Source organism: Rheinheimera sp. B2H12 (assembly GCF_059620065.1).
Window position 1 is genome coordinate 1036442 of sequence record NZ_CM184363.1, and the last position, 57671, is coordinate 1094112.

General features: G+C 49.9%; 53 protein-coding genes (1 of these 53 cut by a window edge). 33 read left to right on the forward strand and 20 right to left on the reverse strand.

What is annotated here, in order from left to right; all coding sequences use genetic code 11:
• Positions 1 to 152: 152 nt before the first annotated feature.
• The 9 genes from ndk (at position 153) to der (ending at position 10197) form a co-directional block, all read left to right on the forward strand.
• The gene (gene ndk / locus AC53GJ_RS04605) at positions 153 to 584 is read left to right on the forward strand and encodes a nucleoside-diphosphate kinase (protein ID WP_496732764.1); all 432 of its coding nucleotides are present in this window, start codon (positions 153 to 155) and stop codon (positions 582 to 584) included.
• Positions 585 to 793: 209 nt separating this feature from the next.
• Positions 794 to 1918, forward strand: coding sequence for a dual-specificity RNA methyltransferase RlmN (rlmN, locus tag AC53GJ_RS04610; RefSeq protein WP_496731363.1), 1125 nt, complete (start codon positions 794 to 796; stop codon positions 1916 to 1918).
• A 69-nt stretch (positions 1919 to 1987) separates the two neighbouring features.
• The gene (gene pilW, locus AC53GJ_RS04615) at positions 1988 to 3199 is read left to right on the forward strand and encodes a type IV pilus biogenesis/stability protein PilW (RefSeq protein WP_496731364.1); all 1212 of its coding nucleotides are present in this window, start codon (positions 1988 to 1990) and stop codon (positions 3197 to 3199) included.
• Positions 3196 to 4260: a RodZ domain-containing protein gene (locus tag AC53GJ_RS04620; protein WP_496731365.1), complete on the forward strand. Its 1065-nt coding sequence runs from the start codon at positions 3196 to 3198 to the stop codon at positions 4258 to 4260. Before pilW ends, AC53GJ_RS04620 begins: the two co-directional genes overlap by 4 nt.
• A gap of 1 nt (position 4261) precedes the next feature.
• Positions 4262 to 5374 (forward strand): flavodoxin-dependent (E)-4-hydroxy-3-methylbut-2-enyl-diphosphate synthase, encoded by a 1113-nt coding sequence (ispG, locus tag AC53GJ_RS04625; RefSeq protein WP_496731366.1) that lies wholly within the window; start codon positions 4262 to 4264, stop codon positions 5372 to 5374.
• An 83-nt stretch (positions 5375 to 5457) separates the two neighbouring features.
• Complete coding sequence (gene hisS / locus AC53GJ_RS04630; protein WP_496731367.1) at positions 5458 to 6729, forward strand: histidine--tRNA ligase; 1272 nt, start codon at positions 5458 to 5460, stop codon at positions 6727 to 6729.
• Positions 6730 to 6740: 11 nt separating this feature from the next.
• Positions 6741 to 7379: a YfgM family protein gene (locus tag AC53GJ_RS04635; RefSeq protein ID WP_496731368.1), complete on the forward strand. Its 639-nt coding sequence runs from the start codon at positions 6741 to 6743 to the stop codon at positions 7377 to 7379.
• 9 nt (positions 7380 to 7388) lie between these two features.
• A complete protein-coding gene (gene bamB / locus AC53GJ_RS04640) occupies positions 7389 to 8594 on the forward strand; it encodes an outer membrane protein assembly factor BamB (protein ID WP_496731369.1) in 1206 nt (401 codons plus the stop codon).
• A gap of 121 nt (positions 8595 to 8715) precedes the next feature.
• Complete coding sequence (gene der / locus AC53GJ_RS04645) at positions 8716 to 10197, forward strand: ribosome biogenesis GTPase Der (RefSeq protein WP_496731370.1); 1482 nt, start codon at positions 8716 to 8718, stop codon at positions 10195 to 10197.
• Between the two features lie 346 nt (positions 10198 to 10543).
• Here der and AC53GJ_RS04650 read toward each other — a convergent pair whose 3' ends face one another.
• The gene (locus AC53GJ_RS04650) at positions 10544 to 11446 is read right to left on the reverse strand and encodes a trypsin-like peptidase domain-containing protein (protein ID WP_496731371.1); all 903 of its coding nucleotides are present in this window, start codon (positions 11444 to 11446) and stop codon (positions 10544 to 10546) included.
• Between the two features lie 158 nt (positions 11447 to 11604).
• Here AC53GJ_RS04650 and AC53GJ_RS04655 point away from each other — a divergent pair, with 158 nt between their 5' ends.
• Positions 11605 to 11727: a hypothetical protein gene (locus AC53GJ_RS04655; RefSeq protein WP_496731372.1), complete on the forward strand. Its 123-nt coding sequence runs from the start codon at positions 11605 to 11607 to the stop codon at positions 11725 to 11727.
• Between the two features lie 496 nt (positions 11728 to 12223).
• On the opposite strand, the gene AC53GJ_RS04660 is transcribed toward AC53GJ_RS04655, so the two are convergent.
• The 7 genes from AC53GJ_RS04660 to xseA form a co-directional block, all read right to left on the reverse strand.
• Entirely contained in the window at positions 12224 to 13513 is a 1290-nt protein-coding gene (locus AC53GJ_RS04660; RefSeq protein ID WP_496731373.1) for an ATP-binding protein, read from the reverse strand.
• Between the two features lie 64 nt (positions 13514 to 13577).
• Positions 13578 to 14291 (reverse strand): response regulator, encoded by a 714-nt coding sequence (locus AC53GJ_RS04665; RefSeq protein WP_496731374.1) that lies wholly within the window; start codon positions 14289 to 14291, stop codon positions 13578 to 13580.
• A gap of 8 nt (positions 14292 to 14299) precedes the next feature.
• Complete coding sequence (locus tag AC53GJ_RS04670; protein ID WP_496731375.1) at positions 14300 to 14692, reverse strand: DUF3019 domain-containing protein; 393 nt, start codon at positions 14690 to 14692, stop codon at positions 14300 to 14302.
• A complete protein-coding gene (locus AC53GJ_RS04675; RefSeq protein WP_496731376.1) occupies positions 14682 to 15554 on the reverse strand; it encodes a MipA/OmpV family protein in 873 nt (290 codons plus the stop codon). Before AC53GJ_RS04675 ends, AC53GJ_RS04670 begins: the two co-directional genes overlap by 11 nt.
• Before the next feature lie 127 nt (positions 15555 to 15681).
• Positions 15682 to 17793: a TonB-dependent receptor plug domain-containing protein gene (locus AC53GJ_RS04680; RefSeq protein WP_496731377.1), complete on the reverse strand. Its 2112-nt coding sequence runs from the start codon at positions 17791 to 17793 to the stop codon at positions 15682 to 15684.
• A gap of 301 nt (positions 17794 to 18094) precedes the next feature.
• Entirely contained in the window at positions 18095 to 20629 is a 2535-nt protein-coding gene (locus AC53GJ_RS04685; RefSeq protein ID WP_496731378.1) for a serine hydrolase, read from the reverse strand.
• Positions 20630 to 20764: 135 nt separating this feature from the next.
• The gene (gene xseA, locus AC53GJ_RS04690; RefSeq protein ID WP_496731379.1) at positions 20765 to 22129 is read right to left on the reverse strand and encodes an exodeoxyribonuclease VII large subunit; all 1365 of its coding nucleotides are present in this window, start codon (positions 22127 to 22129) and stop codon (positions 20765 to 20767) included.
• Positions 22130 to 22273: 144 nt separating this feature from the next.
• Here xseA and guaB point away from each other — a divergent pair, with 144 nt between their 5' ends.
• The 3 genes from guaB to guaA are packed head-to-tail and all read left to right on the forward strand — an operon-like array spanning position 22274 to position 25547.
• Positions 22274 to 23743, forward strand: a complete 1470-nt coding sequence (gene guaB / locus AC53GJ_RS04695; RefSeq protein ID WP_496731380.1) for an IMP dehydrogenase — start codon at positions 22274 to 22276, stop codon at positions 23741 to 23743.
• 54 nt (positions 23744 to 23797) lie between these two features.
• The gene (locus AC53GJ_RS04700; RefSeq protein WP_496731381.1) at positions 23798 to 23968 is read left to right on the forward strand and encodes a hypothetical protein; all 171 of its coding nucleotides are present in this window, start codon (positions 23798 to 23800) and stop codon (positions 23966 to 23968) included.
• A 1-nt stretch (position 23969) separates the two neighbouring features.
• Positions 23970 to 25547: a glutamine-hydrolyzing GMP synthase gene (guaA, locus tag AC53GJ_RS04705; protein ID WP_496731382.1), complete on the forward strand. Its 1578-nt coding sequence runs from the start codon at positions 23970 to 23972 to the stop codon at positions 25545 to 25547.
• A 131-nt stretch (positions 25548 to 25678) separates the two neighbouring features.
• Here guaA and AC53GJ_RS04710 read toward each other — a convergent pair whose 3' ends face one another.
• Positions 25679 to 26560: a LysR family transcriptional regulator gene (locus tag AC53GJ_RS04710; protein ID WP_496731383.1), complete on the reverse strand. Its 882-nt coding sequence runs from the start codon at positions 26558 to 26560 to the stop codon at positions 25679 to 25681.
• A 103-nt stretch (positions 26561 to 26663) separates the two neighbouring features.
• Between AC53GJ_RS04710 and AC53GJ_RS04715 the strand changes: the two genes are divergently transcribed.
• Both AC53GJ_RS04715 and AC53GJ_RS04720 read left to right on the forward strand, forming a co-directional pair.
• On the forward strand, positions 26664 to 27785 hold the full coding sequence (locus AC53GJ_RS04715) for an FAD-dependent monooxygenase (RefSeq protein WP_496731384.1): 1122 nt from the start codon (positions 26664 to 26666) through the stop codon (positions 27783 to 27785).
• 281 nt (positions 27786 to 28066) lie between these two features.
• Positions 28067 to 29035, forward strand: a complete 969-nt coding sequence (locus AC53GJ_RS04720; protein WP_496731385.1) for an acyltransferase family protein — start codon at positions 28067 to 28069, stop codon at positions 29033 to 29035.
• 91 nt (positions 29036 to 29126) lie between these two features.
• Here AC53GJ_RS04720 and AC53GJ_RS04725 read toward each other — a convergent pair whose 3' ends face one another.
• A complete protein-coding gene (locus AC53GJ_RS04725; RefSeq protein WP_496731386.1) occupies positions 29127 to 29348 on the reverse strand; it encodes a coiled-coil domain-containing protein in 222 nt (73 codons plus the stop codon).
• A gap of 262 nt (positions 29349 to 29610) precedes the next feature.
• On the opposite strand from AC53GJ_RS04725, the gene tadA reads away from it, so the two are divergent.
• The gene (gene tadA / locus AC53GJ_RS04730; RefSeq protein ID WP_496732765.1) at positions 29611 to 30147 is read left to right on the forward strand and encodes a tRNA adenosine(34) deaminase TadA; all 537 of its coding nucleotides are present in this window, start codon (positions 29611 to 29613) and stop codon (positions 30145 to 30147) included.
• Between the two features lie 54 nt (positions 30148 to 30201).
• Here tadA and AC53GJ_RS04735 read toward each other — a convergent pair whose 3' ends face one another.
• On the reverse strand, positions 30202 to 30360 hold the full coding sequence (locus AC53GJ_RS04735) for a hypothetical protein (protein ID WP_496731387.1): 159 nt from the start codon (positions 30358 to 30360) through the stop codon (positions 30202 to 30204).
• Between the two features lie 129 nt (positions 30361 to 30489).
• Positions 30490 to 31983, reverse strand: a complete 1494-nt coding sequence (mltF, locus tag AC53GJ_RS04740) for a membrane-bound lytic murein transglycosylase MltF (protein WP_496731388.1) — start codon at positions 31981 to 31983, stop codon at positions 30490 to 30492.
• Between the two features lie 177 nt (positions 31984 to 32160).
• Between mltF and purL the strand changes: the two genes are divergently transcribed.
• Positions 32161 to 36054, forward strand: coding sequence for a phosphoribosylformylglycinamidine synthase (gene purL / locus AC53GJ_RS04745; RefSeq protein WP_496731389.1), 3894 nt, complete (start codon positions 32161 to 32163; stop codon positions 36052 to 36054).
• 117 nt (positions 36055 to 36171) lie between these two features.
• Here the strand turns inward: purL and AC53GJ_RS04750 are convergent, their stop codons facing one another.
• Both AC53GJ_RS04750 and AC53GJ_RS04755 read right to left on the reverse strand, forming a co-directional pair.
• The gene (locus tag AC53GJ_RS04750; RefSeq protein ID WP_496731390.1) at positions 36172 to 36627 is read right to left on the reverse strand and encodes a hypothetical protein; all 456 of its coding nucleotides are present in this window, start codon (positions 36625 to 36627) and stop codon (positions 36172 to 36174) included.
• 177 nt (positions 36628 to 36804) lie between these two features.
• Entirely contained in the window at positions 36805 to 37266 is a 462-nt protein-coding gene (locus tag AC53GJ_RS04755; protein WP_496731391.1) for a hypothetical protein, read from the reverse strand.
• Positions 37267 to 37626: 360 nt separating this feature from the next.
• Here AC53GJ_RS04755 and AC53GJ_RS04760 point away from each other — a divergent pair, with 360 nt between their 5' ends.
• The 4 genes from AC53GJ_RS04760 (at position 37627) to AC53GJ_RS04775 (ending at position 38983) form a co-directional block, all read left to right on the forward strand.
• A complete protein-coding gene (locus tag AC53GJ_RS04760) occupies positions 37627 to 37884 on the forward strand; it encodes a hypothetical protein (protein WP_496731392.1) in 258 nt (85 codons plus the stop codon).
• Between the two features lie 174 nt (positions 37885 to 38058).
• Positions 38059 to 38184, forward strand: coding sequence for a hypothetical protein (locus tag AC53GJ_RS04765; protein WP_496731393.1), 126 nt, complete (start codon positions 38059 to 38061; stop codon positions 38182 to 38184).
• Positions 38185 to 38322 carry a hypothetical protein gene (locus AC53GJ_RS04770; RefSeq protein WP_496731394.1) on the forward strand — a complete coding sequence of 46 codons (138 nt, stop codon included), beginning with the start codon at positions 38185 to 38187 and terminating at the stop codon, positions 38320 to 38322.
• A gap of 268 nt (positions 38323 to 38590) precedes the next feature.
• Positions 38591 to 38983 (forward strand): hypothetical protein, encoded by a 393-nt coding sequence (locus AC53GJ_RS04775; protein ID WP_496731395.1) that lies wholly within the window; start codon positions 38591 to 38593, stop codon positions 38981 to 38983.
• Between the two features lie 162 nt (positions 38984 to 39145).
• On the opposite strand, the gene AC53GJ_RS04780 is transcribed toward AC53GJ_RS04775, so the two are convergent.
• The gene (locus tag AC53GJ_RS04780; protein WP_496731396.1) at positions 39146 to 39847 is read right to left on the reverse strand and encodes an OmpW/AlkL family protein; all 702 of its coding nucleotides are present in this window, start codon (positions 39845 to 39847) and stop codon (positions 39146 to 39148) included.
• Positions 39848 to 40201: 354 nt separating this feature from the next.
• Here AC53GJ_RS04780 and AC53GJ_RS04785 point away from each other — a divergent pair, with 354 nt between their 5' ends.
• Entirely contained in the window at positions 40202 to 41467 is a 1266-nt protein-coding gene (locus AC53GJ_RS04785) for a sugar MFS transporter (protein WP_496731397.1), read from the forward strand.
• A gap of 108 nt (positions 41468 to 41575) precedes the next feature.
• Here AC53GJ_RS04785 and olsF read toward each other — a convergent pair whose 3' ends face one another.
• Positions 41576 to 43291 carry a bifunctional ornithine lipid synthase OlsF gene (gene olsF, locus AC53GJ_RS04790; protein WP_496731398.1) on the reverse strand — a complete coding sequence of 572 codons (1716 nt, stop codon included), beginning with the start codon at positions 43289 to 43291 and terminating at the stop codon, positions 41576 to 41578.
• 207 nt (positions 43292 to 43498) lie between these two features.
• Here olsF and AC53GJ_RS04795 point away from each other — a divergent pair, with 207 nt between their 5' ends.
• From AC53GJ_RS04795 to AC53GJ_RS04805, 3 genes are read left to right on the forward strand one after another with little or no spacing between them, the layout of a single operon-like run.
• Positions 43499 to 44419: a 2-hydroxyacid dehydrogenase gene (locus AC53GJ_RS04795; RefSeq protein WP_496731399.1), complete on the forward strand. Its 921-nt coding sequence runs from the start codon at positions 43499 to 43501 to the stop codon at positions 44417 to 44419.
• Entirely contained in the window at positions 44419 to 45180 is a 762-nt protein-coding gene (locus tag AC53GJ_RS04800) for an enoyl-CoA hydratase-related protein (RefSeq protein ID WP_496731400.1), read from the forward strand. The genes AC53GJ_RS04795 and AC53GJ_RS04800 overlap by 1 nt, the downstream gene beginning before the upstream one ends.
• A gap of 1 nt (position 45181) precedes the next feature.
• On the forward strand, positions 45182 to 45808 hold the full coding sequence (locus tag AC53GJ_RS04805) for a GNAT family N-acetyltransferase (RefSeq protein WP_496731401.1): 627 nt from the start codon (positions 45182 to 45184) through the stop codon (positions 45806 to 45808).
• A gap of 439 nt (positions 45809 to 46247) precedes the next feature.
• Here AC53GJ_RS04805 and smrA read toward each other — a convergent pair whose 3' ends face one another.
• Complete coding sequence (gene smrA / locus AC53GJ_RS04810) at positions 46248 to 46826, reverse strand: DNA endonuclease SmrA (RefSeq protein ID WP_496731402.1); 579 nt, start codon at positions 46824 to 46826, stop codon at positions 46248 to 46250.
• A 158-nt stretch (positions 46827 to 46984) separates the two neighbouring features.
• Here smrA and AC53GJ_RS04815 point away from each other — a divergent pair, with 158 nt between their 5' ends.
• Positions 46985 to 47359 carry a hypothetical protein gene (locus AC53GJ_RS04815; RefSeq protein ID WP_496731403.1) on the forward strand — a complete coding sequence of 125 codons (375 nt, stop codon included), beginning with the start codon at positions 46985 to 46987 and terminating at the stop codon, positions 47357 to 47359.
• Here the strand turns inward: AC53GJ_RS04815 and AC53GJ_RS04820 are convergent.
• Positions 47356 to 47811: a hypothetical protein gene (locus AC53GJ_RS04820; RefSeq protein ID WP_496731404.1), complete on the reverse strand. Its 456-nt coding sequence runs from the start codon at positions 47809 to 47811 to the stop codon at positions 47356 to 47358. The genes AC53GJ_RS04815 and AC53GJ_RS04820 overlap by 4 nt on opposite strands.
• Positions 47811 to 49157, reverse strand: coding sequence for a M28 family peptidase (locus tag AC53GJ_RS04825; protein WP_496731405.1), 1347 nt, complete (start codon positions 49155 to 49157; stop codon positions 47811 to 47813). The genes AC53GJ_RS04820 and AC53GJ_RS04825 overlap by 1 nt, the downstream gene beginning before the upstream one ends.
• Positions 49158 to 49569: 412 nt before the next feature.
• On the opposite strand from AC53GJ_RS04825, the gene AC53GJ_RS04830 reads away from it, so the two are divergent.
• Complete coding sequence (locus tag AC53GJ_RS04830; RefSeq protein ID WP_496731406.1) at positions 49570 to 49869, forward strand: ArsR/SmtB family transcription factor; 300 nt, start codon at positions 49570 to 49572, stop codon at positions 49867 to 49869.
• A gap of 304 nt (positions 49870 to 50173) precedes the next feature.
• Here the strand turns inward: AC53GJ_RS04830 and rpsT are convergent, their stop codons facing one another.
• The gene (rpsT, locus tag AC53GJ_RS04835) at positions 50174 to 50446 is read right to left on the reverse strand and encodes a 30S ribosomal protein S20 (RefSeq protein WP_068067404.1); all 273 of its coding nucleotides are present in this window, start codon (positions 50444 to 50446) and stop codon (positions 50174 to 50176) included.
• Between the two features lie 200 nt (positions 50447 to 50646).
• On the opposite strand from rpsT, the gene murJ reads away from it, so the two are divergent.
• The 6 genes from murJ to ispH all read left to right on the forward strand — a co-directional run.
• Positions 50647 to 52197, forward strand: a complete 1551-nt coding sequence (gene murJ / locus AC53GJ_RS04840) for a murein biosynthesis integral membrane protein MurJ (RefSeq protein ID WP_496732766.1) — start codon at positions 50647 to 50649, stop codon at positions 52195 to 52197.
• Between the two features lie 50 nt (positions 52198 to 52247).
• Entirely contained in the window at positions 52248 to 53171 is a 924-nt protein-coding gene (gene ribF, locus AC53GJ_RS04845; RefSeq protein WP_496731407.1) for a bifunctional riboflavin kinase/FAD synthetase, read from the forward strand.
• Positions 53172 to 53302: 131 nt separating this feature from the next.
• A complete protein-coding gene (ileS, locus tag AC53GJ_RS04850; protein ID WP_496731408.1) occupies positions 53303 to 56131 on the forward strand; it encodes an isoleucine--tRNA ligase in 2829 nt (942 codons plus the stop codon).
• Complete coding sequence (gene lspA, locus AC53GJ_RS04855) at positions 56131 to 56628, forward strand: signal peptidase II (protein WP_496732767.1); 498 nt, start codon at positions 56131 to 56133, stop codon at positions 56626 to 56628. Before ileS ends, lspA begins: the two co-directional genes overlap by 1 nt.
• Before the next feature lie 7 nt (positions 56629 to 56635).
• Positions 56636 to 57067 carry an FKBP-type peptidyl-prolyl cis-trans isomerase gene (fkpB, locus tag AC53GJ_RS04860; RefSeq protein WP_496731409.1) on the forward strand — a complete coding sequence of 144 codons (432 nt, stop codon included), beginning with the start codon at positions 56636 to 56638 and terminating at the stop codon, positions 57065 to 57067.
• Between the two features lie 2 nt (positions 57068 to 57069).
• Positions 57070 to 57671, forward strand: the 5' portion of a protein-coding gene (gene ispH, locus AC53GJ_RS04865) for a 4-hydroxy-3-methylbut-2-enyl diphosphate reductase (protein ID WP_496731410.1). Its footprint extends 328 nt past the window's final position; only the first 602 of its 930 coding nucleotides appear in the window; the start codon lies at positions 57070 to 57072; the stop codon falls past the right edge of the window.

Below are 57671 nucleotides of genomic sequence, written 5' to 3' on the forward strand. Positions count from 1 at the left end.
TTCGGCAGGCGCGCAAACAGGGGCTGAGATGAGCAGTTTGGCTGTGAGGATGAGCCCTGGTACGGATGGCTGCAAAACCGTAGGCAATCTGATTGCAATAGCGTATAATTCGCGGCCGCTAAATTTTAACCAAGTTATTAAGGGAGTCCATGATGGCCTTAGAACGTACTTTTTCAATCGTAAAACCTGATGCAGTTGCCAAAAACCATATCGGTGCAATCTATAACCGTTTTGAATCTGCTGGTCTGCGTATTGTTGCTGCTAAAATGCTGCAACTGAGCCGTGAACAAGCTGAAGGTTTCTACGCTGAGCACAAAGAGCGTCCATTCTTCAACGCTTTAGTTTCTTTCATGACCTCTGGCCCAGTGATGGTTCAGGTACTGGAAGGTGAAGACGCAGTGCGCAAAAACCGCGAAATCATGGGTGCGACCAATCCAAAAGACGCTGCTGCCGGTACTTTACGTGCTGACTATGCTGCCAGCATCGATGAAAACGCTGTCCACGGTTCTGACGCTGCTGCTTCAGCTGCCCGTGAAATTGCTTACTTCTTCACTGAAGCCGAGCTGTGTGCCCGTATTCGTTAATTTGACTGCCGGGACGCCGCATTGTGCTGGCAACCCTGGTGAGCAAAACTAAGTAAAGGGGGCACAGCCCCCTTTCTGTCTATCTGTACTTAGATGAAGCTGTATTTAGCTGAACCCGGTGTGATTTGGTTTGTTTCTGGATGGTTCGATAGTGACAGATGCAAACCAAATCAAGCCGTAACTACCTGATGTTGCCCGAGGAGACCCTGATGACCCAGGCCGAAAATAAAATTAATCTGTTAGATCTGACCCGTGAACAGATGAAGGAATTATTGGTGTCGCTGGGTGAAAAAGCCTTTCGGGCAGACCAGCTGATGAAATGGATTTATCATTTCTGTGTTGATGATTTTGATAAAATGACCAACATCAACAAAGTATTACGCGATAAATTAAAACAGCGTTGTGTGATTGAAGCGCCCCATGTGGTGACGCGGCAAGATAGTGCGGATGGTACTATTAAGTTTGTCATGGGCCTGAAAGGCGGTCAGGAAGTCGAAACCGTCTGGATCCCGGAAAAAGACCGGCGTACTTTGTGTGTCTCGTCGCAAGTCGGTTGTGCGCTGGATTGTTCTTTTTGCTCCACGGCCCAGCAGGGCTTTAACCGTAATCTGACGGTGGCTGAAATTATTGGTCAGGTCTGGCGGGTCAGTCAGATTATTGGTTCTTATGGCGATACCGGTGAAAAACCAGTCACCAACGTGGTGATGATGGGGATGGGCGAACCGCTGCTGAACCTCAATAACGTGGTGCCGGCACTGGAACTGATGATGGAAGACTTTGGTTTTGGTTTATCCAAGCGCCGGGTTACGCTCAGTACTTCTGGCGTGGTACCTGCGCTGGATTTATTGAAAGAAAAAATTGATGTCGCGCTGGCAATTTCATTGCATGCACCAAATAATGAGTTGCGCGACCAGTTGGTACCGGTCAATAAAAAATATCCGATGGAAGAGTTTCTCGCGTCAGCGAAACGATATGTGCAGGATTCGCGGGCCAATGATAAAGTGACAGTTGAATATGTCATGCTTGAAGGTATTAATGACAGTATGGAGCAAGCGCATCAGTTGGCACATGCGCTGCGTGATACGCCATCGAAAATAAATTTGATCCCGTTTAATCCTTACCCGGGTTCACCTTATAAGAGATCCAGCAATTCCAGGATAGACCGCTTTAATAAAGTGCTGCAAGAACATGGATTTGTTGTCATAGTACGCAAGACTCGTGGTGACGATATTGATGCAGCCTGTGGTCAGTTGGTTGGTGATGTGATTGACAGAACCAAGCGACTGGTAAAAAAACAGCTGAAAGGCGAGGCGATTTCAGTAAAAATAGTGTGATCATTAAAGGATGCGTGGCAAAGAATGCAATTTAACCGGGTAGCTGTTTCGGCTTTGTTGGTAGCGCTGATGTCAGGGTGCGTTTCACAATCGACCTTGGTTGAGACCAATCGTATTGCGCAGCCACGCACTGATATGACAGAAGCTGCCCGCACCCGGATGTCACTCGGACTGAATTATCTGCAACGCGGTGATACTTCGCAGGCGAAATATAATCTGGAAAAAGCCAGTCAACTGGCGCCAGATTTGGCGGAAATTGACAATGCCATTGCCTATTATTACCAGCAGGTGGGTGAAGCAGAGCTGGCGGAAAAGTCCTATCGCCAGTCCTTACGCAAAGATGGTGATAATCCAGATACACTGAATAACTTTGGCGTGTTTTTATGTCAGTTGCAGAAGTATCAGGAGGCGACCAGCCTGCTGCAAAAAGCCATTAAAAATCCTGCTTATATCCGGGTGGCCGACAGTTATGAAAACCTGGCTTTTTGTGCCGTGGCGCAGCAACAATATCCGCAATACCAACAGTATCTGCGCCAATCGCTCGCGCACAATAGCAACAGAGTGTCTGCCGTCTATCTGATGGCTGAATTCAGTTATGCCAGCAGTGATTTAGCGGAAGCGAAAAAGTGGAGTTCGCGGTTGGAACAGTTGGGCGAGCGCTCGGCTCCTGCCACTTTGTTGCAATATTTACTCGCCAGACAGACCGGTGATGTGGTGGCACAGCAAAGCGCTGAAAAGTTTTTGACCACAGTCCATCCACAAAGCGAAGAAAGTCTGATGCTACACCAGCAGGATTTAGCGCAAAGCCGACCGGAAAAATTACGTCAGGCTTATCAAACCAGTTTGTTGCAAACCGGTGCTGGCACCAGCCCGGCAACGTCGTCTGCCAAGCCGAAATTAAAAGTGATTAAACGCAAAGTGCCTGCCACTGCCAGCGCTGGACAACTGCAACATCAGGTGCAGGACGGTGAAACTTTATTCAGTATTGCCAGTCAATATCGATTAACCGTATCAGAACTGCAACAACTGAATCAACTGGCAGACACTGCAGTAGTCACGGCCGGACAACAACTGCAGTTGCCCGTTGTCAAACAGCCGGACGGGCAGCTGGCAGCGCCTGCGAGTTATAGGGTGCAAGAAGGCGATACCTTGTTCAGTATCGCTTATAAATTTAATCTTGAGTTAGCCAGTTTATTACAATGGAATCAGATGACTGCTGCGACCCAGCTCACATCTGGTCAGACTATTATTCTCCGGGATCCCGCATTGTCTTCATTATGAATACTGTAGCCGAACAACATGCCGACAGCGTCGGCGCCATTTTACGCCAAAGCCGCGAGGCGAAAGGCCTGACGACAGCTCAGGTCGCCAAACAGCTGAACCTGAAAGTCAGCGTCATTGAGCAAATCGAAGCTGAGCAATGGGACCCCGCGATGTCGATGACCTTTATGCGGGGTTATTTGCGTGCTTATGCCCGTTTGATGAAATTATCAGAACGAGAAATTTTGCAGGCCTTTGAATTGCAAGCCGCTTATCTGCGCAGTCAGCCAAGACCCATGCACAGCTTCTCGAAAAAAACCAGTCTGGATGCGGCGGAAAACCGCTTTATGCTGGCGACTTATCTGCTGATTGTGCTGCTAATTGGTTTATTTTTGATTTGGTTCTGGCAAACCCATTTACTGGATGATACGCCGGTCTCTGTGGTGCCGGCTTATCAGGTGCCAGAGCAGACCGGCACCGACAGCAATTTAAGCACTCAGCCAACTGAGCAAACTGCCGCATCAACCCTTGAGGTTGCGCCGACGCCAATGGCGCAAACCAATAGCACAACGGAGCAGGCGACAGCGCCACTGAACGACACCCAGCCTGTCGCAGCGAGTCAAGGCAATACCACTGCAACGGCAGCGGTTGAGAGCACAACAGAGCAGCCGGCCACTACGGGCTCGCCGGCAGAACTGAACAGCAACTCCAGCACAGTTGCCACAGCAACCACAGTGCTGGATACGGCTGCATCGACTGAACCTGCGCAGTCAACAGCAATGCCTCTGCCAGAAAGCGCAAACCCAGCGGCTGGCACCGGCACCACAGCTGCTGGCGCGGCTAGCTTGCAACTGGAATTTAGCGCTGATTGCTGGTTAGAAGTTTATGATAACAACAATCAGCGGCTGGCTTATGGTAACCAGGCCGCCGGCAAACAGCTGGTATTACAAGGGCAGTTACCATTTCGCCTGAAGCTGGGCAATCCGCCTGCCGCCAGCATGAAACTCAATGACGTGGTTGTCGACCTGTCCGGTTATCCAGCTGGCCGGGTTGCTCGTATTACTTTAACTGGACAGCTTTAATATGTTTGCAGCAAGCCCTATTGTCAGACGTCAATCCAAACAAATCCGGGTTGGGAATGTGCTTATTGGTGGCGATGCACCGGTCGCGGTGCAGTCGATGACCAACACCAGAACCACCGATGTGGATGCGACAGTGGCGCAGATCCAGGCGATTGCCAAAGCTGGCGCTGATTTAGTCCGGGTGTCAGTCCCGACGATGGAAGCGGCAGAAGCCTTTAAACTGATTAAACAACAATCGCCCATTCCATTGGTGGCGGATATTCATTTTGATTACCGTATTGCCCTGAAAGTCGCGGAGTATGGCGTAGATTGTCTGCGCATTAACCCGGGCAATATAGGCCGGGAAGATCGGATCCGTGCTGTTGTCGATGCAGCACGTGATTACAATATTCCGATCCGGATCGGTGTCAATGGCGGTTCGTTAGAAGCAGATTTACAGGAAAAATACGGCGAGCCAACACCGGAAGCCTTGGTAGAATCGGCGATGCGACATGTCGACATTCTGGACCGGTTGAATTTTGATAACTTTAAAGTCAGTGTCAAAGCTTCTGATGTATTTCTGGCGGTCGGCGCTTATCGTTTGCTGGCAAAACAGATTATTCAGCCGTTGCATTTGGGCATTACCGAGGCCGGTGGTTTACGCGCGGGCTCGGTGAAGTCGGCCATCGGCCTTGGCATGCTGCTGGCGGAAGGTATTGGTGATACTATCCGCATTTCATTGGCGGCAGATCCGGTCGAGGAAGTGAAAGTCGCTTTTGATATCCTGAAATCATTGCGTATCCGTTCGCGTGGCATTAATTTTATTGCTTGTCCGAGTTGCTCGCGGCAAGAGTTTGATGTGATTAAAACCATGAACGAGCTGGAGCAGCGGCTGGAAGATGTGATCGATCCGCTGACTGTATCTGTGATAGGGTGCGTGGTGAATGGCCCGGGTGAAGCATTAATTTCTGACCTAGGTGTGGCCGGTGCCAATCGCAAAAGTGGTTTTTATCTGAAAGGCGAACGGCAAAAACTGCGCATTGATAACGAAAGTGTGGCAGAACAATTAGAACAGCAGGTTCGGCTTTATCTGGCGCAGCAAAAGCAACTTATTGATATTAAACAAGTTGAATGATTGCTTTTGCGAAGCGTAAGTCTATTCAGGGCCAGTGCGGTACAGCGCTGGCTGATTATTTAGTTTTTAGTTGAGTACAGCACGTGTCAAAAGAAATTCAAGCCATCCGCGGGATGAACGATTGCCTGCCGCAGGATACCCCCGTCTGGCAATATGTTGAGCAGATGATCCGCCAGACCGTCAGCAGTTACGGCTACGATGAAATCCGTTTCCCGATTGTGGAAATGACCGAACTGTTTAAACGTTCTATTGGTGAAGTCACTGATATCGTTGAAAAAGAGATGTATACCTTTGAAGACCGCAACGGTGACAGCCTGACCCTGCGTCCGGAAGGCACTGCCTGCTGTGTGCGGGCTGGTAATCAGCATGGCCTGTTATACAACCAGGAACAGCGGTTGTGGTATATGGGCCCGATGTTCCGGCATGAACGGCCACAAAAAGGCCGCTATCGTCAGTTCCACCAGTTTGGTCTGGAAGCTTTTGGCATGCAGGGTCCGGATATTGATGCCGAAGTGATTCTGCTGACCGCGCGTTTGTGGCAACAGCTGGGGTTATTGCCTTATGTCAAACTGGAACTGAACTCACTGGGGTCTAATGCGGCCCGCGCTGCTTATCGTGATAAATTAGTGGCTTATCTGGAGCAGCATCAAGATTTGCTCGATGAAGACAGTCAGCGTCGTTTACACAGCAATCCGCTGCGGGTGTTGGATAGTAAAAATCCGGCGATGGCAGAGATGCTGGCCAAGGCGCCGCAGTTGCTGGATCACCTGGATGAAGAATCTGCCACCCACTTGGCGGGATTAACGCAACGGCTGACCGCCGCTGGTATCCCTTTTGAAATCAATCCACGTTTAGTGCGTGGCTTGGATTATTACAACCGTACCGTATTTGAGTGGGTCACCACCAACCTCGGTTCACAAGGCACCGTCTGTGCCGGTGGTCGTTATGATGGCCTGGTGGAACAACTCGGCGGTAAGGCGACGCCTGCTGTTGGTTTTGCCATGGGCATGGAACGGCTGGTGTTATTGCTGCAAAGTCTGGACTTAGTGCCGGCAGTCAGTAACAATGCCGATTTTTACCTGATGCCTTTGGGCGAAGCTGCGGAACTTGCTGCAGTTTCTGTTGCCGAACAGCTGCGAAAACTTTTGCCGGGCAAAAGAGTCGTGATGCATTGCGGTGGTGGTAACCTGAAAAAACAATTAAAACGCGCTGATAAATCCGGTGCTGAACTTGGCTTATTACTGGGTGACACTGAACTGGCTGCCGGTCAGATCACCCTGAAATGGCTCAGAACAGAACAACCCCAACAAACAGTCGCAATTTCTGAACTGGCCGCCGTGCTGTTGCAGTCTTAATGGAGTGATGGATGGAAATTTATAGCAACGAAGAACAACAAGTCGAAGCGCTGAAAAGATTTTGGAAACAGAATGGTATGTCTATTCTGGCGGGTATTGCCATTGGTTTGGCTGGTTTATACGGTTTTCGTCATTACCAGGCCAATCAGCTCGCGCAAATTGAAGCGCAGTCTTCGCAATATGCCAACCTGATTGAGCAAAACAGTGCTGAAGGCGCTGATAAAAAAGCCTGGTTAGTGGCGGCGCAAACTTTTATTGAAGCAAATAGTGGCAGTAATTATGCCGTACTGACGGCGTTGCTGGCGGCCAAAGAAGCGGCTTTTGCCAAAGATTTCGCCGTGGCAGAAAAGCAACTGAGCTGGGTGCTGGCCAATACCAAAGCGCCGGAACTGCTGGCAGTAGCGACGTTACGGCTGGCGCGGGTGCAAACTGAACAAGCCAACTATCCGGCGGCGTTAAAAACGCTGGAAGCGAAATTACCGGAAAGCTTTGTTGCCCAGCAGCAAGAGCTGAAAGGCGATGTGCTGGTCAAGTCAGGGGATGAAGTGAAAGCTAAAGCGGCCTATTTAGCTGCACTGGCCGCCGCTGAAGCCGGTAAAAACCCACTGTTACAGGTGAAATTGAACGAACTGGCCCATGTTGCTGGTTAAGAGGTCGATGTGAAGTTATCTGTTCGCCCTTGGGGTGTACCGCTGTTACTGGCGCTGGTGTTAACCGCCTGTTCGTCAAAAGATGAAGAAGAACTGGTGTTGCCGGAAATCAGCAACAAAGTTGAGCCAAAAGAAGTCTGGAGCAGTTCTGTTGGTAGTGGTATTGATCACTATGACAGCCTGCTCAAGCCGGTCATTTTTGATAATAAAGTCTATGCAGCCAGTCGTGATGGCCTGGTCAAAGCGATTGAGCTGGAAAGCGGCAATACCGTTTGGACTATTGATTTACGCGATGGTGACGATGCGCCGCTGTTTGGTGGCCTCAGTCACTGGTGGAATAATAGAACGGCGAAAATTGGTGGTGCTGTCGGTGTTGGCTATGACAAGATCCTGGTCGGTACTGAAGATGGTGATGTACTGGCGTTAAACCCACAAACCGGTGAGAAAATCTGGTCGGCCAAAGTCAGTGGGGAAGTGTTAGCAGCGCCGGTCGCTGGTGATGGTTTTATTATTGTGACTACAGGTGGCGGTCGTATTTTTGCCTTGCATCCGGATACCGGTGAACAACGCTGGATGCATGAAACTGAAAACGCCTTATTGACCTTGCGTGGTATCAGTTCAGCGACTGTTGAAAGCGGTGGTGTTATTTACGGGACAGGTAACGGTAAAGTCGGGGTGCTCATCTCTGATAAAGGCGTGCCGGCCTGGGAAGAAGCGGTCACTGTGGCAAAAGGTGCTACTGATTTAGCCCGGATCATCGATGTTGATGCGACACCAATCGTGCAAAATGGTACAATTTTCGCCATTGCTTATAATGGTCAACTGGTGGCGCTGGAATTGCGCACCGGCCGGCCGTTATGGAAAAGGGAATATGCCACCTTCCGCGACATGGCTTATGAAAATAACGTGCTGTATCTGGTTGATTCTGTAGGCAAGCTGTATGCAGTAGATGCACGCAGTGGTACCGAGTTGTGGGCGCAGCTGACCTTGCATAAACATTTTGTCACCGCACCTACCGTGTACAAAGATTACATTGTAGTGGGGGATAACGAAGGTAATTTGCACTGGTTTGATAAACGCACTGGCGAATATCTGGCCCGGCATGAATTTGACAGCTCGGGCTTTTATGCCGAAGCTATCAGCAGTGCAGATTATTTATTGCTGCAAAGCCGTAATGGTGAACTGACTTTATTAAGCACACCAGCTGCGGAATAAGGCTGACTGTATTAAATGACAGAAACAGGCCTGTTTACAGGCCTGTTTTTTTATTCGGGATCCAGCCACAGAGCTTGGATCCGGCTGCCTGCGGGCAGTTATTGTGTATTGAGGAATTTACATGTTACCGGTAGTCGCCCTGGTTGGCCGTCCGAATGTCGGCAAATCTACATTATTTAACCGTCTGACCCGCACCCGCGATGCTTTAGTGGCGGATTTTCCAGGGTTGACCCGGGACCGTAAATACGGCTCTGTCGATTATGAAGGTCTGGAGTTTATTGTGGTCGATACCGGTGGTATCGATGGCAGTGAAGAAGGCATTGAGCTGGAAATGGCGGAGCAGTCGCTGCGGGCTATTGATGAAGCAGACGTCGTGCTGTTTATGGTGGATGCCCGGGCTGGCGCCACTGTGGCTGATACCGCTATTGCCGATCATATTCGCCGTATCAACAAAACCGTGTTCCTGGTGGCGAATAAAACTGATGGTTTGGATGCGGATACCGCCATTGCCGACTTTTACAGCCTGGGCATTGGTGAAGTGTACCCCATTGCAGCGGCCCATGGCCGTGGTGTGACCAACTTATTACAACAAGCTTTAGTGCCGTTGTTAACAGAACAACAAGCCGCCCGGCTGGCGGCGTTTGCTGCGGGTGAAGAGCCTGCACCTGTCGATGAAGACGCGGAAAAACTGGCGCGGGATCAACATATCAAGCTAGCAATTGTTGGCCGGCCTAATGTTGGTAAATCAACCTTAACCAACCGTATTTTGGGTGAAGAACGGGTCATTGTCTATGATATGCCTGGCACCACCCGTGATTCGATTTATATCCCAATGGAGCGCGGCGAGCGCAAATATACCCTGATTGATACCGCCGGTGTGCGCCGGCGCGGCAAAATTGATGATGTGGTCGAAAAATTCTCGGTGATCAAAACCTTACAGGCGATTGAAGATGCTAACGTCGTTATTCTGGTGTTAGATGCCCGGTTAGGTATTTCTGATCAGGACTTAAGCATTTTAGGTTTTGTCCTCAATGCTGGTCGTTCGCTGGTGATCGCCGTGAACAAATGGGATGGGCTGGATGATGGCATCAAAGATGAAGTCAAACGTGAACTCGACCGCCGGTTAGGCTTTATTGATTTTGCCCGCTTGCATTTTATTTCGGCGCTGCATGGTTCAGGCGTGGGTAACTTGTTTGAATCGGTCGAAGAAGCCTTTGATTCGGCCACTCGTCGGGTCAGCACGGCGCTTCTTACCAAAATCATGACCATGGCGCAGGAAGATCACCAACCGCCACTGGTGAAAGGCCGTCGCGTGAAGCTGAAATATGCCCACGCCGGTGGTTATAACCCGCCATTGATTGTGATCCACGGTAATCAGGTGGAAGATTTACCGGATTCGTATAAACGTTATCTGATGAATTACTTCCGTAAATCACTGCAGATGATGGGCACGCCAGTACGGGTTGAATTCCGCGGCGGCGACAACCCATTTGCCGAGCGTCGCAATACGCTGACGCCAAATCAGCAATATAAACGCGAGCGGTTATTAAAAGCCCGCGCTAATTTGGCGAATAAGAAAAAACCAGGGCAGACCAAAGGGTAACCTTTTTGGTTTAGCTTGCAGCTAAGGGCTGATTTTTCCTATCTTGCAGCTGGCTGCTTTTAAAAGCGTTTCGCCTGCGGCGAGTTACTTATTTTGCTTCGCCAAAATAAGTAACCAACAAAAGGCGACCCCGGATCGCTCGAAAGCCCGCAATAAAATCAATAGTTTGAGGCGCTGGGGCAACTCGGCCGCCGCTAACGTCGGCGGCCTCAAACACTCCCCAGCTTAAAACCTCAAACCATTGATTTTAAAGCGGCTCACTTTACGGGGCCAAAAGCTCACTTTGAGCTAAAGTGCGATTAAAGCTCAAAACACCAGCTTTGCCAAGTTCGCTTGCTTCGGCTTATTAAACGATTTTTCCGTGGCACCGTTTATACTTCTCACCACTACCACATGGACAAGGATCCATGCGACCAGGGCGTCTCCCTTTCGTAGCCAAGTCTTTTAGCTGTGGTTCGAAATCAAGTAACGCTTTTGATGAAATCACGTTTCCTAGATTATTTGGTATTGCCGTAAATGCCATATCTTTTTTCGTGCCAACCTCGACAGTGTGAATATCACCTGACGCGACATGTTGAGGTCCTGCATATAAAATACCCAACAACTTTATTCTAGAAGGGCCAATAGTCGTTCCGCTGCTGCGAGTTGTAACTTTACCGATATCAAGAATGAAGACAGGTGAGCCACTAGATCCATTAAAGCATGCTGCATCGATAAGAAACTCTGGTTTTCCATTATATTCAAGCTCGGGATGCGTAGCTGTGATTCCTTTTCTGAATACAGGCTGATTATTTACCGAATCCCAAATACCGTTTGGATAACCCACCATTACTATTTCCTGCATAGCAGGCATATCTTTTAGCTCATCCTCGGTAGGTATGAGTTCTGGGGCTAGGGGTGAAAAAAAGAAGCTCTCACCTTCACTTGCTGATTGTGTCAATAAGGGCGCAATTGGCATTACAGCCAAATCAACATTTGGATGGTAGAACCACTGTTCCTCAAACCTATCTATTTCAAAAAACCTGAAATTACCAATATCTGGTTTATTGTCACTAGTCTTTCGCGTAAGACAAAACTTTCCTGTCAAAGCACCTTTTACAACATGTCTGTTTGTCACAATAACTGGGATATATTTATCTTCTTCTATGCATAGATTCATGAAGAAACCAGTACCCGTTCCAATTGTCCTGCCGGAAAAGGTACATTCAATTCTTACAGTGCTATAGGTAATAAGGTCTGTAATAAACATCTGATTCCAATAATACTTAGTAATCTACTGTTCGTTTAACAATCAATTTTCAAAGGCTGTTTGCCCGCAAGTTGAACATTTTTTTGCCTTCTTTCAGTATTTTTTTACCCGTATCAAACTAACTCTGATGCACCTCTATTTCAACAGGTTTTTCTGAAATGAGTAAATTTGAATCCGATAAAGGTTATGCTGGCAATACGCTAGTTGTTCTTGATTTTACACTAGATGGATACTTGGGAACTTATCAAGTGGTTTGGGCGAATAAAGGGAGTGATGAATAGGTATTTACTACAACGCCGAATTTCCGCTTCTGGCACAAAGTGTACTATCACCAAATCGCTTTTCCGTTTTTCAGCCCCGTCCAGCGAGCCGTGATAAAAGCATTGGTTTGAGGTTTTAAGCTGGGGAGTGTTTGAGCGGGCTGACGCTAGCAGCCCGCGAGTTGCCCCAGCGCCTCAAATCATTGCTTTTATCGCGGGCTTTCGAGCGATCCCGGGGTCGCCTTTTCTTTGGTTTCTTTCTTTTGGCGAAGCACAAATGCTTTAGCATTTGAACGGCTCTGCCGGCCCGAAGGGTCAATGCCGCAGGCATTGATAAAAGAAAGAAACTCGCCAAAGGCGAAATGCTTTTAAAAATCAGCATGCTGCAAGCAAAATCTAGCTGTGTTGACAGCAAAAAACCGAGCTGTGTTCACAGCAAAACCAAGCTGTGTTGACAGCAGAAAACCCAGCTGAGTTCACAGCAAAAACAGCGACCTGTCTACGCCAATAGATATCCCTACCGCAATGGCAATTGCAAACAAAAACTAGCGCCGCCCAAAGCACTGCGACTGACGCAGATCCGGCCTTGGTGCCAGCTGGCGACCCGTTGCACTATCGCCAGACCCAGGCCAAATTGTGGCTGGCCTGGCGTTGTCGCCTCGGAGCCAAGCCGGACAAAAGGCTGAAAAATCCGTTCGCAGTCTGCTGGTGCTATACCAGGGCCATCATCACTGATGATCAGCCAAACTTCATGATTGTGCAGCTGCAACGCCAGTACTATCTGGCTATGGGCGTAGCGGCAGGCGTTATGCAATATATTCAACAGTGCACGTTGTAGCCAGTGGGCATTGGCATGACTCAGCAAAATTGGTTGTGGCGGCAATTGCAAACTGAGCTGCAGTTTTTGTTGTAACAGCGGCTGGCATTGCTGTGCGACCTGACGACAGCAGCTTTGCAGATCTAATTCGGTATAACTCAGTTGTTGCTGCTGACGGGATAAACTGGCGTATTCCAAAAAGGCATTTACCATGGTTTCCATCCGATCTAAATCCTGTTCCAGCCTTTTTAGGTACAGATCTTTTTGCTGCAGTTGCTTGCTTTCCTGCGCCGCTTCCAAACCAAAGCGAAAACAAGCCAGCGGCGTGCGTAAATCGTGGGATAACGAGCTGGCCAGCAGTTGGTTATCCGCCAATAACTGGGTGATTTGGTCTGCCATCTGGTTAAAACTCTGTTCCAGTGCCGGGGTGTAAGACCAGGCGGACGCTGGCAACCTGGCACTCAAATCGCCCTGGCCAAAACGCTGAGCGGTTTGGCTTAACAGCCACAAACGCCGGGTCAGTGGCATCAGCCAGAACAGCATAATCAGACAAATGCCGGCGTATAACGACAAGGTCAGCCATAAATCTGCCGGATGGGGTTCGGCTTCAGCTGGTAACTGCACTTTGAGCAACCAGTCCGGGTGTGCCGTTAAGGCTTTTAACACATATTGATGATCATCAGCCGACAAAGTTAAACCATTGGGCTGAGACAGCTCTGCCTGCAGCTGTGGCGGTAATGCCAGGCTGGCCGCGGCTTCCAGACTGATGGCTAATTGCCAGTCGCTGCCACTTTGCGCCATCAGGCTGGCAAGCTCAGTGCTTCGACTGTGGTTCGCGCTTTGTGTCAGTTGCTGCAGCAACAGCGGAAACAAGCGCTCATCAGCCGTCGCTGTGGGTTCAGTCTGGCCTGCCAGTTGATCTAACACTGTGCCAAGCAGAAACAAAGCACAAATGGCTGACAGCATCAGGCTGAGCCATAACCTCAGCATCTGCTGCGGCCTTGGCTGGCGAGCTGGTGGCGGGGGACTGCGCTGTGGCGCTGCAGCTTGGTCATCACCAGCCATCCGCCACAAACAGATAACCTTTACCCCAGACTGTTTTGATGCCCTTTGGGTTGGTGGCATCATCGCCCAGCTTTTTACGCAGAATGGAGACCATCACATCAAAGCGACGATCCAGACCGTCATGTTCGCGGCCTTTGAGCGCCATAAAGACTTGATCCCGGCTACAAATTTGACCGGCATGATCCGCCAGATACCACAGCAGAGCAAACTCTGTGCTGGTCAGATGCAGCTCTTCATTGTGCAGCAACACCCGCTGGGCACTGGCACAAATCTGTAAGTGGCCAAACTGTAACAGGTCCGGATTGCTCTTAGGGCTTTCGAAGGTGGCCGGCTGGTGCCGAAAACGCAGTGCCGCTTCAATTCTGGCCAATAGCACTCTGGGTCGGATTGGTTTAATCAGATAGTCAGTCGCCCCAAGTTGCAAACCCAGCACTTCGTCCATTTCTTCGCCTTGCGCTGTGAGCATCAGAATAGGCAGTTGATGGTGTTGCCGTAACTGCCGGCATAATTCTAGGCCGTTGATACCTGGTAGCATCAGGTCGAGCAAGATTAAATCCACCTGCAATGTTGGCATCGCCGCGAGCACAGTATCACCACGACTATGGTGCAGCACCTGATAACCTTTTTGCTGCAGGTAGTCCATCACCCAGTTGGCGAGCGATAAATCATCTTCTACCAGTAAAATTCGGCCGTACTGTGTCATCACAGCTCCTAAAACAATCGCCAGTGGCGTTTGGTCCTGGACGCTTTATGCACCCAGTTCACTTCAATGATTACCTGCTGCACCACCTGCTGCTGCTGGCGTAGCTGCAGCAACGCACTTTGCTCTGCGGCAAACTCAAACTGAAATGTGCCGCTGCTTTGTTGCTGCCAGCAATGTAATTGCCGGTCATGCATAAACAGGCACAAATCAAGTGGGGTTTCGCTGCGCCAACGGGCGGTCACTTTGCTATAACAGGTACGGCCTTGTTGCAGACTGATACATTTATCCGGCGTGACCTGCAGCTCTGTGCTGGCCGCAAAGTCCGTCTCAGGCGTTACCGCCAGCACTTTTGTTGTGATAAGACCCAGCAACAACAGCCAACAGTAACGGCTAAAACACATAACGCACCATCAGGATCGCCATATATTCCTGTTTTTTGGTGACGATCGGACTGTCGAGATACTGACTGCTGAATAGATTCAGGCCCATGCTGCCATCTAACTGCCAATTTTCGGCCAGCGGATATAACACCGACAGGCCAAGATGGGTTTTCAGGCCTGCGCCAGAGCGGTACACTTGGCGGTCAGGCCGACTTTCCGCCTCGCTGACGCCGTAATAATAATTCACCACTTTGTTCGATTCGTAGGTGAGCGCCGCGTTGAGGTAGATATCCAGATTGCGCCAAGGCCAGAGGTAGCTGTAACTCAGTCGGTTGATAATGCCCTGATGACTCAGCACATCAACGCCGGATTCAACGCCGAATAAATGCTGTCGCCACTGATACTGATAACGCAGCGAATTCACCGAATCGGCATCGCGGATGTGTAAACCACTCAATTGCGGCGTAGCGGTGCTGACTTTGTTATCAGGTAACCAGATATTGTAGTTGCTGGCAATCAGGTCCCAGCTGTGGTTGTCCTGTTGATAAAAACGGTAGCCAAAAGCAGCGCTATAAAAATTTGCGCCACTGCGATGCAATGGCGTCTCAATAAAAAAGTTACGCCATTTCAACTCACCTGTCAGCACAAACAGCAAGCCATTGTGCAGCTGGTCTTCCAGGCCTGGTACTAATGTCTGATGAAAGCCTTTGCCAACACCAAGATACACTGTGCCTTCAAAATCGTCGAACCAACGGCTCATCCTGCTTGATTCTGGCTCAGCGGCCAGCGCTTGTGAGCTGCAACTGCCAAGCAGCAGCCAGCACAACAGCCGGCACTGCCGAATTACAGGACGCAGATAAGTGATAAAGCGAAGGTAGTGCATCCGTGTTCCGTCACATCAGCCAGCAAGGGCTGTTATTTGTTGCTCAATAAACCGGGCTGGATGATAGCTGTTCAGCCCGGTGAATAATGTTTAAAAAGTGTAATTATTTTACCGCTTGATCACAACCTCAGAATTGCAGTTTGAGCCCAATAGACGGGAAAATACCGATATTTTCTTCAGCTTCAATCTGATAACTCTGCGCCAGCTCGTCTTTACCGGCCATCAGGTAATAGCCTGAGATATTTTTCCGGTTCAGCACATTTAATATGGCGTAACTGTAAGTCACAGGTAAACCAAACAAGGTGGACTGATAATCGGCCTGCAGATCCAGCCGATGGTAAACTGGCAAGGTTTCTGAATTATGAGCACCATAGACAGCGACCCTGTAACCAGGCTGGTATGGATGCGGTTTGCTACCGATAATCGGGGTGTATTTGGCACCAGAGCGAACAGTCAGCCGGCCGCTTAAATTCCAGCGTGCATTCAGTTGATAATCCAACACCATATTGGCAACCAGCGGTGTATCCAGATAATAAGCCGTGGTCAGTTGGCGGCGCTGATCGGTACGGTCGGATTTGGACCAACTGAGCGACGCCCAGCCATGCCAGCCATCACTGCGCTCCTTTCTCAGCAGTAACTCGACGCCGTAAGCGCGGCCGGAACTGTCATTACTATAATGTTTGGCCTGATCTGCGTCTTGTTCCGTCAGCGCCAGCGGCAGTCTGGTCATTTTTTTCAGATAGCTGTCGGCACTGAGTGACCAATCATCCGCCAGTTGGTAATGCACTGCCAGTGCCAGGTGATTGGCCAGCGGCTGTTGCAGGTCGGGATTGCCCAACACCGGCACTTTTTGCTCCAGTTCGCCAAATTGGCTGTAGCGACCGGCTTTCAGTTCAAGTCTGAGCGCTGTGGTGGCATCCCAGCTCAGGCTGGTTCTGGGCAGAGCAAATTTTTCCCGCTCCAGTCGGTAATTTTGTTGCTCCAGCCGCATGCCAAGCTGCCATAACCAATCAGCAGCCAGTTGCCAGTGTTCCGTGATAAAGACACTGTCGGTCCGATAATCGATGTCGTCTTGTTGTTGTATCCGCTCGCCGCGCTGGCCAAAACAATCAGGTTGATGATCGGTACAAAAGTAGGGGATCAGATCAAAACTGTAGTCGACGTCACGCTGTTGTTGCGACAATCCTAACTGCAACTGGTGCGCACTGGCATACTGCCAGTGGTTTTTCAGTTGCAGCGTGCGTGTTTGGTCTTTAAAACGTAAAAACTGCTGGTCGCCAAAACCGCTATCCTCCTGATTGTTCAATTGCTGCAAGCTGAGCTGCAACTGGTACTTGGCGTTGGGTTGCCACTGATATTGCAGCAACTGACTATGAAAGTTAGTTTTTAGCCGGGCGTCGCCGATAGTGTCTGGATCGGTGCGGCCTTGCTCAGAGTTTTTCGCGATGCTGATTTTGGCGCTATCGCTGGCGCCGGCCGCCGTCAGCGTCAGTTTATGCTGATCGTCAGGTTGCCATAGATAGCGGGCCTGATAATCTGAGCTGGTTGGCGCCTGATAAAAAGTGACATCGTCGACCAGTTCATCACCCTCGCCAAAAAAGTACTGCAGGTTACTTTGACGCCAGGATGTATAAAAACGCTGGTTTTCAGTGATTTCGCCTTCCAGCAGGATGCCGGTTTGTAAAAAACTCAAATCAGCCACACCGCCCAGTTGCTGCGCCCGCGGATCTCTTAATTGTGCGGCAAAGACCCCACCGATGGCATTACCATACTCAGCACCAAAAGCCGCCGGATGCAGTTGAAAATCCTGCAGCAGATTTTCATTCAGAATGCTGTTGCCAAACATATGAAATAAATAGCCTGCGGGCAAACCATCAATTAAAAACGCATTGTCATCCGGTGATGAGCCACGCACCGCCGGTTGACCGCCATAATCGCCATTGGCATAAATGACACCAGGCAGACTGAAGACTGCCGTCAGCGGGTCGTTCATCACCCCGGCAACAGCTAATAATTCGGCGGTTTGTGGGGTGACTTCTGTCAGATCCTGTTGCTTCTGACCACGCACTTCAATGTGTTCATTCAGGACATTGGCAGGCCTTGATGTGGCATTTTCATCAGTGATGGCTGGAGGTACGCTAGCTGCCACAGCGCTGCCGCTAGCGCAGTAACAAGCCAGCATGAGCGCCAACAGACCCGGTTTTAGCTCTGGATGTTTGGGGATATGAGTCCCAAACATCTGGGCAGCTTCTGTTGTGAGCGGTGCTGTGAGCGATGCTAATTGCAGATGAGGCTGAACTTGCCGCGTCGCGGCATTCCTGCATGTGGCGGCAATACTTGTTAAGGCCGGCACCATGGCGGATTGCCCCAACGTTTCGCGTTGAGTCGAGTCTGCTCTAGGGTGACCCAGAGAGCTATGAACATAATTGAAGATGGCATGGTGAAACATCAGATTTTTCCTGTACAAAGTAAGTGACCGGGTCCGTTTGGCCGTCAGTCGCATCAAGTTGAAAACAATAAAAGGGCTTGTAGCCTACGGGTTATCTACTCAAGCCATACCGATACAACTGGCCGGCTAATTGCTGATGGGCTTGCCAAAACTGCTGAATTTTGTCGGCGGAAGGGGATAACCAGTAACGGCCGTCACTATTGAGCAGCAGCACCACGCCGGTTTGGGTTGCTTGGTTGTAGTACATCAGACTCTGGGCGCCGATGAGTAAACCGTCATGGCCGATATAGTCGCCGCTTTGATGCCAGAACAAAGCCGAATGCCCGGCTGGTTGGCCTTGCCGGGGCAGACCTAATAACAGTTGACGCCGCAATGCCGTCAGACCTGGTAATGGGTATTGCGGCTTGTCGCTGACGACCGCGGCCAGATAACGGGCTAAGTCATTGGCTGAGCTATGTAAAGTAGCTGCATAAAAATCTGAGGACGCATAAGGGGGTAACGGCAATAAATCGCCTTGGCCGTCCGGAATATACAAAGTGGCGGCTGCAGCTGTGGTGGCGTCTGCGGTTGGCCAAAACGTATTCTGCAGTTTCAGCGGGTTAAAAATTTGTTGTGTCGACCAGCTTGCCATATCAGTGCCAGTCTGGCTGGCAAATGCTTCACTGAATAAAGCTGCTCCTATGTTGCTGTATTGCACCTCACCAGGGTTGATAAAGTTGCTGGGTTGATACCATTGGCCATCCCTGGATAAATAACTACGCAGTAACTGCTGCTGTCCGGTCAGCGGTGTCGGGCATGCCGGATCCTGATCACTGAGCAAATTCAACAGACTGCTGCCATCTTGCAGCAGATAAATATTGCACATCAGCGCCAGTTCCTGATCAACAATGCCCGACTGATGTTGTGCCAGCTGACGCCAGCTCAACGTTGTCTGATGGGGGGTAGGCCAGTCGATGCGAAATGGCAGTGCAGGCAAGGCGCTATCCGGCTCAATGGCGCTGAGTGCCAGCGAAGTGCCGAGGACGGTTTTACTGAGGGAACCCACCAGTATTGGTGTGTCTGCTGTCATCGGGTTTTGCTGCTCGATATCTGCCAGGCCATCGGCAAAACTGGCCACCACTTTACCGTTGCGGATCACTGCGGCTGCCAGTCCGGGCTGGTTAAATTGTTGCCGGAAAGCTTTGATTTGCTGCTGTATCGCCGCCTGATCCGGGCTTTGCAGCGCTGGTTGTTGTAACTGTTGCATCGCCAGATCCAGTGCCGTCACGCTGCCAAAGGCCTGATCCTGACTTAAATAGGCGGCGGCACTCAGATGCGGAGTGACGCCTTTGACTTCCAGCAATTGTTTATTGGCATCCAGATATAACTCATTACCAAAGCCTAATTGCCAGCCATTTGGCATCGTCCGCTGCATGGTATCGGACAAGGCACCTTGGGTGGCTTCACCTATCACAGTGACCTGTGGCAGCGCTTTGAGTGCCAGGGTCATAATTTCCGCTGCGCTGGTGGTCATACCACCGGTCAGCACTATCACTGGCTGCAGATAAGGATTGTTGCTGGCCGCTAAGGTGACGGCTTGCAAACTGCCACTGCGTAATCCTTTGTAACCGACAGTTTTGGCCTGGTTATTCAGATGGCTGACCAGTTGCAATGCGATGGCATCATGACCGCCTTGGTTAAAACGCAGGTCCAGCACTAAGGCTTTGCTGCTGGCAAATTTTTGCTTAAATTCCTGCATCAGTGCATCTGCACCTTGCAGATCGGCAGTCAGTCCGAGCACGATGTCGGCCGGATGTTGATCCTGCCGTGCGGTAAACTGATAGAGCTGATCCAGCCGCAGATAAGCGATATCACCCGGTAGCCAGCCAAACGCAGCATGCGGCACCGTGACCGCATGTTGTAAGCCCGGCGCTTGCAGAAAACTATCCGTTTGTTGTTGTAACTGCTGTTGGTATTCGGCCAGCAGCGCGACTGCTTCGGTCAGATCATCGGTTTGTTGCATGACGCTGGCAAGTAAACCCTTGGGAGCAATCGAAAGCAGGTCCTGCTGCTGGGTACTGATGCTCAGGTGCGCATCCTGAAATTGCAGCAAAATCTGCTGATAATATTGCAGTTCCTGCTCCGCCGTGGCATTGGCGAATAAAGGCGCATACTGTTGATACAATTGTGGCCAGTTCAGTTGGCGCTCGATAAAAAATGGATAATACTGCTGCAGATCCTGCCAGAAAAATTCAAAATTCACGCTGGCGCTCTGATGACCATTCAGCGGTTGCTGACAAGACAGCGGCAGTTGTTTTAACCGGCTCCACTGGCCGATATAACCGCCATCATTGGGCATGCTGAATTGATCGCCATCGGCGCTTAAGGTCAGTTTTGCCAGCAACTGCTCACCACTGGTATGACTGAATTCATCGCTTTTTACACAACCGTATTTGTTGTGATAAAAACTGACCAGCTTTTGCTTTTCAATTTGCCAGAGCTGACCGTAACCGGTTTTCTGCCAAACGCCATCCAAACCAGGAGCTTTGACATTGTCATCATCATCGCCACAGGCGCTGAGCAATTGGGTGGCAAGTATCAGAGCGAATACTTGTGCCATCGGTTGCCAGCTTTTGCAATGAAACATACTGAACCTCCTGTTTAGTTAACAGCAGGTTACTCAGGACTACATCGTTTGACTGTTATGGCTTTGCTGAGAAAATGTAAGTTGGTGTAAAGAAATAGCCCAGCATTGTATCGATGGCTGGCGGCATAACCAGCGCTACGAGCTGGTCTTTTCCACTCTGGCGCTCAGCTCACCGTCGGCCAGCCGGATCTGCAACAGCTGGCCAGGTTGAACTTGCTGCTGACTTTTCAGCACCGCACCTTTCACTTTGCTGGTACCATCTGCACTGTCTTCGGTACTGAATACGATACTGTAGCCCCGTTCCAGCGTGGCCAGCGGACTGACGGTATGTAACTGGCTGCTCAGCAGTTGCCATTGTTGCTGGCGGCGTTGTTGCTGTTGCTGCCAGCTTCGCAGCAGTTGTTGCGACAGCATCTGCAGTTGCTGCTGTTGGCGTTGTAATTGTTGTTGCGGTGATACCAGACTGAGGGCGGTTTGTTGTAACTGCAACTGTTGTTTTTTCTGTTGCAGTTGTTGTTGCATCGCCTGGGTCAGCCGGATCTGCAGTTCATCCAGCCGTTGTTGCTGTTGCTGTACCCGCCTGGCCGGATGGAGCCGTTGCAAACGGCCGCTTTGATGCAGTAACTGTTGGCTGGCGCTGGCCAGACGCTGGCGCATCGCCTGGTGCAAACGCTGTTGTTGTTGCTGTAACTGTTGCAGTTGATGCTGTTGATCCGGTGATACTAGTTCGGCGGCGGCGGATGGGGTAGCCGCGCGCACATCAGCGACAAAATCACTGATGGAAAAATCAATTTCATGCCCGACGGCGCTGACAATAGGAATAGGGCAATTGGCAATAGTCCGCGCCAGCGTTTCGTCGTTAAAACACCATAAATCTTCCAGCGAGCCACCACCACGGCCAATAATCAGCACCTGACATTCCAGGCGCTGGATGGCATGTTGCAGTGCCGCAGTTAAATCCGGGGCAGCTTGGGCTCCTTGCACTAAGGATGGATAAATAATCACGCCCAAGCCCGGTGCCCGCCGTTGTAACACCGTCAGAATGTCACGAATGGCAGCGCCGGTTGGCGAGGTAATGACGCCAACAGTTTGCACTGAGGACGGCAATGGTTTTTTCCGCTCTGGCGCAAACAAACCTTCAGCGGCTAATTTGGCTTTCAGTTGCTCATATTGCTGACGTAATAAACCGTCTCCGGCCGGTTCGATAAAATCTGCCAGTAACTGATATTCGCCGCGTGGCTCATACACGCTGATGCGGGCCCGCACCATCACTTGCTGACCATTGCGTGGCATGAACACCGCATTGCGATTGCTGGTTTTAAACATCGCCACTTTGACCTGGGCGGCCTGATCTTTCAGGGAAAAATACCAATGGCCGGAACTGGCGGCGACAAAATTCGACACTTCACCTACCAGCCATAACTGGCGGAATTGCAGCTCCAGCGTCAGGCGAACTTCGGAATTTAACCGCGACACTGTGTAGATATCGGCTTGAGACATAAGGCTGTTTTAAACCACGACGCAACAACAAACTTGGCCTAATCTAGCACAAAACTAAAAAATGCGTTGTGACAAGTCGCAAAAGCGACTAAAATAGCTCCGCAACATTCCCCTATTTTTAACTCACACAGAGAGATTGTTGCAATGCTCAGGATCGTGAAAGAAGCGCTCACATTTGACGACGTGTTACTTGTGCCAGCGCACTCCACAGTGTTACCCCATACCGCAGATCTGCGGACTCAACTGACCAGCAAAATCACTCTGAATATCCCGATGGTCTCCGCCTCGATGGATACAGTGACCGAAGCACGTCTGGCTATTGCCCTGGCGCAAGAAGGTGGTCTGGGTTTTATCCACAAAAACATGACCATTGAAGAGCAGGCTGCCAACGTTCGTAAAGTGAAAAAATACGAAAGCGGTGTGGTGCGTGATCCTGTCACAGTGCGGCCAGAACAGACGGTACGTGATGTGCAACAATTGTCTGCCCAACACGGTTTTTCCGGTTTCCCGGTGGTGGATGCGGACAACAACTTAGTCGGCATCGTCACAGGCCGTGATTTAAACGTTGAAACTAATCCGCAGGCGGCTATCGCTTCTGTGATGACGCCGCGCGAGCGCCTGGTGACAGTGCATGAAGATTCACCCCGCCAGGACGCCCTGACGCTGATGCATAAACACCGCATTGAAAAAGCGCTGGTGGTGGATAACGACTTTAAATTAAAAGGTTTAATCACTGTTCGCGATTATTACAAAGCGGCCAGCAAGCCAAATGCCTGTAAAGACGAATTTGGTCGGTTACGGGTCGGAGCTGCGGTCGGTGTTGGTCCTGGCACTGATGAGCGTATCGCTGCATTGGTTGAAGCCGGTGTTGATATCCTGCTGATTGATACCTCGCATGGTCACTCGCAGGGCGTGATTGACCGGGTGAAACAAACTCGGGCCGCTTACCCTGATTTACAAATTGTGGCGGGTAACGTGGCAACGGCTGAAGGCGCTAAAGCGCTGGCGGAAGCGGGTGCCAACGCCGTCAAAGTCGGCATTGGTCCAGGTTCGATTTGTACCACCCGGATTGTGACAGGTTGTGGTGTCCCGCAAATTACCGCCATCGCTGATGCTGTTGAAGGGGTCAAAGGCACGGACGTCTGTATTATTGCCGACGGCGGTATCCGTTTCTCTGGGGATGTGTCGAAAGCTTTAGTGGCGGGTGCCCATTGTGTGATGGTCGGTTCGATGTTTGCCGGTACTGAAGAAGCACCAGGTGAAGTTGAACTCTATCAGGGCCGTTATTACAAATCTTACCGTGGTATGGGCTCCTTAGGCGCCATGGCACAGCGTAACGGCTCTTCTGACCGTTATTTCCAGGGCAGCAATAACGCCGAGAAACTGGTACCGGAAGGGATTGAAGGCCGTGTCGCTTACAAAGGTCCAATCGAAAATATCATTCACCAGCAAATGGGGGGTCTGCGCTCATCAATGGGGCTGACCGGTTGTGCCACCATCGATATCCTGCGCACGAAACCGGTGTTTGTGAAAGTCACTTCGGCTGGCATGGGTGAATCTCATGTGCATGATGTGCAAATCACCAAAGAAGCGCCAAACTACCGGATTGGCTAATGATATCCCCTAAATCATTGATGATGCGGGTAGGCGGCAATTGAACGAATCCCTATGAGCATAGTGAGCTATGCGATTAGGGTGAGTGAAAGCGGCCAACAACCCCGCAGCTTCAAGGATGACGGGGATAAAGCGCTGGCAGCAATGTCGGCGTTGTTCTCGCTGGTGCATGCCAGCATCGTTTTTTGGCTGGTGCCAACCAGCCCGTTACCGATACAAGGTTGATATGAGCAAAAATATCCATTTCCACCGTATTCTGATCCTCGACTTCGGTTCGCAATATACCCAGTTAATCGCGCGTCGAGTCCGTGAAATTGGCGTCTATTGTGAGCTTTGGGCCTGGGATGTCACTGCTGAGCAAATTGCCGAATTTAATCCAACCGGTATTATTTTATCCGGTGGTCCTGAAAGTGTCACTGAAGCAGGTTCACCACGGGCACCGCAGTATGTGTTTGAAGCCAATGTGCCAGTGTTAGGTGTTTGTTATGGCATGCAAACCATGGCAGAGCAACTGGGCGGTAAGGTGGCCAGCTCTGATAAACGTGAATTTGGTTATGCGCAGGTTGAAGTGATTGCCAACAATCCGATGTTTGCCGGCATTGAAGATCATCTGAACGAGCAAGGCCATGGTTTACTGGATGTCTGGATGAGCCACGGCGATAAAGTGGTGGAAATCCCAGCCGGTTTTGTCACCACAGCGCAGACACCAACTTGCCCGCATGCGGCGATGGCCAATGAAACCAAACAGTTTTATGGCGTGCAGTTCCACCCTGAAGTCACCCATACCCGCCAGGGCGTGCGGATGCTGGAACAGTTTATAGTCGATATCTGTGGCTGTGAAAAGCTATGGACTCCGGCCACCATCATTGACGATGCGATTGCCAATATCAAAAAACAAGTCGGTGATGATCAGGTGATTTTAGGTCTGTCTGGTGGCGTGGACTCGTCTGTGGTGGCGATGCTGTTACACCGCGCTATCGGCAAAAACCTGACCTGTGTGTTTGTTGATAACGGTTTATTGCGGTTAAACGAAGGCCAGCAAGTGATGGATATGTTTGGCGACCATTTTGGCCTGAACATTATTCATGTCAAAGCTGAAGACCGTTTCCTGAATGCTTTAGCCAGTGAAGCTGAACCTGAAGCCAAACGTAAAATCATCGGTCGGGTTTTTGTCGAAGTCTTCGACGAAGAAGCGAAAAAGCTGACCAATGCCAAATGGCTAGCCCAAGGAACTATTTATCCGGATGTTATTGAATCGGCGGCCTCCAAAACAGGTAAAGCCCATGTCATTAAATCGCACCACAACGTCGGTGGTTTACCGGCCGAAATGAAGATGGGTCTAGTCGAGCCACTGCGCGAACTGTTTAAAGACGAAGTTCGCAAAGTCGGTCTGGCGCTTGGTCTGCCGTACGATATGCTGTACCGTCACCCCTTCCCTGGACCTGGTTTAGGTGTGCGGGTGCTGGGTGAAGTGAAAAAAGAATACTGTGATTTACTGCGTAAAGCCGATGCTATCTTCATTGAAGAACTGCATAAATCCGGTTGGTACGAACAAGTCAGCCAAGCTTTTACCGTCTTCCTGCCAGTGAAATCTGTCGGTGTGATGGGCGATGGCCGTAAATATGACTGGGTGGTGTCACTGCGCGCTGTCCAAACGGTGGACTTTATGACAGCACACTGGGCTCACTTACCCTATGAGCTGCTGGGTCATGTTTCTAACCGGATTATCAATGAAGTCAACGGCATCTCCCGCGTGGTGTATGACGTTTCTGGCAAACCACCAGCGACTATTGAGTGGGAGTAATCCCAGATCCGGTATAAACCGGCACCACTCTGTATTCAAGTATCTCTAAGCCTGCTTCAATGCGGGCTTTTTTTATGGTGCGCCAGTTAAGGGGGCGCCAGTTAAGGGAACTCTCACTTTGGCGGTTCAACTCACTGCGCCAGTGCCAATTGCAGTTGTTGCAAAAATGCTTTCACTTTGGGCTGTGGGTATTTTCTGCCGGAATAAAGCGCATATAACACCAAATCTTCGGGTTCACAGTGACAATCAATGTTGACCAGGCGGCCCTGGGCGATGTCTGCCTGGCAGGCATGAAGGGGCAAAATGGCGAAACCAAGCCCTTTGATGGCAGCGGCTCTGGCCATCTGACCACTGTTCACTTTATAGCTGGAGCGCACTTGCACGGTTTGGCCCTGCTTAAACCGCCAGGGCAGGCCCTGCAGTACTGACATGGTGGTAATACAGGGGACATTGGTCAGTGCATCCAGTGATTGTGGCGCTGGATGCTGTTGCAGAAGTGCTGGTGCAGCCACGACACAACTTGGCCAGCGCAGGACTTCTCTGGCGACCCAGCCAGAATCTTCCAGCGGCCCACGGCCAAAACGTAACACCAGATCAAATCCTGCCAGCAGCCCGTCTGTTGGGTCCAGTTGGGTATCACAGCTGAGTTGTATTTGCGGATGTTGCAGGCAAAAATCTGCCAGAATATCCGCCATGAATGGCAGATCCGGGGTAATGATTTTCAGGTGGCCAGATAACGAATCTCCCAACATCGATACTTCTTCCAGAGTATCAGTCATGGCCTGGGTCAGTGGGGTTATAGCTCGATACAGCCTTGTACCTGCAGCCGTTGGAATCATCTTGCGGGTGGTACGTTCCAGCAATCGCACATGCAGCTGTTGTTCCAGCAAGGCGACATGCCGACTGACATTGGATGTTGGCAACTGAAGTTGTTCAGCCGCGAGCTTAAAGCTCAGTTGTTCATAGACAGCCTGGAAGCAAAGCAACCACTGCAGTTCGACCTTTTCTAGCATTTTTATCCCGAAAAATGAGATTAACATTGCAATAAAGCCATATTTATCACGAATTTGGACTTTATTACAATCTCGAACTAGTTTCATAATCGGGAGAAAGCTGATGATCCGAACGAAGAAAATTGCCATCGTTGGTGCCGGGGTTGCCGGGTTGACGCTGGCCATACTCGCAAAGCAACGGGGCTATCAGGTCAGCCTGTTTGAACGTGGCAGTTGCGTTTCGTCGCTGGGCGCTGGTGTCACGTTATGGCCCAATGCCATGTTTGTGATGCAGCAGTTGGGGCTAGACCAGCAGATCATGCAGGTGGGCGGCGTGCCAGGCTCGATGCGACAATTTGACCGGCATGGCGTGCTGCGAGCTGAGTTCGATATCACGACAGTCAACGCACGCTGCGGCTTTACCAGTGTGACAATATTGCGCCGTGAACTCATGAGGTTATTGGCCGGTGCGCTCGATGGCCTCGGGGTGGACATCAAGTTTGACTGCGCCATCACAGCAGCGGGTGTGACGGCATTAGGCCAGAAATTTGACCTGGTTGTCGGTGCCGACGGGCGGATGAATTCGGTCGTGCGCCAAGTGTTGTATCCGCAGCAAGTGACGCCTCGTTATCATGGGTTTGTCAATGTCATTGGCGTGAGTTGGCCGCGAGCAGGGGCCTTTGAGAATGTGATCCATGACTACCGGGATTCAGGCGAGCGTTTTGGCATTGTGCCGGTGAACCATGGCTGCTGCTATTGGGCGGGTGCTTGGAACACCGCGGTTGGCAGGGCCAGGCCGGCGGCTGCCTGGTACGATGAATTACAGCAGCGTTTTCGGCACTGGCCCGAGCCAATCCAACAGGTGTTGCAGTCCTGTGATAGCGCATCGGTTCAGCACATTTTTGTGCATGATATTGACCCTCTTCCCTACTGGCATCAAGGCAATGTTCTGATGATCGGAGACGCTGCCCATGCTTCGTTGCCGACCTCTGGGCAGGGGGCATGTCAGGCGCTGGAAGATGCATGGCATCTTGCCCGCTTATTGATGGAGAACGAAGCGCTGGACGCCGCTTTGCAAGGCTTTTATCAACGCAGGCAAGCGAAGACCACTGCAGCCCAATTGGTTGGAAGGCAGATAGCGAAGAAGATATTTTCTGCACAACCTGAGCCGTTACTGCCTGCCACTGCAATGTCCGCTGCTGAGCTGAGTCAGTTTTGGATGCAAGGGTTGCAGTCGCAGATCTGAGGCAAGGAAAATACGGCAGCCGGTGTTGCGGGCACAGGTTGAGCACGATGACAGGATAGTGCAAATAAGCCAAAACCGGCGTCATCCAAGGCTGATGCTGGTTTTTGTGCTTGTGCTGTCTGACCCATGTACAGCAGATGACGGCACTTTGACTGTTGCATCGGACGTTGGCAGCAGAAAAAACCACAAGCTGTGGCTCAGATTGACAGAACATCCGGTATCATCGTCGCTCAGTGCCAGAGCGCCGCCGACTCGGCAACATCAAGGAATGACAACACAATATGATTGCCAATCTTCAGCATCTGCGGGCTTTTGCTGCTATTAATGTGGTGATTTTCCATATTATCGTCAGCGCCACTGGTTATCAGCAAAGCTTGCCATGGTTTCGTTTGTTGCAGGATTGGGGCCAAAATGGCGTGGATATCTTTTTTGTCATTTCCGGTTTTATTATGCTGCACACCCAGTTGCGCCAACCAAAAACCGCCCTGGCTTTTTTCCGGCAGCGACTGATCCGAATTGTGCCTTTGTACTGGCTACTGACGCTGCTGGTGGTGCTGTTGCTGTGGCTGTTTCCAACCTTGTTCCGGCAGCTGAATTTACAAGCGGACTGGGTGCTGGCGTCATTTTTTTTCAGTGCGCAGTGGCTCACTGGTTTGTATCCGGTGCTTTTTGTCGGCTGGACGCTGGAATGGGAAATGCTGTTTTATTTGTTGTTTGGCTGCACTTTAGTCCTGAATGCCGGCCCGTTGTTATTGCCGATACTCAGCGTTGTGCTGGCTGTTGTCGCCGCTTTGACCGGTCAGTGGATGTTGCTGGAATTTGTATTTGGCATGCTGGCGGCCTGGCTTTATCACAGCTATCGTCTGTCAGCCGTCGCCGGGCTGTGGTTATTGCTCAGCGGAGTCGTCTTGTTGTTATTGAGTTTAATCCCGGCCGTGCAAGCGCTGCCGCTGCACCGCACTTTGAGCTGGGGCTTGCCAGCCTTTTTGCTGGTATTAGGGGCTGTGCTGGCACCAGCTTACCAGCAAGCTTGGCTAAAGCGGTTGGGGGATGCTTCGTACAGTATCTATTTGCTGCAAATTCTAACCATCCCGGCCTGTTATAAAGTCAGTGTCAGTTTGTTGCCACAAGGCCATCCATTGCTGTTTGCCGCTGCCAGTTTGGGATTAACCTTACTGGCTGCGCTGCTGTGTTACCGCTATCTTGAGCAACCCATGTTGCAGTGGTTGCGCCGTCGCTTTGTCAACTGAATGGTGACAACCTGTTGGTGGCAATCGAGCCTGCGCCGACAAACAGCGCTGATTTCATTGCTGCTTTCAGCTTGGTTTTTCGGCCGTGGCATCAAGCCAGTTTGTTAATTTCTTGCTTTAGGCTATAGGATTTATCCGTCACTATGGCTTCCAGTGTCGCGACCCGCTGTTTTAAGTCCTGAATTTCTTGTTTTAACGCTTCAGAGCCAGCGCTGCTGGTATGCAACTTAATTTTGGTTTTGGTGTGTTGCTCATAAAAGGCATAACCAAAACCACCAACGACCGCAGCAAAAGCAATCAGACCACCGTCCATTTTTATACTCCTTTCATTGATTTTGGGCAGAATTTTGCCAACAGATTTTGTTTAGCAAAGCTTATGCCAAATGTTATTCATATATAAAACAATAGGTTAATTTAAGCTGTTCTAGCCAAATTAGCTGCTACACCAAATAGTAGTCAAATTTATCATGCCGCAGTGGTAAAATTTGTATCTTGCTGTGTCGTCCGGAGCCTGAATGCTGATGAAGCCACCTTTGCCAATTGTCGCTGCTGCTGAGCCATCTGAATTGTTAGCCATGCAACAACGCCAGGACATTCATTGGATGCAGTATGCGTTGCAACTGGCCGATAAAGCCGAACAGGCTGGCGAAATTCCGGTGGGGGCTGTGCTGGTGAAAGATAATCAGGTGGTAGGAGAAGGCTGGAATTTGTCGATTTGCCAGCATGATCCATCCGCCCATGCTGAAATGCTGGCGATCCGACAAGCGGCGCAACAACTGCAAAACTACCGGCTATTGGATACCACTTTGTATGTCACCTTAGAGCCTTGTGCTATGTGTGCTGGCTTGCTGGTGCACAGCCGGGTGAAGCGGCTGGTGTTTGGCGCTTTTGATGCCAAAACCGGAGCAGTCGGCTCTGTGGTGGATTTGGTCAGACATCCAGTGCTGAATCATCAGTTGCAGGTTGAGTCCGGCGTGCTGGCGGCCGAATGTGGTGCAAAGTTATCAGCGTTTTTTCAGCGCAGGCGTCGTGAGCAAAAAGCGGCTAAGGCGTTGCAAAAAGCTGAACTGGCAACCAAGCCGGCTGCGCTGGGGCAGGGGAACACTTCATAACAGCTGAACAGCTCAGATCGAATTGAGCTTACCGTGCGTGAAACCGGGTTGTGTTCAGGATAACGCAGTCTCGTGCTGATTCAGGGTTTGATAATTACGTTGCCGGCGGTGTAATTTCATCACAGCAACACAACGTTTAATCCGGCGCCGTACTGCACTGACATCCATGATCCGACGCTTTTTCAGCATCTTAGGTTTTTTTCTTCTAAGCATTTAACGAACTCTGGTTGAATGGGTGATTGAATAGAACATAACAACACTATAAACAGCGACCACGCCGAACTCAAGGCTCGCCGCTAGCTAAAGGTGCTGTGACAGTGCAGAACCTTGAGCTGGCTGCGATTATTGCTGGCGCTGGCCATTTTTAGGGATGTTGTTGATAGTTTTGGTCGACGACTTTTTTTCAGTCACAGTTTTGCTGTTGTCTGATGTTGCCGGGTTTGGCACTGGTCCCATCGGCAACTGTTCGGCATATTGTTCTGCCAGCTTTTGTTTTTGCTGCTGGATTTTCAGTTCGGTTTGTTTTTTCTCGTCGACCCACAGCAGAGTATCGTAATAACGGCGGATATTCTCCACATAATACACCGCATGATCACCACGGGCATAACCGGTCTGAGTCTGACTGTAATACTTGCGTTGGCGCAACAACGATAACCTTTGTTTCACTTCAGCCCATTTGTCCGGATCGGCGCCATCTTTTTCGGTCAGCATCCGCGCACTTTCGATATGGTTATAACCAATATTGTAACCGGCCAGCGCGAACCAAAGCCGATCGGGCATTTTCACCCGCTCCGGGATCCTGTCTAATAACCTTTGTAAATAACGGCTGCCGCCTCTGATACTTTGCGCCGCATCGACCCGACTGTTCACTTTCATCAGGGTGGCGGTCGGAACTGTCAGCATCATCATCCCGACCACGCCCTGCGGACTGCGCGCTTTGGGATCCCAGCGTGATTCCTGATAGGCAATAGCAGCCAGCAGTCGCCAGTCCAGATTTCCTGAGTGCTGTTCAAACAGCGGCTGAAACCTGGGCAGGGTTTTATCAATGGCTTCAATATAATCCAGCGTGTCGGCATAATTAAATTTGCGGACATGGCCAAAGTATTTGTCTTCCAGACTCAACAGCTCTGCTGCTTCATAACTGCGGCCAAAAAATTCGACCAAGGTACTAAACAGGGAGTCATCATGATTTTTTGCCAGCAACCAGGCCACTGGTTGCTGTGATTTCAGCACTTGCGCCACGCCAATATTGGGGAAAAAACGCTGATTAATCGCCAGAATATGTGAATCGGTCACGGTATAACGAATTTTGCCATCTGCCACCTGTTGCAATAATTCGGTGGCGTCATCAATATCATTGAGCTGTAACCGCAAACCGGGTTGTTGCTGTTGTTTTGCCAGCATGGTCTCGGCTTGACTGGAACCTTTAATCACCACGATATCGTCGGTGATGTCTGTCAGATTTTTTGGTCTTCGCTCTGTGGTACGAAACACCAGCACTTCATCGCTCCACTGATAAGCCGGCGCTAACCGGTATTGCTGGCGCAGACTTTCAGAGACAGTGGAGCCAGCGGCAATCACATCCACCTGGCCTGCGTTGAGTTTTTGTAACAATTCTTCCAGTTGAAAGCTTGGTACGAGGTCTAATTTCACCCCAAGTTTTTGTGCCAGTGCGACGGCCAGTTCGTATTCATAACCGGTCGGACCATCGGCCGTGACAAAGTAGCTAGTAGGGCCGTTTAAAATGCCAATTCTGATGCTATCACGCTGATAAATTTGATGTAAATGAGCAGGTTCCGGCGCAGGCGAGCAAGCCGCCAGAGTCAGTATTCCCACCAATAAGCACCCAATCCAACGCATGTATTTTTACCTGTCCGGCTTCGCAGCCGCCTGTTATACCAAAAAACCAGCTTGCCGTCAGTTTTTACTCATACCCTTGTGCGCTGAAATTCTATATAATGCGCCGCCTGATTTGAGGTTCCATCGACGTTCAACCCACGGGAAAAAAAGCCTATGTTGATCCTGCGTGGTGCACCAGCACTGTCCGAGTTCAGAATTCAGAAGTTCATCGACCAATGCGCCAAAGCGGCGTTACCTGTCAGCAGCATTTATGCCGAGTTTGTTCATTTTGCCGATCTGACTGCCGCTTTAAGCGCAGAGCAGCAAGCAGTGCTGAACAAACTGCTGACCTACGGACCCACTATTACCAGCCATCAGCCAACTGGTACTTTGCTGCTGGTGACCCCGCGTCCCGGTACTATTTCGCCCTGGTCTTCCAAAGCGACCGATATTGCCCATAACTGTGGTCTGAATCAGATCAAAAGGTTAGAACGCGGTCTGGCGTATTATGTAAATACCAGTCGTGTGTTAACGGCAGATGAACAACAGCAACTGGCTGCGCTGTTACATGACCGTATGATGGAAACTGTGTTTACGGCATTAGAGCAGGCAGATGCTTTATTTAGTAAAGCAGAACCAGCGCCTTTGTCGTCGGTGGATATTCTGAGTGGTGGCCGGGTGGCCCTGGCTGAAGCCAATATCCGGCTTGGTCTGGCGCTGGCGGAAGATGAAATTGATTATCTGGTCAGTAATTTCACTGCGCTGGGTCGCAATCCAAATGACATCGAACTGTATATGTTCGCGCAAGCCAACTCTGAGCATTGTCGTCACAAAATTTTTAACGCCGACTGGACCATTGACGGTGTAGCACAGCCAAAATCATTGTTTAAAATGATTAAAAATACCTTCGAACAAACACCGGATTATGTGTTGTCTGCTTATAAAGATAACGCCGCCGTGATGGAAGGTTCCAAAGCCGGTCGTTTTTTCCCGACGCCGGACAGCCAGGAATACCAATATCACCATGAAGATATTCATGTGCTGATGAAAGTCGAAACCCACAACCACCCAACGGCGATTTCGCCATTCCCAGGTGCTGCCACAGGTTCTGGTGGTGAAATTCGTGATGAAGGCGCTACAGGTGTCGGTTCAAAACCAAAAGCGGGTTTAGTCGGCTTCTCGGTGTCGAACTTACGGATCCCTGGTTTTGAACAGCCATGGGAAACCGATTTTGGTAAACCAGATCGCATTGTGTCGGCGCTGGATATTATGCTGGACGGCCCACTGGGTGGCGCTGCTTTTAATAACGAATTTGGCCGGCCTAATATTCTCGGTTATTTCCGGACTTATGAAGAAAAAGTACCGAGTCATAATGGCGAAGAAGTGCGTGGTTACCACAAGCCGATTATGCTGGCGGGTGGCCTTGGCAATATCAGGGCTGAACACGTGCAAAAAGGTGAGTTACCGGTTGGTGCCAAGTTAGTGGTACTGGGCGGTCCAGCGATGAATATCGGTCTGGGCGGCGGTGCTGCTTCTTCGATGGCGTCTGGTCAGTCGGCTGAAGATTTGGACTTTGCTTCAGTGCAACGGGAAAACCCGGAAATTGAACGCCGTTGTCAGGAAGTGATTGACCGCTGCTGGCAATTAGGTAGCGATAACCCAATCGTGTTTATCCACGACGTTGGGGCCGGTGGTTTATCCAACGCCTTCCCTGAGTTGGTGAATGACGGTGGCGTCGGTGGTAAGTTCGAACTGCGTAACGTGCCAAACGATGAGCCTGGCATGTCACCGCTGGAAATTTGGTGTAACGAATCGCAAGAGCGTTATGTGATGGCTATTCCGGCCGACAAAATGCCGGTGTTTGAGCAGATCTGTCAGCGGGAACGGGCTCCGTTTGCTGTGGTGGGTGAAGCCACTGCTGAACAGCATTTAACACTGTCCGACAAACATTTTGGCAATACGCCAATCGACCTGCCGCTGTCGGTGTTACTGGGCAAAGCGCCGAAGATGCACCGTGACGTGCAAAGCCAGCAAACGGCCGGTCAGGCGCTGGATTTTGCCGGTGTCAGCATTGTCGAGGCCACCGAACGGTTGTTACGGTTACCGACTATTGCTGAAAAAACCTTCTTAATCAGCATTGGTGACCGTTCTGTCACAGGCATGGTGGCGCGGGATCAGATGGTGGGTCCATGGCAAGTGCCAGTGGCCAACTGTGCTGTGACCACAGCTGCACTGGATACCTATCATGGTGAAGCGATGTCAATGGGTGAACGGACGCCAGTGGCACTGCTGGATTTCGCGGCATCAGCACGTTTAGCTGTGGCTGAAGCCATCACCAATATCGCCGCCACTGATATCGGCGAGCTGAAACGGATTAAACTCTCTGCCAACTGGATGTCTGCGGCCGGTCACCCCGGCGAAGATGCCGGTTTATATGCGGCGGTGAAAGCCATTGGGGAAGAATTATGCCCGGCACTGGAAGTCACTATTCCGGTAGGCAAAGATTCGATGTCGATGAAAACCAAGTGGCAGCAAAACGGCGAAGACAAAGCAGTGACTTCACCTTTATCGCTGGTGATCACCGCTTTTGCCCGGGTCGAAGATGTGCGTAAAACTGTGACGCCGCAGCTGCGCACCGATAAAGGCGCCAGCTCCTTGTTACTGTTGGATTTAGGTCTGGGTGAAAACCGGTTAGGTGCTTCCTGTTTAGCGCAGGTGTATAAGCAACTGGGTCAAACCGCACCGGATTTAGCCACGCCAGATCTGCTGATCAACTTCTTTAATGCTATCCAGAAGTTAACCAGTGAACAAAAACTGTTGGCGTATCACGACCGCTCTGACGGTGGTTTATTACTGACGCTGGCTGAAATGGCGTTTGCTGGTAAAGCCGGTTGGACTGTCGATATTGCGGCTTTAGGCGCTGATGATTTAGCCGTGTTGTTCAGTGAAGAGCTGGGCGCGGTGATCCAAGTGGCCGATAGCGAACTGGCTTATGTGCAGCAAGTATTGGCTGAGTTTAACTTGGCTGATTGCAGTTATCTGCTGGGCGCGGTGAATGCAAGCGATGATTTAATCGTCAATCGTGCTGAGCAACGGCTGTACAGCGATTCACGGATCCGTCTGCGCAGCATCTGGGCCGAAACCACCTATCAGATGCAAGCCATGCGGGATAACCCGGATTGCGCTAAACAAGAGTTTGATGCCAAGTCAGATCAACAAGATCCAGGTTTAAATGTGAAGTTAAGCTTTGATCTAAATGAAGATGTGGCGGCACCTTATATTTTGAAAGGCGCTAAACCACGCATTGCCGTGCTGCGTGAGCAGGGCGTCAACTCGCATGTGGAGATGGCGGCGGCATTTAACCGCGCTGGTTTTACCGCAGTCGACGTGCATATGTCAGATATTCTGTCTGGTCGTCGTGGTTTGGATGAATTTAACGGCTTAGTGGCTTGTGGTGGTTTCTCTTACGGTGACGTGTTAGGTGCCGGTGAAGGTTGGGCGAAATCGATTCTGTTTAACGATAAAGCGCGCGCTGAATTTGCCCGCTTCTTCGAACGTGACAGCACCTTTACCTTAGGTGTGTGTAATGGTTGCCAGATGGTGTCGAACCTCAAGTCGTTGATCCCTGGTGCTGAGCTGTGGCCACGTTTTGTTCGCAATACCTCTGACCGCTTTGAAGCGCGCTTTAGCTTAGTGCAGGTGCAAGCCAGCCCGTCAGTGTTATTTGCTGGCATGGCCGGTTCGCAGATGCCAATTGCCGTCTCCCACGGTGAAGGTCATGCCGAGTTTGCCAGTAGCGCTGCTTTAGCGGCGGCGGAACAAAGCGGTACTGTGGCGCTGCGGTTTGTCGACAACTACGGCCTGGTGACGCAGCAATATCCGCAGAACCCGAACGGTTCGGCCAATGGTATTACTGCACTCACCACCACCGATGGTCGGGTCACTATCATGATGCCACACCCGGAGCGGGTGTTCCGCGCTGTCAGCAACAGCTGGCATCCGGACGAATGGCAAGAAGACAGCCCATGGATGCGGATGTTCCGTAACGGTCGGGTCTGGCTGGGTTAATCAGCAGGCTTAAGTCTGGTTCGCCAGAGTCAATTACAAGGCCGGTCTAGTACCGGCCTTGTTGTTTTTAACTGCGGCAGTTGTGGTTTTTGGCTGAGGCTTAGCCATGTTATCTGCTTAATTTCGTAATTGACGGTATCTTTGCAGCAGCGTTTGTAAACGTGCCGGGATCGAGCCATAAAGTTCTTCGTTAATGTTAAATGTCGCCACATGGTCGGCAATAAAATGCAGTGACGGTAATAATGCCTCCATCACCGGCAGAATACGTTCTGGATATTGATCTAGCTGTAACTGCACCAAAGAAAAATAAGCATCGACAATATAGTCCGAATCCTTGGGGTTATAATAGCCCTCGATAAAGTAATCCCGTACGGCAAGAATATAATATTGAAATACCGTCACAGGCAAAAATCGAAGTTCCCAGATCCTTTCGTAACAACTCTGCTGAAATACGGGCATTGCTTGCTGTAATGTTTTACCAAATAAAATATCGTAAGCATAACGAGCGTCCATTTCATCCTGATAACCCTGCCAGTCCTCTTCTGTTGGAATTTTATTTTCAATCTGCTTCATTTGCTCAGTCCTCAATGATGTGTCACCAGATAACAATGCCTAAAGTCATCAGATGATGACAGTTTCGTTTTGCGAAGAGTATGGCTGTGCTTTATTGTTCGTTGTCGTGTCGACGTGCAAGAAATTGTTTGAGTCTGCCGGAATAAGACTGCTTATAAATAATATAACTTTGCACTATCAATCACCTGTCTCATTAACTTCAACAATATAACCATATGATTGCAATTGAGTGATGACACTGTTGATACTACTTTCGCTGACATAAAATGCGCTGAAACTAAAAGTATTGCCAAACGGGTCAAAAAAGATAATTTTTGCCAATTCTTGATGAATGCGTGAACGCTCGAATTTTATTTTCCTAAAATTTTTCCAATTATAGTTATCTGTTGAAAATTGTTGTTGTGCTATGGTTAAGTGAATTGTCGCGTCTTGACTGATAAAGTATATAAACTTGATAACATAAAATAATAAAACACCATGAGATGCCGTTGCAATAAGCAAAAATTTAACGTCGGATCTTGAACCGAAATCAATTTTTCCCTGATAAGAATAAAAAACAACCACAATGAGTAAGGGGAGCAAAAATCCTAAATTGCTGAGTAACCATGCGTAGAGCTTTTTCTTTAGTTGGATTGTCATTGCTGGCGTTGCCTCATAGCCCTTGGTGAAAATGAAATGATATTTTTGGCAAATGAAATGCAACAGTTTGTATTGCTAGATCCTGTGACCACGGCTTTTTGAAAGAAAAATTGTTGTTTAAGTCCACGCTGACCATCAGATAAGCCAGCCGCCAATCTAAAGCTTTACCGCTTAGAAGTAAACAGGGTTCTATAATTAACATAATGATTTTATGGAGTTTATATCTGTTTCTTTCTTTGCTGAGTGCACAAAAAAATTACTTTACGCTAACTTTTTTACAGAAAAAACTACGAAGAGTGTGGAAGCCGGCCGTCGGATAGCCTGAGTGACCGGTGATAAGATTTAAGAAGGTAGTTTTAGATGAAATTGATTAGTTTGATGTTTGGTGCGTCGGTGTTACTCAGCACAGCACAGCCGGCAGCGGCCGATACCTTGTACAAAAATGGTTTTGGTTTAAAGACGGCACTTTCAAGCAATAAGATGTTTATGTCAAAGATGACCGTTTTGGTAGTAGACAAGCGGCGACTGCCAGTAGCAAAGTGGTGGATGTCACTGGTTTATATTTGCTGCCACCCTTTGCCGAAGGTCATAACCATCAGCTACAAAATAACCAGTTAGTCGTCACTTTAGCGGTAAGTATGTGGCAGATGGCATTTTGTATGGCTTAATGTTAGGGGAGATGCTTTTTCGGCGCAGCAGGCTCGTCAGCAATTGGCTGCAAACGGCAAATTGGATGTGTTAACTTTAGGGACTGCTGTTACCTCCAGTGACGGCTATCCCCTGCAAATGATCTTGCAATCGGCTCCAGATGGCGTGGTGCCGACGAAAAAACAAGTGCTGGAAAAGTGGGTGATCGCGGTGGATTCGCTGGCGGACATCGATAGCAAAATGCCTTTGATGGTGCAAGGCAAACCGTAAGTGGTTAAGTTGGTGCTGGTCTATAGTGAAGATCAGACCAGACGTAATAATGCCAAATTTGCTGGCATCAATGGCCTTCAGCCAGAGCTGGTGCAGCCCTTAGTTAAAAAATTACAACTGAAAAAAGGTCGGAGCTAATTTGCTGCGCCTTTGGTCTGCTCGGTCCGCATTTTACAACAAGTGAAGACCATTAGGCGTTTATTAGCGCCGCCCTTTATTGCTGATACTGAAGCTGCTGTTGATTTAGATAAAATAAACATTATGACAATATTTTTGCTTGTTATTTATGAATTTAGCTTTAGTTTTTTTAATCGCAGTGATGAAAATTCCCCGTTTGTGCTTTGTGGCTGACTGGCCTGTAATAGCCAGGCCATCAACGGGATGGTTCATTAAAAAGGATATATTAATGAGCAAATTAGCTACTTTAATGTTGGTTGCTGCCAGCCTGAATGTTGCCGCTGTCACTGCTGCAGAGCCAGCCAATGTTGATTTGAGTGCAGGTTATCAGACGCCGCAGGAATTAATGGAGTATGCCCGGCAATATAATCGGGTGGCGCAACAGTTAACGCAGGCAGGTTATATTGCACAGGGCTGTCAGCATCAGCAGCTGTATTATCTGGTGCAGCCAACTGAAGCCATTTATCTGGCTAATAAAGTCAATTGCACTTTTAATATTCCGGCGCGCAACAACAGCCTGCAAACTGAGTATGCCCATGTCACAGTGAATGTGCATTATGATCAAACCGCCTTGTTATACCGTGAAGGCATAGTCAGTGTGGAATATAGCACTGTGTATTAAGCTTTTGGGCGGTCATTTCAGTCATACAATGACGATATAAAGCTGGTTTGCAGTGTTGCTTTTCCAGCTTAACCCCTAAGTCTGACGCTGACCAATGTTAAGTCTGAGCTGACAATACAATAAAGCCGGAGCTATTGCCCCGGCTTTATCCAAAGGTTTGTGTTACATAGTCCAGCGTACGCCGACCATCACCACCAGCGGGTCAATTTGCACATCCACTTTCTGAATAGAAGCGCCATTTAAATTGACATTGGCTTCAGTGTCGATATCCATTTTGCTGATCATAAAGTGGGCGCCCCAGTGCTGGTCAATTTTGTAGTTCACCCCAGCTTGTAATGCCAGACCAAAACTATCATCCAGTTCCAGATCCACCACATCGGTATCTTTGAGGTTGGCCAGGGTTTTCAGGGTTGATTTCAGCGTGCTTGATGCTGAAGTATCAAAGAATTTGGTGTAGTTCAGGCCGACGCCGACAAAAGGATCAAAGTTGCTGTTGCCCAGATCAAAGTGGTACTGCGCCAGTAACGTTGGAGGTAAATGTTTGGTGCTACCGACATCCAGGCCGTCAATCACTGAACCTTCCACTTCAATATCATGACTGAACGGCGTCGCCGCAATCAGTTCAACAGTCCAATTGTTATTGAATTTGTAATCAAAGGTCAGACCCAACTGGGTATTGTTGTTCACGCCAACGGCAGTGGAACCGGCCGGTAATTTCGCCAGTGTTTCAACGGCATTTAATGATGTGCTGCTATCATTTGGTGCCACTTGAATAGCACCGACATTGACAGATAAATCAGCCATGGCAGAGGCAGAAGCCAGAGTACCGAAGGCAAGAACTAAGGCGCTGATTGTTGTTTTCATCACAGTTTCCTTTACAGAGGTTGGGTCTTCATCAGATGTCGGCATTGTGCGCTCTGGCAGATTAAAAACTTTGGGCTGGATCAATCTTTCGGGTCGCTGCTGGCTTTTTCAGTGGCAATCCTTGATTTAGAACAAGCTTTCTGCCGGCTTTGAACCAAAGCAGAATGCTGACAAATGTTGAAAAATTACATACGTATGCAAGTTGACGGGCTTTGCAATCAGGCAGTCGGCGCGTATAGTAATCGAAGCTCATATGCTGGGCGAGCCTTGACGTTCAAGCGTGGCAGGGGAGAGAGTCGCCAAACAGCAACTGAGTACATCACAGGATAGACAGACCATAACAAGAGAAAATGTATGTCAGTAACCACACCAAACAGTGCGCAGCTGTCGCAGGGCGCGACCGGGCAAAATCATTATTTTGCCTTAAGCAGTCTGACCTTTTTATTTTTTATCTGGGGTTTTATTACTTGTCTGAATGACATTTTGATCCCGCATCTGAAAAATGTGTTTGACCTGAATTACACCCAGGCGATGCTCATTCAGTTCTGTTTTTTTGGCGCTTATTTTCTGGTGTCAATTCCGGCCGGTTACCTGGTGAAAAAAGCTGGTTATCAGCGCGGTATTGTGATCGGGTTACTGATTGCGGCTGTCGGTTGTCTGATGTTCTACCCGGCCGCGCAAGCGCAAGTTTATACCATGTTTTTACTGGCGTTATTTGTGCTGGCTGCTGGTATTACTATTTTGCAGGTTGCCGCGAACCCTTATGTGACTGCTTTGGGGAAAGCCGAAACCGCATCCAGTCGTCTGACGATGACACAGGCCTTTAACTCATTAGGCACCACCATTGCCCCATGGTTTGGCGGTTTGCTGATTTTAGCTGCGGCGACTGCTGAAGTTGGCACTGCAGAATTTAAAGCGCAAGAAGCTGCAGCAGTCCAAGTGCCTTATTTGATGCTGGCGGCTGCGTTGTTAGTGCTGGCGGCGGTGTTTGCCTTGCTGAAATTACCAACAGTGTCTGAACACCATCAGTCTGAGATTGCCGAAGCAGACGCAGGTTCGGCCTGGCAATATAGCCATCTGGTGCTGGGTGCCTTAGGTATTTTTGTCTATGTCGGTGGTGAAGTTGCGATTGGCAGTTTCCTGGTGAATTTTATTGGCGAGCCTGATATTGCCGGCCTGGCCGAAGCCGATGCTGCCAAATACATCAGTTATTACTGGGGCGGCGCTATGGTCGGCCGTTTTATTGGTGCTGTAGTGATGCAAAAAATCGCAGCAGGCAAAGTGCTGGCTTTTAATGCAGTGGCTGCCGCTGTGCTGGTGTTGGTGGCGATGAGTAGCTCTGGCAGTCTGGCGATGTGGGCTATCCTGTCAGTTGGTTTGTTTAACTCTATTATGTTCCCGACTATTTTCAGTCTGGCTGTGACCGGACTTGGTAAGTACACCAGTCAGGGCAGTGGGGTGTTATGCCTGGCCATTGTTGGCGGTGCCATTATCCCGTTATTACAAGGGGTGTTAGCGGATAATATCGGCTTACAGTTGTCTTTTATCCTGCCAGTGTTGTGTTATGGCTATATCTGTTTTTATGGTTTGAAAGGTTCAGTGCCAACAGCCCGCTCCTAGTCCAGAGCCTAGTTCAGAGCCCAGCTCAGAGCTAAGTGCAGCAGGAACAACAGCGGGGGCATTTGCCCCCGCTGTTGTTCCTGCCAATGGTCAGGCTGCTCGGCTATCTTAGCAAGCAGTAGCAAGATAACGTTGTTTCTTCTGCGGTTTTAACTTTTCTACATCCACCAGTACCAGCCCGTCGACACAATCGGCAAAATCCGGATCTATGCCAAAAGCCAGGAATTGCACACCACCGGGTTCGGCCACTTCGCCATATTGTTTGTATAAAGTGGGGATACTCAGTCCCATATGCGCCAGCAAATGTTTTAACTGGGTGAAATCAGCACTGTAGTCCTGACCGCTGAAGTGTTGCTGCAGCTGTTGCAGCGTTTCAAATGGCAATTGGTAAGGCAGATTTGGAATAGCAGTATCATTTTCTTCACTGAAATACAAAGTGTAAAAATACACCAATAAATCGCGGGCGGCTTTTGGGTAGCTGTTGGATAAACTGACACCGCCAAACAGATAGCGAATATCCGGATTTTGTTTCAGATAGGCACCAATGCCATACCACAGATAATCCAGGCTGCGTTTGCCCCAGTAGCGCGGCTGCACAAAGCTGCGGCCCAGTTCCAGCCCTTGCGCCAGATAAGCGTCCATTTGCGGGCCAAATTTAAATAAAGACGCGGTGTATAAACCGGTTAAACCTTGTTCGGCGATAATCTTGCGGGTATTGGCAAAACGGTAGGCTCCGACTATCTCCAGATCATCTTTATCCCACAGGATCAGTTGCTCATAATAACTGTCAAAGCGGTCAATATCACGGCGGCGGCCACTGCCTTCACCGACAGCGCGGAATGACAATTCGCGTAGCCGGCCAATTTCACGCAGCACCGGCGAGCTTTGGGCCGACTGATATAAATAAATCTGTTTGCCATCAGCCGTTTCGCCGAGTAACTGACAAGCTTCGACCGCTTTACGCAATTCCATCCGATCTTCCGGATGGGCAATGGCGGTCTGGGTTTTCAGCAGCGGCGCTTTGTCTTTGCACAGCCGGTATAAGTGTTTTTTAAACACTTTGACGATGGCCTGGGTTTCCAGCGGCAAGCTGGCAAAACTATCGTAAGGGATCAGCTCGCCTACCCGCATACTGATGCTTTTATGTTTCTGCTTAAACATTTCCTGCACCAGCAGCATCGTCGCCAGTGGCTTATACAGCATGGAGGCACCATAAAATAACGCCGAATTGCGGGCATCAATATAGACAGGTAAGACCGGTGCTTTACTACTGCGGGCAAAACGCAGAAAACCGGCATGCCACTTGCCGTCGCGAATACCGTTCGGTTTTAATCTGGAAACTTCGCCGGCGGGAAACACAATCACTGCGCCTTCTGCGGCCAGATGTTGATGGATAAGGTCAATACAACGGCGTTCAGTGCCACCCTGCATATTGTTCACTGGTAATAACAGCGCGTGCAGTGGCTGAATGGCAGTCAGTAACTGGTTGGCAATCACTTTGACATCAGGTCTGACATCATGCACTAGCTTGACCAGTGCCAGGCCATCGAGCGAACCAATCGGATGATTGGCAATAATCACCACCCGGCCACTGGTCGGGATCCGCTCCAGCTCATTATCCCGCACTGTATAACTGAATTTAAAATAATCTAGAACTTGCTCAATAAATTCAATGCCTTGCAGGTGAGGGTATTGCTCAGAAAAGGCAATAAACTCCTGTTCATGCAACAAGTGTTTTAAGGCGCCTTTGACTGGCTTTTCCAACCAGGGCTTTTGCTGCAATTGCGGTAAATGTTGCTGCACCATTTTTTCGACGCTGATCATTGTTGCTCCTGCCGTTTGGCCTTGTTAGCGCAAGGCTAAGCGGCGGGTATGACAATTCAGTCACAGATTTATGGCAATTTGCTGAAATTTTGTGCCCTTTGCGCTTGCTGCTCAGGTGATGGGCGGGCAGGCTGGACAGTCAGTCGCGCTTTGATAGAATGGTGCTTTTATCGGTAGGTACCGGTTTGGCTGTATTCTGGAGTGGGCATGTCAATTGCACTGGTGATCCCTGATCGAAAACTTGATCAGTTACAAATGAAATTACAGCAGTTGCTGCCAGAGGTGGCTATTGAAATCTGGCCGCAAATTCAACAACCTGACGCAGTGAAGATGGCGGTATTATGGCGCCAGCCGCCTGGTGCGCTGACTGCCATGACGGGGTTGCAAGCGCTGCATTCGTTTGGTGCCGGGGTTGATAACATTCTGGTCGATGCCACGTTACCGGCTTTGCCATTGGCGCGGATTGTCGATCCGGCGCTGACCAGCTCAATGCTGGCTTACTTAAGTGGCGTGGTGCAGCATTATCAGCTGCGCCTCGATCAATTTGGCCGCCAGCAGCGGCAGCAGCAATGGAAACCACGCAGTCCAAGGCGATTACAACACATTTGTGTGCTGGGGTTGGGGGAGTTGGGCGCGGCGGCTGCGGTGTTTTTTCAGCAGCAGGGTTTTCAGGTGTCTGGTTGGTCAGCCAGTGCCAAACAGCTGGCTCAGATCAGTTGTTATCATGGATCTGACGGTTTTAGTGCTGCAGTGAATCAAGCCGATCTGGTGATTTGTTTATTACCACTGACCGCTGCGACTGAGAACCTCCTCCATCAGCAAGCCTTCGCTCAGTTTAAAACCGGCGCTATTCTGGTGAATGTAGCCAGAGGCGCTATAGTTGATGACCTGGCGTTATTACAGAATTTAGACAGTGGACAACTCAGTGCCGCTTGTCTGGATGTGTTCCGGACTGAACCTTTACCGGCTGAACATCCATTCTGGTCGCACCCGTCGATTCTGTTGACGCCCCATATTTCGGCGGTTACCAACGCCGATACCGCAGTGGCGCAAATTGCCGAAAACTATCGTCGCACTGTGGCAGGTTTGCCACTGCTCAATCTGGTGGATCAACAGCGAGGTTATTAATGTCAGCCTTTCAATTAGAAAAACTCGGTCATCTGGCTGTTCTGACCCTCAATAGTGCCGAAAAACGCAACTTGTTAACCCCGCACAGCGCATTAGCGATTGCTGAGGCCGTGCAGCAACTGACGCAGGATCCAGCCATCAAAGCGCTGGCGGTCACCGGGAGCAACGACTCATTTTGCTCCGGCGCTGATTTAGCCGCTTTGCAGCAAGCGGCGCTGGGCGATGGCGAAGAATTACAGCAAATTTATGCCGCTTTTACTTCGGTGGCTTACAGTCCGCTGCTGACCATTGCGCTGCTCAATGGACCGGCACTGGGGGCCGGCTTAAATCTGGCGATGGCCTGTGATATCCGGCTGGCCAGTCCGCAGGCCTGGTTTGACAGCAGATTTTTCCAGTTGGCGATCCATCCTGGCGGCGGCCACACCTGGTTGTTACCCCAGTTGGTCGGGTGGCAGCAGGCGGCGGCGATGATTTTTTGTGGCGAACGATTGTCGGCGCAACAGGCACTGGCGGCCGGTTTTGTCAAAGAACTACTGCCGGAAGAAGAGTTACTGACTCGGGCCAAACAGCTTACTGCCGCCATGGCAGACCTGCCGACTGAACTGATCCGGCAAACCAAAAATACCATGCTGGCGATGCGACACTGTAACCGGCAGGATGATGCAGTGGCTTATGAATTCAGACAGCAATTTCACAGTTTACAGCAACCACAAGCGCAATTGCATATCGCGGCGCTGATTGAAAGTATCAAACGGAAGTAGCATGACCGAAGTAACCAACAGTTTAGCGCCGGCTGAGGGCGCCATCATCACCTGGTATCTGGATTATCAGGGGGCGTCATTGTCGTTGCCGGATTGGCCTGCTGGCGTCAGTTTGCTGGAAGCTGAGGTGCCTAGTCCGGATCTGAGTCAGTTTTTATTTTGTGCCGTAGGCCAGCATTGGCGCTGGTATAGCCGGTTAAGCTGGGACTATGCCAAGTGGCTGACTTACCTCAGTTCAGCCAATGTCAGAACCTGGGTGCTGTATCAACGCGGCACCCCAGCCGGTTTTGTCGAGCTGGTGCGCCATCTGGATCCGACGGAAGGGCGACCCAGTGTTGAACTGAAGTTTTTTGGTTTATTACCCGCATTTATCGGCCAGAGCTTAGGCACTTTGCTGGCCAGAGCTGCAGTGGCACTGGCGCAACAATGGTTGGCTGATACTGAACAAGCAAGGGTGTGGTTGCATACCTGCTCGGCGGATCACCCCAGTGCGCTGCGTACCTATCAGCAAGCTGGTTTTGTCGTCATCGCCACCACCACTGAAGATAATGACATCCCGGCTGATTATCCGACCGCAGCCTTAGCGGCCCCCTTTGTTCACAGCAGGCTTTTGTATTTCAAGCGTTAAAAAAGCCTGCTACAGAACAACTTAGCAATGTTTTGCCTGTTGTATCCTGGCCTAAAAATCTCTACACTGCTTCATGTGAACGGCAAATGAATACTATTTAACCCGAGTTCAGGTTATTTAACAAGTTGGTACTTGCTGTAAACTGTTCAGGACCAACGGCTTATTGCCGGCACAAAAACAACAATAAAGTGTCTGAGGTTTTTTTATGAGTAAAGCGTCCAGTCGTGGTTTTGGCTTTACCGCAATCGCTATCTTGGTGATTTTGATGGCGTTATCGGCAGTGATGACCACAGTTGAAGCCAGTGCAATGTTGTAACACTGCGCCAGCCGTGTGATAACAAAGTAGGGTGAAAGGTTAAAATAGCAGTACAACTGGTTGTTCAGTGCAACTGCAGTAGAAAATACCCTCAATTGAGGGTATTTTTTCGCCCTGAGCAACTCAGCGTTTTTGGTGCCGCTCCCGGTTTTCCCGTTTTTGCTCGGCATTTTTTTGCAGCAGCACGTAAGTAGCAGCACTACTGCCATGGATTTTCTGTGCACTGTGGCAAGCCAATACTTCCGGAATTTGTTGTAACCATTTAAAGGTATAGCTTTTCAAAATCGCCGGATGTGGTTTCGAGTCCCGACCCATGCCGTGATGCAGTAATAAAGTCCGGATCCCGCGCTGATGACAATCAGCGACAAACTCAAACAGGCTGCGTCTGGCGTCCGTCAGGTTTTTCCCCAGTAGCATCAGTGTGGCATCAATCTGATACTTACCAAGCCGCAGGTTTTTATAGACCCCTTCCTGTACCCCGTCTTTTTTGTAAGCCAGAATTTCATCCGGCGCCACCAGATCGACATACTCCATACTGAGATAGTTGGCATCGTATTCCGGTTCTGTTGCAGCGGCTTTGCGCCTGGCCAGTTGTGCCAGCGTAGGCTGCTGTTCACCATTGATGTCACTGAGGACATCGGCTTGCAGCCGTTTGACGTCTGCCATTTCCTGTAAAAACAACTCCAGTTCATTGTCAGCCATCGACCGCCCCTCCATTCAAATTTAACGATTATACCTAGTGTTGTCGGTCCGAGCTAAACAAAACAGCTAGACTTGAGCTGGTTTGTCATGGCACTTTAGCTGCTGATGCCAAGTCATAACCGCTACATTGATGGCTGTTGTTGCAATCAGGATGGATTATGCTACCTCATCGCCTGTATGAGTTTTTACCTTATGGTTATATGCTTGCTGGCGTTGCTGCCTTGTTATGGCTTGATAATGTGCTGGCGGCCTTTTCTGCTTTATTGCTGATTACGGCGGGTGCATTGGTTTGGATCCTGCGCTCTGATCACAGACGTCAAGATTTGGCCGAAGGTATTCACCGTCAAGGCTACTGGCCTTTTTGGTTTTATGAATTACAACCTTTTGTTTATGCCAGCGCGGGTCTGCTGTTATGGCGTTTTAGTCGTGACCTGTATTTCATGCCATCAGCCATGATCCTGTTGGTGGTGGGGTTACAGATCTGGTTGATGCGCAGTATCCATCGCAGGCAGCCGGGCAAAAAACGCGCTTAAAAACCCAGCGTAAATAACAACACGTCGACCAGACCACCTTGCTGCAGGATTTGATAGCGGCTGCATTGTTGCGCTTGTTCGTGCTGATAACACAAATTGAGCTCTTGTCTAGATCTGTCGATATAGACCGCCAAATCACTGTCAACTAAGCCTTCACCGACACCGTACACACCAGGCCAGTAGATACTGGTGGCGACAGTATTGAGTTTCTGATAACGCAACAGTTCAGGTTTGGGGAGTAAAATTAGCGCCAGTAACAGCAGCAACAACAGATAACTCAGCACTTTACTGGCGATTGCCGACGCTCTGGATGACGATTGACCTGGTGCACGCGAACCCGTCCGTACCGCGTTGTTGTGGTCGGTAGTGACTGGGTTGTTGGTCTGAAATGTTGGTTTGTTTGCGGGCTTACTGTCTTTTAGCAGCCCGACTTTTCGGATATTTTTCGCCATTATTTTCGTAAATCAACGTCGCTGTTGGCCAACTCTCGCGTCATGATAAGCCATGCTTGCTGATTCTGCATTAAAGCCGCCGGATCAATTTTATCCAAAGTATCATTTGGCGTGTGGTGGTAGTCAAAATAATCACTACCGTCTTGCTCTAATGACACCACGGGCACGCCTAAACTAGCCAGCACAGAAACATCCGGGCCGCCATAGGCCTGATTAGTGCCTGCTTCAATTTGCAGAGGTGCCAGTTTTTGCTGAATTTGCGCTGCCAGCGGTAAAGCTTTGCTACCAAATTTACTGTCAAAACGCCAAATCCGGCCAGCACCAAAGTCTGACTCAGTGGCGACGATATGACGGGACAACTCAGCAGCATGCTTGGCGGCATAAGCACGGGCGCCGACCAGACCGCCTTCTTCATTGCCAAACAACACCACGCGCACTGTGCGTTTTGGCTGGCCGATTTTTTTCAGCAGAGCACCTGTGGCCATCACCAGGCCAACGCCGGCGCCATCATCCAGTGCCCCTGTGCCTTGATCCCAGCTATCCAGATGCGCGCTGATCAGGACAATTTCATCAGGCCGCTCTGAACCCGTGATTTCAGCAATCACGTTGTGGCTGACTGCATCGGCGGTATGATTCTCCATCGTCAGTTTGAGTTTAGCCTCAGGCGCACGTTGTAAAATTTTGTGTAGCTGCATGGCGTCCGGCGCCGAAATAGCTACCGCTGGAATTTTAGCGACATCGTCCTGATAACTCATTTTGCCGGTGTGGGCAAAACGGTTCTGGCTGGTACCGACTGAACGGATAATCAAGGCTTTAGCGCCCAGTTTAGCGGCTTCGACCGCGCCTTTGGAGCGGGCACCTACCACCTGGCCGTATTGAGAACCCATTTTGTCTTTGGTCATAATTTTGTTGATAAAGACAATTTTTCCCTGCACTTGTTCAGTTTTGGCGGCCATCAGCTGTTCCAGGCTGTCGAACATCACCACACTGGCATCAATTCCGGCAGCATCAGTACCAACCGAACCACCTAAGGCTGTGAGCACCAGTGATTGCGGAAAAGGGGACAAAATTTCCAGTCTGGCATTACCCCGTTGCCAATAAGGAGTGGTGAATTGTTCAGTCCAGACTTTGTCATAACCCAGTTGCTTGAATTGTTGCACTGCCCAGGCGACCGCTTTGGCATCAGCCGGACTACCTGCCAGCCGCGGTCCAATTTCCACCGTTAATTGTTCAACCAGTTGATAAGCTAATTGTTCATCTGCTGAAACCGGATTGCTTTGCTGACTGACAGCATGACAACACCATAACAGCGTGGAATAACTCAGAATTTTGCTTGCTAAATTCATGAAAGGAATGCTTCCGTTGGGGGAGGATTTAGGAAGTCATCACCTTAGCACGATCAACAGCTTTATCGACAGTGTTTCAAAGCTGAATACCCTGGTGTAGCCGACAGATTGCAGCTGCGGTACCGGGAAATTCTGATAGCATTTTTAACACAAAAGTTAACTTAAATTGAATCAAGCAAGGCTGCATTAGTGTTGCCTGATATCACCTTAAGGCTGAAGTTAGATATAATGCTGGCTGTAGCAAAATATGTTTGTGCTTATTTAGTTGTTTACAGTGCAACAATTGTAACAATATTGGTCTTACCAGTGTGTTTTTTTAGCAAATTAATGTCTTATTTCAACTTCGTCTATTGTATACACTATGCAGACTGATAGATAATGAGACGTCTAGACATTCATGGTGTGATGAAAAATGAACTTACAAGATATGGTGAATAACTCAGCTAAAGCAGTGAAGTTGCTGAAAGCTGTATCGAATGAACGTCGGTTATTGATCCTGTGCCATTTATTAAGCGGCGAATTATCAGTCGGTGAGATGAATGACAAACTCGGCTTGAGTCAGTCGGCATTGTCACAACACCTAGCATTATTACGTCGTAATAAGTTGGTGAAAACCCGCAAAGAAGCGCAGACCGTGTTTTACAGCATGAACAGTAAAGAAGCAGAAGCAGTGATTGGGCTGATGCATCAGTTGTACTGTCCTAAACTTTAACCTGTCGCGAACCACTGAGCCATGCAGCCAATGATAAATTGAATTGGCTGCAGTGCGCTTTAGCCTTGCACTGCTACTCTCTCATGGTTTGAGAAGGGGTGACGCCATTTACAGTGCCATGCCCATTTGTTGAAGTGTCTATTGCTGCCATGCAGTGTTGGTTGTGCCCAGTACATAGAATCATTTAGAGCAAGCAAATAAAAAAGCCAGCGTCAGCTGGCTTTTGGCATGATTAAACTACCGCAGGTCTGTGCTTTTGACAGATACAAAAAAACGCCTTTCGGCGTTTTTTTGTTGGTGTCAATTAAGCAGCTGTTACTAATGCCTTAACGTGGGCATTTAAACGTGACTTATGACGTGCAGCTTTATTCTTATGGATCAGACCTTTGTCTGCCATACGGTCAATCACTGGAACCATTTTCTTGAACGCTTCTTGCGCAGCTACTGCATCAGAAGTTAACACTGCTGCGTAGGTTTTCTTGATGAAAGTACGCATCATTGAGCGCTGACTTGCGTTTTGCTGACGACGCTTTTCAGATTGAATAGCGCGTTTCTTAGCAGACTTAATGTTAGCCAAGGTAACACTCCTAAAAACTAAACCGGGACTCTTTAAAGGCCGCATAATATGCCTATTTTGTAGGCCCTTGTCAAATGATTTTACCGCCGCAACAGAGAATTAAATCCCCGTCGCACTGGCTTTCAGTAAGGTCTCAGGTGACAATAGCGCCATTATGACAGAAGGAGAGTGGTGTGTCCGCTAAGTTATTCAAATCAGGTATGATTGTCAGTGCCATGACACTGATTTCCAGGGTGCTTGGACTGGTCAGAGACGTAGTGACCGCCAATGTGCTGGGCGCTGGTGCTATGGCTGATGTGTTTTTGATGGTCAACCGTATTCCGAACTTTTTACGACGCTTATTTGCCGAAGGGGCATTTTCGCAAGCTTTTGTCCCTGTCCTGTCCGAAGTGAAGGCCAAGCATGGCGATGATGCAGTACGTGAACTGATGGCCAAAGCTTCTGGCACGCTTGGGCTGATTGTCACCTTTGTCACTTTGCTCGGTATGATTGGGTCGCCGGTGCTGATGGCGCTGTTTGGGATGGGCTGGTTTGAAGCTTATCTATCGGGTGAACCCGATGGTGCCAAATATGAACATGCCAGTTTTCTGTTGAAAATTACCTTTCCTTATTTGTGGTTTATTACCTTTGTTGCCTTATCCGGCGCCATCCTCAATACCTATAACAAATTTGCGGTGGCGGCTTTTAGTCCGGTGTTCCTGAATATCGCCATGATTGCTGCTGCTATTTTGTTAACGCCTTATTTCGACGATGCTGCGACCGCTTTGGCCTGGGGCGTATTTCTGGGCGGGTTGCTGCAGTTTATCTTTCAGTTACCGTTTTTAGCCAAAGCCGGTTTACTGGTGAAGCCGCGTTGGGCCTGGCAGGATGAACATGTGACCCGTATTCGTAAATTGATGTTGCCCGCTTTGTTTGGCGTTTCCGTCAGCCAGATCAACCTGTTACTGGATGCCGTCATTGCTTCATTCTTAATGACAGGCTCGGTGGCCTGGTTGTATTACTCTGATCGATTACTGGAATTTCCGCTGGGTATGTTTGGCATTGCCATTGCGACCGTCATTTTGCCAAATTTGTCCCGCCAGTTTGCCACGGCCAATCACCATGAGTTTAAACGCACGTTGGACTGGTCAGTCAGTGTGATTTGTTTATTAGGTCTCCCTTCGATGGCTGGCTTGATTGTGCTGGCGGAACCTATTTTGCTGACGGTATTTGCGCATGGTAAATTCACGGCATTTGATGCCAGTCAGAGTAGTTTAAGTCTGATTGCTTATGCCACAGGTCTGGTGCCTTTGATGCTGATCAAAGTATTGGCACCGGCTTTTTATGCCAGGCAGGATATTAAAACGCCGGTGCGGATTGGCATTATTGCCATGGTAGCGAATATGGTGTTTAACCTGATGCTGGCGCCTTTTATCAGTTATGTTGGTTTGGCACTGGCCACTGCTATGTCGGGCAGTCTGAATGCCTGGTTGCTGTATCGGGGTCTGGTGAAAGGCGATATTTATCAGCTTGGCCGGGCGACGGTACAACTGCTGGCCAAAGCGATATTGGCCACAGCTATCATGGCGGCAGTGATGTGGTATTTTTCACCGACCATCGCCATTTGGCAGCAATTGCCATTTGCTGCGAAGGCGCAACAACTTGGTTTACAGCTCTTACTGGCCATTCCGCTGTATTTTGCGCTGTTATGGCTGTTTGGCGTCAGGATAAAGCAGCTGAAACGGCAGACAATTGCTGAAACTAAAAGCTGATGCAGTTATAATCGGCCGTTTAGACAGCAACTCAAAGTAGTGAAAGCGGCATGGAGTTAATTCGCGGCCTGCATAATATTCAGCCGAGACATCGCGGTTGTGTGCTGACGATTGGTAATTTTGATGGTGTCCATCTGGGTCACCAGGCGGTGTTGTCGCAGTTACAGCAAAGCGCGCGCCAGCTTGGCTTGCCGGCTGTGGTGATGGTATTTGAGCCGCAGCCACTGGAGCTATTTAACCCAACGGCAGCGCCAGCACGATTAAGCCGCTTTCGGGAAAAATATCACTGGCTGGCCAGACTTGGTTTAGACCGATTGTTGTGTGTCGGTTTTAGCCGTGCTTTTGCCAGTCAGGAGCCGCAGCAATTTATTGAACAGCTGTTATTGCAACAGCTGGGCGTACAGCATCTGATCGTCGGCGACGATTTTTGTTTTGGTAAAAACCGCGCTGGTAATTTTGCCTTGTTACAACAAGCTGCCAAGCAACATGGCTTTGGCCTGACCAGCACTGCCAGCTTAAAGCAAGGTGAAGTGCGGGTGTCCAGTACCTTGATCCGTCAGGCGCTGGAACAGGATGAACTTGAGCAGGCCAGCCAGATGTTAGGCCGGCCTTTTTCGTTGATGGGCCGGGTGCGGCACGGCGAGAAAGTTGGGCGTCAGCTCGGGTTTCCAACGGCAAATGTGTGGTTATACCGCAATAAATTGCCGGTGCGTGGTGTGTTTGCCATCGAAGCCGTGACAGCGCAGGGGCATTTTTACGGCGTAGCCAATATTGGTGCCAGGCCAACCCTGCAAGGCAAGCAAGAACAACTGGAAGCCCATTTTTTTGATTTTCAGGGCGATTTATATGGCCAGCAAATTGAAGTCTTGCTGCGGCATAAAATCCGCCCGGAACGTAAATTTGCCTCTTTGGCAGAGTTACAACAACAAATTCAACTGGATGCCGCCGCAGCGCGGCACTATTTCAGCAAATAAGGTTCGGCCAATAATAAGGTCAGGCCAATAACGCGGCAGCAGTCCGCCACCTGGTGGCAGATAGTTGCGCAGAGACAGTATTTTCGGCATGCCAGCCATGCCGGCAGCAGCACTAACACGGGATTGATTGGATGAGTGATTATAAACAGACGTTAAATTTGCCGGATACGGCTTTTGCGATGCGGGCCAATCTGGCACAACGTGAACCGCAAATGCTGGCGAACTGGACCAAAGCCGATTTATACGGCCAGATCCGTGCCGCCAAAAAAGGCAAACAGACTTTTATTCTGCACGATGGCCCGCCGTACGCCAATGGCAGCATTCATATCGGTCACGCCGTGAATAAAATTCTCAAAGACATGATTGTCAAAGCCAAAACCTTGTCTGATTTTGACGCGCCTTATGTGCCGGGCTGGGATTGTCATGGTTTGCCGATTGAACTGGTGGTGGAGAAAAAATACGGTAAACCTGGCGTCAAGTTGTCTGCAGCTGAATTCCGGCAAAAATGCCGTGACTATGCGCAAACGCAGATCGAAGCACAAAAAACCGATTTTATCCGGTTAGGCGTGATTGGTGACTGGGACAATCCGTACCGCACCATGGATTTTGCTTTTGAAGCCAATATCATCCGCTCGCTGTCACGCATTATTGACAATGGTCACTTACAACAAGGTTTTAAACCAGTGCACTGGTGTACCGACTGTGGTTCAGCGCTGGCTGAAGCTGAAGTTGAATATCAGGATAAAGTGTCGCCGGCGATTGATGTACGGTTCCGCTTTGTCGATGACAGTATTGCCGATAAATTTGATCATCCAACCGGTCATGCCGGTCAGGGGCCAATTTCGGTGGTGATCTGGACCACCACACCTTGGACCATTCCGGCCAACCGTGCTGTGGCGCTGCATGCGGACTTAAATTACAGCCTGGTACAGGTTGAAGCCGGGCCAAATGGCGCTGAGCGGCTGGTTTTGGCGACTGATTTAGTCAAAGATGTGATGGCTCGCGCCGGTATTGAGAAATACCATGCGCTGGGTTTTTGTAAAGGTGCGGCGCTCGAACTGGCGGCACTGCAACACCCGCTGTATGACTTCCAGGTGCCGGTGGTGCTGGGCGATCATGTCACGACAGATTCTGGTACTGGTGCAGTACACACCGCGCCTGGTCATGGTCAGGAAGACTTTGTGGTGGGGTTAAAATATCAGCTGGAAGTGGCCAATCCGGTTGGCGCCAATGGTGTTTATCTGCCGGATACGCCGCTGTTTGCCGGTCAACACGTATTTAAAGCCAATGACTCCGTTGTTGAAGCCTTACAGGCGGCTGGCGCCTTATTGCTGCATAAATCTTATAATCACAGCTACCCGCATTGCTGGCGGCATAAAACACCGATTATTTTCCGTGCCACGCCACAGTGGTTTATCAGCATGGAGCAAGCGGGCCTGCGCACCAAATCGCTGGCTGAAATTGGCGAAACCCGCTGGATCCCGGATTGGGGTCAACAGCGGATTGAAAAAATGGTTGCCGGTCGGCCAGACTGGTGTATTTCACGTCAGCGCACCTGGGGGGTGCCTATTGCGCTTTTTGTTGATAAAGACACCGGTGCTTTGCATCCAAACACCAAAGCGCTGATGGAACAAGTGGCACAGCTGGTGGAACAACAGGGCATTCAGGCCTGGTTTGATTTGGAAGCGGCCACTTTGCTGGGCGCTGAAGCGACGCAATACGTTAAAGTCAGCGATACCCTCGACGTTTGGTTTGATTCAGGCGTCACTCACGCTTGTGTGATTGACCCAAGACCAGAGTTTGGCGGCGCCACCCAAGCCGATCTGTATTTAGAAGGTTCAGATCAACACCGTGGCTGGTTTATGTCTTCCTTGATGACTGGGGTATCGATTAAAAACCATGCGCCTTACAAACAAGTGCTGACGCATGGCTTTACCGTCGATGGTGAAGGTCGCAAGATGTCCAAGTCTTTGGGCAATGTGGTATCGCCGCAGGATGTGATGAACAAGCTCGGCGCCGATATCCTCAGATTGTGGGTGGCAACCACCGACTACACCTCAGAAATGACGGTCTCAGATGAAATTCTGAACCGGGCGGCCGACAAATACCGCCGTATTCGTAACACTGCCCGTTTCCTGCTAGCGAACCTGAATGGGTTTAATCCGGCCACCGATTTGGTGCCATTGGATCAACTGGTCGAGCTGGATCTGTGGATGGTGCAACGCGCTGCCGCGCTGCAACAGGAAATTGTGGCTGCTTATGACGACTATCAGTTCCACCAGGTCAGCCAGAAACTGATGAACTTCTGTACCATTGAACTGGGCAGCTTTTATCTGGACGTGATCAAAGACCGGCAGTACACCGCCAAAACTGAAGGCCATGCCCGTCGTTCTTGTCAGAGCGCTTTGTACCATATCATTGAAGCGATGGTGCGCTGGATGGCGCCGGTGATGAGTTTCACCGCGCAGGAAATCTGGGAAAGTCTGCCAGCGCGCAGTGAACCTTTTGTCTTTACCGGCGTTTGGTATCAGGGTCTGCAAGGCGTGCCTGCCGGCAAACTGGATGATGCGTTCTGGCAACAACTGCTGCAAGTGCGTGATGAAGTGAACAAAGTGATTGAACTGGCACGTAAAGAAGGCAAAGTTGGTGCTTCATTACAAGCGGAAGTAACTTTGTATGCCGAAGCTGAACTGGCACAGGCGCTTGGCAAACTCGAAAGCGAATTACGTTTTGTGTTGATCACTTCTACGGCCACTGTGGTGACCGGTCCTGCGCCGGCGGATGCAGTTGGCACTGAGATCGCAGGTTTAGCGGTGCAGGTCCAGGCATCAACGGCAGCTAAATGTGATCGTTGCTGGCATCACCGCCATGATGTGGGGCTGGATCCTTTGCATCCACTGATTTGTCTGCGTTGTGTGGATAACGTTGAAGGCGCAGGTGAAAACAGGGTGTTTGCATGATGCAATTATTTAAGCAATCAGGCTGGCGTTTCTGGTGGCTGGCGTTGTTGGTGCTGGTCGCTGATCAGCTCAGCAAAATTTGGGTGATCCGAAACTTTGTTTACGGCGAATCTATTGAACTGTTGCCGGTGTTTAATTTCACTTATGCCCGTAACTATGGTGCCGCTTTTTCGTTTTTAGGCGATGCCGGTGGCTGGCAACGCTGGTTGTTTACTGCCATTGCTGTGGTGGTGTCTGTGGTGCTCAGTGTCTGGCTGGCGCGGTTAAGCCGCCGGCAATGGAAATTATCGCTGGCGCTGGTGCTGATTGTAGCTGGCGCTATCGGCAACCTGATTGATCGTAGCCTTTATGGTTATGTAGTTGATTTTTTACATGTTTATTATCAGCAGTGGCATTATCCTGTGTTTAATATCGCCGATTGTGCGATCACCATCGGGGCAGCCTTGCTGATCTGGGACAGTTTTTCGCCGGATGTGGCAGATGATAAACACAAGTGAGCAGAGTATGTTAATTGGATCGGGCAGTACCGTTATTTTTCACTTTGATATCAAACTCTCTGATGGCAGTGCCGCCGAAAGTACCCGCGTGCATAACAAACCGGCTAAATTGCAAATGGGTGACGGTTCTTTATCACCGGCTTTTGAAGCTGAGCTGACCGGCTTACAGGCGGGTGATAAAAAAACTTTTACGCTGGCACCGGAAGATGCGTACGGAATGCCAAATCCGGACAACATTTATTATGTCGACCGCAGTAAGTTTTCGCTGGACGCTCCGGCGCAGGTCGGCATGATTGTGGGTTTTGCCATGCCGGATGGCTCGGAATTACCGGGCTTGATCCGTGAGGTGGTTGGTGATTCGGTGACCGTGGATTTTAACCATCCATTGGCTGGCCAGACGCTGACCTTTAATGTCGACATAGTGCAGGTGAGCAACTAAGCATGGATATTTTTCTGGCAAATCCGCGTGGTTTTTGTGCCGGTGTTGATCGGGCCATCAGTATTGTGTCCCGGGCGCTGGAATTGTATGAACCGCCTATTTATGTCCGGCATGAAGTGGTGCATAACAAATTTGTGGTAGATGGCCTGCGTCGCAGTGGCGCTGTCTTCGTCGATGAGTTGGACGAAGTGCCGGATGGCAATATCGTGATTTTCTCCGCCCATGGCGTGTCGCAGGCGGTGCGGGAAAATGCCCGGCAGCGTGGTTTAAAGGTGTTTGATGCCACTTGTCCACTGGTGACTAAAGTCCATATGGAAGTCACCCGCGCCAGCCGTAAAGGCGTGGAGTGTATTCTGATTGGTCACGCCGGTCACCCGGAAGTCGAAGGCACAATGGGCCAGTACGATAATCCGGAAGGCGGTATTTATCTGGTTGAGTCGGTCGAAGATGTCGCGCGGTTGCAGGTGAAAAACCCGGCCGACTTATGTTTTTCCAGTCAGACCACCTTGTCGGTCGACGATACGGCGGATGTGATTGATGCCTTGCGGCAAAAATTTCCGCAGATTGAAGGTCCGCGCAAAGATGACATCTGTTATGCCACTCA

What these genes read in the sequence shown, in the direction of transcription:
- ndk (WP_496732764.1), top strand. Translation starts at nt 153, where the DNA reads ATGGCCTTAGAACGTACTTTTTCAATCGTAAAACCTGATGCAGTTGCC.
- rlmN (WP_496731363.1), top strand. Translation starts at nt 794, where the DNA reads ATGACCCAGGCCGAAAATAAAATTAATCTGTTAGATCTGACCCGTGAA.
- pilW (WP_496731364.1), top strand. Translation starts at nt 1,988, where the DNA reads ATGTCAGGGTGCGTTTCACAATCGACCTTGGTTGAGACCAATCGTATT.
- AC53GJ_RS04620 (WP_496731365.1), top strand. Translation starts at nt 3,196, where the DNA reads ATGAATACTGTAGCCGAACAACATGCCGACAGCGTCGGCGCCATTTTA.
- ispG (WP_496731366.1), top strand. Translation starts at nt 4,262, where the DNA reads ATGTTTGCAGCAAGCCCTATTGTCAGACGTCAATCCAAACAAATCCGG.
- AC53GJ_RS04635 (WP_496731368.1), top strand. Translation starts at nt 6,741, where the DNA reads ATGGAAATTTATAGCAACGAAGAACAACAAGTCGAAGCGCTGAAAAGA.
- der (WP_496731370.1), top strand. Translation starts at nt 8,716, where the DNA reads ATGTTACCGGTAGTCGCCCTGGTTGGCCGTCCGAATGTCGGCAAATCT.
- AC53GJ_RS04650 (WP_496731371.1), bottom strand. Translation starts at nt 11,446, where the DNA reads ATGTTTATTACAGACCTTATTACCTATAGCACTGTAAGAATTGAATGT.
- AC53GJ_RS04655 (WP_496731372.1), top strand. Translation starts at nt 11,605, where the DNA reads ATGAGTAAATTTGAATCCGATAAAGGTTATGCTGGCAATACGCTAGTT.
- AC53GJ_RS04660 (WP_496731373.1), bottom strand. Translation starts at nt 13,513, where the DNA reads ATGCTGAGGTTATGGCTCAGCCTGATGCTGTCAGCCATTTGTGCTTTG.
- AC53GJ_RS04665 (WP_496731374.1), bottom strand. Translation starts at nt 14,291, where the DNA reads ATGACACAGTACGGCCGAATTTTACTGGTAGAAGATGATTTATCGCTC.
- AC53GJ_RS04670 (WP_496731375.1), bottom strand. Translation starts at nt 14,692, where the DNA reads ATGTGTTTTAGCCGTTACTGTTGGCTGTTGTTGCTGGGTCTTATCACA.
- AC53GJ_RS04675 (WP_496731376.1), bottom strand. Translation starts at nt 15,554, where the DNA reads ATGCACTACCTTCGCTTTATCACTTATCTGCGTCCTGTAATTCGGCAG.
- AC53GJ_RS04680 (WP_496731377.1), bottom strand. Translation starts at nt 17,793, where the DNA reads ATGTTTGGGACTCATATCCCCAAACATCCAGAGCTAAAACCGGGTCTG.
- AC53GJ_RS04685 (WP_496731378.1), bottom strand. Translation starts at nt 20,629, where the DNA reads ATGTTTCATTGCAAAAGCTGGCAACCGATGGCACAAGTATTCGCTCTG.
- xseA (WP_496731379.1), bottom strand. Translation starts at nt 22,129, where the DNA reads ATGTCTCAAGCCGATATCTACACAGTGTCGCGGTTAAATTCCGAAGTT.
- guaB (WP_496731380.1), top strand. Translation starts at nt 22,274, where the DNA reads ATGCTCAGGATCGTGAAAGAAGCGCTCACATTTGACGACGTGTTACTT.
- AC53GJ_RS04700 (WP_496731381.1), top strand. Translation starts at nt 23,798, where the DNA reads ATGAGCATAGTGAGCTATGCGATTAGGGTGAGTGAAAGCGGCCAACAA.
- guaA (WP_496731382.1), top strand. Translation starts at nt 23,970, where the DNA reads ATGAGCAAAAATATCCATTTCCACCGTATTCTGATCCTCGACTTCGGT.
- AC53GJ_RS04710 (WP_496731383.1), bottom strand. Translation starts at nt 26,560, where the DNA reads ATGCTAGAAAAGGTCGAACTGCAGTGGTTGCTTTGCTTCCAGGCTGTC.
- AC53GJ_RS04715 (WP_496731384.1), top strand. Translation starts at nt 26,664, where the DNA reads ATGATCCGAACGAAGAAAATTGCCATCGTTGGTGCCGGGGTTGCCGGG.
- AC53GJ_RS04720 (WP_496731385.1), top strand. Translation starts at nt 28,067, where the DNA reads ATGATTGCCAATCTTCAGCATCTGCGGGCTTTTGCTGCTATTAATGTG.
- AC53GJ_RS04725 (WP_496731386.1), bottom strand. Translation starts at nt 29,348, where the DNA reads ATGGACGGTGGTCTGATTGCTTTTGCTGCGGTCGTTGGTGGTTTTGGT.
- tadA (WP_496732765.1), top strand. Translation starts at nt 29,611, where the DNA reads ATGCAACAACGCCAGGACATTCATTGGATGCAGTATGCGTTGCAACTG.
- AC53GJ_RS04735 (WP_496731387.1), bottom strand. Translation starts at nt 30,360, where the DNA reads ATGCTTAGAAGAAAAAAACCTAAGATGCTGAAAAAGCGTCGGATCATG.
- purL (WP_496731389.1), top strand. Translation starts at nt 32,161, where the DNA reads ATGTTGATCCTGCGTGGTGCACCAGCACTGTCCGAGTTCAGAATTCAG.
- AC53GJ_RS04750 (WP_496731390.1), bottom strand. Translation starts at nt 36,627, where the DNA reads ATGAAGCAGATTGAAAATAAAATTCCAACAGAAGAGGACTGGCAGGGT.
- AC53GJ_RS04755 (WP_496731391.1), bottom strand. Translation starts at nt 37,266, where the DNA reads ATGACAATCCAACTAAAGAAAAAGCTCTACGCATGGTTACTCAGCAAT.
- AC53GJ_RS04760 (WP_496731392.1), top strand. Translation starts at nt 37,627, where the DNA reads ATGAAATTGATTAGTTTGATGTTTGGTGCGTCGGTGTTACTCAGCACA.
- AC53GJ_RS04775 (WP_496731395.1), top strand. Translation starts at nt 38,591, where the DNA reads ATGAGCAAATTAGCTACTTTAATGTTGGTTGCTGCCAGCCTGAATGTT.
- AC53GJ_RS04780 (WP_496731396.1), bottom strand. Translation starts at nt 39,847, where the DNA reads ATGAAAACAACAATCAGCGCCTTAGTTCTTGCCTTCGGTACTCTGGCT.
- AC53GJ_RS04785 (WP_496731397.1), top strand. Translation starts at nt 40,202, where the DNA reads ATGTCAGTAACCACACCAAACAGTGCGCAGCTGTCGCAGGGCGCGACC.
- olsF (WP_496731398.1), bottom strand. Translation starts at nt 43,291, where the DNA reads ATGATCAGCGTCGAAAAAATGGTGCAGCAACATTTACCGCAATTGCAG.
- AC53GJ_RS04795 (WP_496731399.1), top strand. Translation starts at nt 43,499, where the DNA reads ATGTCAATTGCACTGGTGATCCCTGATCGAAAACTTGATCAGTTACAA.
- AC53GJ_RS04800 (WP_496731400.1), top strand. Translation starts at nt 44,419, where the DNA reads ATGTCAGCCTTTCAATTAGAAAAACTCGGTCATCTGGCTGTTCTGACC.
- AC53GJ_RS04805 (WP_496731401.1), top strand. Translation starts at nt 45,182, where the DNA reads ATGACCGAAGTAACCAACAGTTTAGCGCCGGCTGAGGGCGCCATCATC.
- smrA (WP_496731402.1), bottom strand. Translation starts at nt 46,826, where the DNA reads ATGGCTGACAATGAACTGGAGTTGTTTTTACAGGAAATGGCAGACGTC.
- AC53GJ_RS04815 (WP_496731403.1), top strand. Translation starts at nt 46,985, where the DNA reads ATGCTACCTCATCGCCTGTATGAGTTTTTACCTTATGGTTATATGCTT.
- AC53GJ_RS04820 (WP_496731404.1), bottom strand. Translation starts at nt 47,811, where the DNA reads ATGGCGAAAAATATCCGAAAAGTCGGGCTGCTAAAAGACAGTAAGCCC.
- AC53GJ_RS04825 (WP_496731405.1), bottom strand. Translation starts at nt 49,157, where the DNA reads ATGAATTTAGCAAGCAAAATTCTGAGTTATTCCACGCTGTTATGGTGT.
- AC53GJ_RS04830 (WP_496731406.1), top strand. Translation starts at nt 49,570, where the DNA reads ATGAACTTACAAGATATGGTGAATAACTCAGCTAAAGCAGTGAAGTTG.
- murJ (WP_496732766.1), top strand. Translation starts at nt 50,647, where the DNA reads ATGATTGTCAGTGCCATGACACTGATTTCCAGGGTGCTTGGACTGGTC.
- ribF (WP_496731407.1), top strand. Translation starts at nt 52,248, where the DNA reads ATGGAGTTAATTCGCGGCCTGCATAATATTCAGCCGAGACATCGCGGT.
- ileS (WP_496731408.1), top strand. Translation starts at nt 53,303, where the DNA reads ATGAGTGATTATAAACAGACGTTAAATTTGCCGGATACGGCTTTTGCG.
- lspA (WP_496732767.1), top strand. Translation starts at nt 56,131, where the DNA reads ATGCAATTATTTAAGCAATCAGGCTGGCGTTTCTGGTGGCTGGCGTTG.
- fkpB (WP_496731409.1), top strand. Translation starts at nt 56,636, where the DNA reads ATGTTAATTGGATCGGGCAGTACCGTTATTTTTCACTTTGATATCAAA.